The organism is Sporosarcina sp. CAU 1771 (assembly GCF_054482775.1).
This window is the reverse complement of record NZ_JBTLRN010000012.1, coordinates 1-57,671: the sequence shown is the minus strand read 5'-3', so window position 1 is coordinate 57,671 and position 57,671 is coordinate 1. Positions and strand designations below refer to the sequence as shown.

The window sequence follows — 57,671 nt, the reverse complement described above, 5'->3', positions numbered from 1 at the left end:
TTTCTGGTGTAATTGAGTATCCAAGTGTATTTTTTGAATGAGCGTTCAACTATCGCGCGCGATAACTAAATACTTGCTGTATTTCAATTAAGCTATTAAGAGGGAAAAAATATGATGAGCTTCCGCTTTAGACTCCTTTTGACGTTTTCTAATTCCTCAATTGTAACAAAGAAAAATCGATAAATAGTACCTGGTACTTTATAACTATTCCTGAATCTAGGTGTTTTAACTACATTAGGAAGTTCTTTTTTCTAGATATAATTAAGAAGCAGAAACTTAGTTGATTGTAGTGTAAGACGGCGACTCTGGGAGAATCAGCGGGACAGGTGAAACAACAACGGGTTGGTCCACCGCCCACCCTCCAGAACGCGTCAGGGAAAGATTGAACTTTATCTTTCCGCACTTTGGGGCTGCAACGCAAATCAACGGTTTCAAACCGTTATCTATTTTTGGTCTTTAATTAGAATTTAGCGATTCAAAACCGAACGGGTTAGCTAAAGAATGTCCAGTAGTTTATTTCTGTAAACTTTTATAATACTGACCTTTTTCGGCATAACCATTCACAACGCGGGTCATTTCTGCCCGATCAGCATCATTCAGTTCGCGTACAACTTTCACGGGGGATCCAAGGGCAAGCACTCCAGCAGGAATTTTCTTCCCTGGGGGTACTAAGGATCCGGCGCCGATGAAAGCCCCTTCACCGATTTCAGCACCGTCTAAAATTATGGAACCCATTCCAATAAGTGCACCTTTTTTAATTGTACAACTATGTAAAGTAACTTGGTGTCCGATTGTAACCTCATCTTCCAAAATGAGTGGATAAGCAGGACTTTGATGGAGACAACATAAATCTTGTATATTTACTTTTCTACCAATAAGTGTAGGTGAGACATCTCCTCGTATAACGGTGTTAAACCATATTGATGATTCGGGGCCAATTGTTACATCACCCGTAATTGTTGTGAAATCAGCGATGAAAACGGAAGGGTCAATTTTAGGTTTTTTTCCTAAGTAAGGATAGATCATAATTACTCCTCATTTCTTTTTGTAGTGTATAATTAATGGTATCAAAGTTTAAGGTGCACGTCACTCAGGAAAGGGGCTAGATAATAATGTGGAAATGGGATGCAGAAGGTCAACCAAAAGCTGTTGTAGTAATTGTTCATGGTGCGTATGAACACCATAAGCGATATGCATGGTTAATTCAGCAACTAAGAAGTAGTGGATTTCATGTTGTTACTGGAGATTTACCTGGACATGGGGAGCAGTCTGGACGGGGAAAAATACATGATGAACCATTCGATAAATATGTAAGTCACATAAAGAAGCTATTAGACGTAGGTATTGGAGATGGGATGCCACTATTCGTTATCGCACATGGCCTGGGAGCAACAATTGTCACGCATGTGCTTCAGAATGAAAAGATAGAATGTGCAGGTCTTATCTATAGTTCGCCATGGTTTCATTTAGACCATTTACCACCAAAGCATTCCAACGTGTTGACGATGCTCAATTCTTCAGCAAAGTTAGATCATGAAATAACGATTGAAATGGTAACAAGTAATGAGGACATATACATAGAAGCGCAAGAGGATCGTCATTATAACACAGCAATAACGGCCTCTTGGTATAGAGAGTTACAAACATTTATCAAATCAGTAAGTCAATATGAAGGCGTAATTGAGAATGTACCACTTCTTTTACATGCTGCCGAAAAAGATCGAATAACGGATACCAGTTCCGCGCGAAAATGGCTTATTGCACAGAATCTCACTGAATTCCAATTTAAAAAGTGGAAAAGACTACGCCATGATGTTTATCAAGAGCATGAACGAGAAGAAGTGTTTTTATATACAGAGTCATTTATGCACTCAGTTTTACGTTCACTTGGTTATGTCATTTAAAGAACGCCGTTATGGCGTTCTTTTCTAATAAAACAAGTATGTGAACCGATGTAAAGATAGATTATAATTAATGGATTAGTTAGGAAGTGATTAGTAATGACAGTGATTGGTTTGATACGACACGGTGTTACGGATTGGAACAAAGAGGGGCGCTCCCAAGGGAGATCCGATATACCTTTAAATGATGAGGGTATTGAAATGGCGCATCGTATTGCTAAGAGGCTTGCAAAAGAAAATTGGGACGTTATTTATACAAGTCCGTTGCAACGTGCCAAAAAAACAGCAGAAATAATCGCTTTAAACAATCCTGAAATTGAGTTGGTTGTTGATGAGCGTTTAATTGAGGTGAGTGGCGGTCTAGTTGAAGGAACAACGGAGGCGGAGCGAATTGAAAAGTGGGGACAATCATGGAAAACACTAGACATGGAATTTGAACCACATGAAGAAATAATAGCGCGTGGAACTAGTTTAATTGAACATATTAATAAAACCTTCCCGGGAAAACGAGTATTGCTTGTTAGTCATGGTAGCTTTATCAAAAGAATGTTAGCTGAACTTCTACCTACTGAAAGATTTGAAACTAGGCTAGCCAATACTTCACTCACAATAGTTGAGCTGAAAGACCAACAGAAAGAAAATTACTGCAGTTTGTATAATTGTACAGACCATCTTTAATAAGGGGGAAATCAATTGGATACACTTTTATCTATACTAATTATCGGAACTGGCATTTTTGTGTGGTACTCGTTAAAAAAGTTGAAGGAAAAACCTTATATTGTAAATTTCAGTATTTCTGCCATGCTATTATTAATTATCTGGAAAACGGCATTAATGAAGCCGTTAGACACGTTTTCTATTATAGTTCTCATAATCTGCAGCATTGCATGCATCTTTCAATTTGTACTTGGATTAAAAAATATCAAATCGGTTGTGGAATAACTAGAAACAAAGGTTAAGAGATCATAATCTAAAAATAGGTTATTAGAACTATTACTAAGGATACCTTATTGGATTAGTATTATACTATATACTGATTAATTAAAAGAGATTGAAAGGTTAATTAGTAACAAGGAGGATGTTCTTTGAAATCGATCAAAACAAAAATAATATTTAGAGTTTCATTGCTGTTTTTAGTTATTAGCATTGCCATTTTTTCAGTGGTAAGTATTCAAATGCAAAAGCAAACAAAAGAAGTTCTATTAAACCAAAGTGATGTAGCAGTGACCGAAATGAGTAACACAATTGAAAACTTTATTTTGCAATATGAAAAAGCTTTGTTACTTGTTTCAACGAATAAGTCAGTACTGGAATACATAGATACTCAAAACGGTAGTGAGGATATCGATGAAAACATACTATCTACTAATATAGAGAGCACATTTGGGGATTATCTAGAAAACTTTCCATCAGTGGATTTAATGTATTTCGCTTTCGAGAATAAGTTTACAAAGTTTCTCCCTTTTGTGGATGTCGGACCCGATTTCGATCCTACAGTACGTCCATGGTATGAAGCTGCGCTTACTCAAAAGAATCAGGTTGCATGGACGAACCCTTATATTGACGTAGTGTCAGGTGATTATGTAATTACAGGGTCAAAGGCCATAGAGCAAAATGGATCCCTTGTTGGTGTTATTGGGGTAGATATTAGTCTGGCGAGTCTGACGGACAGTATATCAGAAAGTGAATTTGGTTTTAATGGATACCCGTTTTTATTTGATAGTGAAGGTGGGGGAATTGTCCATCCACTTCTCAATCCAGAAGAGGAGGAAATGGTAAACCTATCCTATATTACAGATCTGTTTATCGAAAAAGGTTCCAATGGTATTGGAGACTATAAAGAAAATGGCGAAAGTATGATTGGTATTTTCACCACGCTTCCTGAATTAGGTTGGAAAGTTGGAGCTTCATTTAATGAGAAAGCAATTTCAGATTCGATGAAAGGTACCAAAAACATTGTGCTAGGAATTTTCATTTTATCCTTGCTCATCATGATCGTAATGTTATGGATGCTCATATCAGTATTGGTTAGGCCGCTTAGTGAAATCCGTTCGGCTATGAACAAAGTGGCGGAAGGTGATTTAAATACGAACGCAGAAGTGAAAACAAAAGATGAGTTTGAGGAACTAGCTACAAACTTTAATTCAATGACTAGGAAAGTACGTGAAGTGATTACTGTAGTGAATCGTTCAGTTGACGACGTACGAATTTCTGCAGAGAGCTTAAGTGCTTCTGCTGAAGAAACGAATGCAATTAGTGAACAAATGGCTGGTGCGATTGATGACATCGCTTTAGGTGCTACAAAATCTGCACATGACACAGAAGATGTTACAACAACGGTCGATTTGCTTGGAAGTCAGATAACTGGGATTCAAGAGAAGACCGGTGTTATGACGGAAATAGCGAAGGAAGCCGAGAGTGTTAACGTAGAGGGAAGAAAGCAAGTAGGTCAACTACAATCTTCTTTTAATGACTGGAAATTGAATTTAACCTCTATGGCTGGAGTTATTAATGACTTGGAAATAAAAGTGGGAGCCATCGGAACAGTGATGGAAACAATTACCCAAATATCTGCACAAACAAATTTATTGGCGTTGAACGCTAGTATTGAAGCTGCAAGGGCGGGAGAACATGGAAAAGGATTTGCTGTAGTGGCAAATGAAGTGCGTAAACTTGCTGAACAATCAGCGTTAGCAACTGAAGAAGTAAAAGCTACAGTTACTGAATTACAGCAGGGCTCACGAGAAGTGTCTGTTCAAATGAGAGAAACTGGTGAAACTTTTAATGAACAAGAGATTGTCGTTGAAAATACACGAGAAACATTTACATCGATTTCAAATCTCATGCTAAATCTCGAACAATCAATTGCAAGTGTTTACGGTGAAGTGAATAAAGTAGTAGAACATAAAGACACGGTTATGGAAACGATTGAAACTATGGCAGCGACTGCAGAGGAAACTGCAGCTGCAAGTGAAGAAATCAATGCATCGGCGGATGAACAACTTCATTCAATTCGTGAAGTTGCAAAAGCTGCAGAAACTCTTGCGGATCTAAGTGATGAATTGAAAAAAGCAATTGGACATTTTAGCATTTAGTAGACACTTGTTTTTGAAATGAGGCGAGATAATGAGTGAAAAGAGTTTAAAAGAAATTTATTCTTGGATAAAGGCATTAGTGATTGCTTTTATCCTCGCTATTTTAATCCGCCAGTTCTTATTTACCCCAGTCATCGTATCTGGAGAATCTATGGAGCCAACATTTGAAAATGATAATCGAATCGTTATTGCCAAAGTACACACGCTCAATCATTTTGATATGATTGTTTTCCATGCACCGGGTTCAGAAGATGATTTTATCAAACGTGTCATTGGTCTTGCGCGGGATGTCATTGTTATGAAGAATGATGAACTAATGATTAATGGTAAAGTGTATCAGGAAGATTATGTGCACTCCAATAAAGAGAAGATATTTATAGGGCAAAAGTTGACCCAAGACTTTGAAGTGACTGTTCCTAAAGGACATGTTTTTGTCCTAGGCGATAACCGGAGGCGCAGTAGAGACAGTCGTGACATTGGGTTCATTAATGAAGAGTCTATTGTTGGTAAAGTAGCTTTTCGTTTCTATCCAATGAGAGAAATTGGAATACCTAGGTGAGATTATAAACAAGAGTGTGAGAGAGTATAGCCTGTAGTTGAATGGGGAAAAAATAAAAACGTTTTATATGAAAACCCTTCGCACATTTATTAAAGTGTGAAGGGTTTTTAAGTATGTTTCTAAAAAAATAAGAACTTGTGAATGAAAATAATGGAACTCGACTTTAAAAGAGTAAAGTTCCAATCGAATTCTAAGGTTAGTTAAGAAAGCCGTTATTTAGTGCACACCGTAGTGCCGATATCTTCAAACACTGTTCTATATTCATCGGGAATTTTATTCGTAATTATGCAGTTCGGTGAATTTAGAGGAGCAATTTGGTAAATGCCTCGTCTCCCGAATTTTTCTTCCTCCATTAAGAGAATCCAGGAAGAGGCCATATCTTGAATTTTTCGATATGTAAATGTACTGATTGCGTGGTTGACAGTTATCCCTGCAACTAAATCAGCTCCTGCTGCACTAGTAAATGCCTTATTTACATAAAGATCTTTAAAGTACTCATCTACCTTTTCTGAGCCTGTAGAAATCATACCATCTTGAAAAACAATTTCTCCACCAATAAAAAACACCCTTGAGATAATTGGCGCCAACTCATTTAATGCATTGACGTTATTAGTAACAACAGTAATATCCTTTAGCTCTTTTAATTTCTTTGAAAGCAAATAGCATGTTGCCCCTGAACCTAAAAAAATGGTATCCCCTTTTTCAACATGTTGGAAAGCTAGATTGGCTATGTATTCCTTTACTTCTATATCTTCAATGTAGACATCTGTTTGAGAGGAAGAATTATTTCCTTTCGTATTATTTTCACCTGTATTTAATGTTGCGCCACCGAAGGATTTTGTAAGAAAACCTGCATTTTGAAGAGTGTCTAAATCTTTTCGAATCGTTACTCCGCTAACGCCAAGCAATTCAATTAATAAAGAATTTTTAACGTTTTGATGTTCTAACATAATTTCTTTGATTTTTTCAATGCGCTGAGCTGCAAACATATATATCCTCCTTTTATGTAAAATGGTTTTAGTTTATTAACGAATACTTTCATTTGATTAACATTATAACATAATTAGTTTCAAGTTTAATCTATTATATAAAATTATTTTTTTAAATTAAAAACGAATAACCATATTGTTAATCAATCTACTCTAATCATAATAAAGAAAAATCATTCTAAATAGTATTGACATTTACCATCTTGTTAAATATGATAATGAATAGAAAGTTAAGTAAATGAAACTAAAGAAAGTAATGCAAAGTAATTAAAAGTAATGATTCTTTAAGTAGCTTAAGTAAGTTGTATTTCAGAAAGAGTTTTCTGAGTAATAAAATACTTGAAGCGGTATTAAAATATAGAATTTTAAATTCAAAAAATGGAGATGTTAAACTATGAAAAAAGTAAAAGTAGGTATCGTTGGTTTAGGAAGACTAGGAATGGATCACGCAGAAAATATTGCATTTAAAATTCCGAATGCTGAACTTACAGCAGTATGCAGTGTTATCCAGGAAGAAGTAGACAATGTACAGAAAAAGTGGGGTGTGCCTTACGGATACACAAGCTACGAAGAAATGTTGGAAAATAAAGAACTAGACGCTATTGCGATTATTTCACCATCACCTTATCATTGCAGTCAAATTGAAGCTGCTCTAGATGCTGGGTTTCATGTATTCTCAGAAAAACCACTTGGTGTAACAGTGGAAGAATGTAAAATTGCTGAAAAAGCAGTTGAACGGAATGAAGATAAAGTATTTATGCTTGGTTTCATGAGGCGTGCAGACCCTTCATATGCGTATGCTAAGAAGCAAATTGAAGCTGGTGCAATCGGAAAACCGATTATGGTTCGTGCAACAAGTATCGATCCGGAAAGCACAATTGAAGGTGCGATTAAGTTTGCAGCAACAAGTGGTGGTCTATTTCTTGATATGACAGTACATGATATTGACCTTGCAAGATGGTTTTTACAATCAGATGTTAAATCAATTTATGCAGTCGGTGGATGTTACAAACATGAAGAATTTGCAGAGTACGGTGACGGTGATAACCTAGCAGCTCTCATGCAATTTGAAAATGGCACGATGGCTATGTTCCACTCAGGACGTAACGCAGCACATGGTTACCATGTTGAAACTGAAATTGTAGGAACTCATGGTACGTTACGTATTGGAACGGTTCCTGAGAAAAACCAAGTAATTATATTCGACGATCACGGTGCACGTAAAGAATGTGTATCTGGATTCCCAGAACGATTTAAAGAAGCTTATATTCTTGAGTTACAAGAGTTTATTGATTGTATCGTAGAAAACCGTAAACCGGAAATATCGGTATACGATGGAACGAAAGCTACAGAAGTAGCATTCGCTGCGACAGAATCATTTAGAGAGAATAAGCTCGTATTATTAAATAACGAAAAAGAGGGAAAATAATATGAGGAAACTTAAAGTAGGGATGATTGGATTAGGAAGACTTGGAAGTAAACACGCTGAAAATATAGCGCACAAGATTCCACATGCTGAACTATTTGCGGTTTGTACTCGGACAAAATCGACTGTGGAACAGATTCAGGAAAAGTTAAGTGTTCCTCACGGTTACACGGATTATAATGAAATGTTTGCGAATAAAGAATTGGATGCAGTCGTTATTGCTTCTGCATCCACAGAGCATTGCGAACAGATTGAAGCGGCTATAAAAGCAGGTTTACATGTATTTTGTGAGAAGCCACTCGGAATTACAATCGATGAGTGTAAACGAATTGAAAAGGTTGTCGAGGCGCATCCAAACCAAGTGTTTATGCTTGGTTTTATGCGCAGGTTCGACCCGGCATATGCCTATGCAAAACAGAAAATTGAAGAAGGCGCGATTGGTAACCCAATTCTAATGCGAGGGTATAGTTTGGATCCGAATTCTATGATCCAAGGTTTACTGAACTTTTCTGGAACGAGCGGTGGGCTCTTTATCGACATGGGCGTTCATGACTTTGACCTTGCAAGATGGTTCTTAGGAGGAGAAGCTGAAAGCGTTTACGCTCTAGGTGATTGCTATTTACATGAAGAATTAAAATCCTTTGACGATATTGATAACGGGACAGCTATCATAAAGTTTGATAATGGAAAAATGGGTTTGTTTTATAGTGGGCGTACGGCACCACATGGTTATCATATAGAAGCAGAAATTGTTGGTACACACGGATCGATTCGAGTAAGTCCTGTTCCTGAAAAGAATCAGGTGATGATTTTTAATGAACATGGTGCTGTAAGCGAGTGTGTACCAGACTTTTTAGAGCGCTTTGAAGAAGCGTTTGTTATTGAAATCCAAGAGTTCGTAAATTGCATTATCGAAAATCGCAAGCCAAATGTAACTGCGTACGATGGGACTAAAGCTACGGAAATTGGATTTGCGGCAACACGATCTTTAAAAGAAGAAAAGGTCATTTATTTAGATAATTAAGGGCTGAAAGGAGATCGTTATGAATAGTTTAGCTATTGATTCGGGTAAGAACTTTGATGTAATTGCACTGGGGAGAATCGGGGTTGATTTAAACCCGAATGAAATAAATCGCGGAATGGAAGAAGTTATCTCATTTACTAAAACAATTGGTGGATCACCAGCCAACATTGCTTTCGGAACGGCTCGACTAGGGCTTGAAACGGGCTTTATTGGTAAGGTTTCTAATGATGGTTTGGGTAGGTATTGTTTGAAAGCTCTTGAAGGCGTTCAAGTAGACACTTCAAATGTATTAGTGGACCAAACAGGTGCAATGAATGGAATTGCTTTCACGGAGGTTATTAGTCCAGAAGAATGCAACAACATGCTTTATAGAGACAATGTAGCTGACCTGAAAATAAGTCCGTTAGAAATAGATGAAGCGTATATTAAAAACGCTAAGCTCCTGCTTATTTCAGGAACAGCCTTATCCAAAAGTCCTTCTCGTGAAGCGACTTTCCTAGCAATGGAATATGCTCGAAAGCATAATACTAAAGTTGTTTTTGATATTGATTATCGACCATATTCTTGGACATCTCCGGAAGAAACAGCGATTTACTATAATTTAGCAGCAGAAAAATGCGATGTAATTATTGGTACTCGTGAAGAGTTTGACGCGATGGAGAATTTAACGAATAAAGGGAATACAGATGACCAAGTTACTGCAAAAAAATGGTTTGATTATAATGCTGAAATTGTTGTCATCAAACATGGTAGCGAAGGTTCTCTTGCTTACACAAGAGGCGGGGAAGTTTTCAAGGGAAACGTCTTCCCTACAAAAGTGTTGAAAACATTTGGCGCAGGAGATTCCTTTGCAGCTGGTTTCATGTATGGATTGCTTGCGAATTGGTCTGTGGATAAGTGTCTGGAATTTGGAAGTGCTTCCGCGGCTATCGTTATTTCCAAAAATTCGTGTTCAGAAGCTATGCCGACTAAAGAAGAAGTACATTCTTTTATTGACTCACACAAAGTTTCGCAAGGTGAAGTATGAGAGATATAAAATATGATTTTAGAGAAATAATGAAAGACGCGGCAAACGGAGATTATGCCCTCGCTGCGTTTAACGTGTTCGGTTATGAAGATGCCGCTGCAATTATTGAGGCTGCTGAGGAAATGAATGCTCCTATTTTATTAGCAACGAATAAGTTGGCCATTGATCACGGAACGATTGTCTATTGGGGAAAGATGCTGCGATCACTAGCAGACAACGCATCCGTTCCTGTGTCTGTTCATCTAGACCATGCAAAAGACTATCAAACGGTTGCTCAGGCAATTAAGAGCGGGTATACGTCAGTCATGTATGATGGCTCTCATCTTCCATTTGAAGAGAACGTAGCAAATACGAGAGAGATTGTAAAAATGGCGCAAGCCTTTGGAATTGTCGTTGAAGCTGAAATTGGTAAGCTTTCTTATATGGATATTGAAGGACATGAAACAGAGTACACAGATCCAGAGGAAGCAAAATTGTTTGCTGAACAAACTGACACGGATTGGTTAGCGGTTTCAGTAGGCACCGTGCAAAGAATGCAAACTCAAGATGCAGTCATTCAATTTGACCGTTTGAAGGAAATTGAAGAACGAATCGATCTGCCAATCGTCATTCACGGTTCAACTGGGATTTCAGATGCGGATATGAAAAAGTTAGTCAAAACGAATGTTGCCAAGTTAAATATAGGTACTGCAATTCGACTTGCATTTGGCCAAGCATTATCAGAAGAAGTAAAAAACAATCCAAATGAGTACGATCGTTTGAAATTGTTCGCTGCACCTATGGAAATGGTAAAGCAAGAAGCGAAGCAAAAACTTTCACTCTTAGGATTTTAATCATCTTGAAAAGTAGTGAATAAAAAGACGGAAAATTCAGTGGGTATAACTGTTACAACATTTATCTGGGAGGGAAATAGCTTGAGTAAAATACGTTTAACGATGAGTCAGGCACTTATTAAGTTTCTGGACAATCAATATGTTTCAGTAGACGGAGTAGAGTATAAGTTTGTAAAAGGTGTAATGGGGATTTTTGGACATGGTAATGTGGTTGGTCTTGGTCAAGCTCTTGAACAATATAAAGACATCATGCCGTTCTATCAAGGGAAAAATGAGCAAAGCATTGCACATGCTGCGATGGCTTATGCGAAACAAAAACGACGCAAGGAAATCTATGCGGTTACAGCATCGATTGGTCCAGGATCATCTAACTTAGTAACTGCGGCTGCAACTGCAACTGTTAACCGTATTCCAGTGTTGTTTTTACCATCAGATAACTTTGCAAACAGACAACCTGACCCTGTACTTCAACAAGTTGAAAATGCAACGGACTATACAGTTTCTGTAACAGATTCGTTCAAACCTGTTAGTAAATATTGGGACCGAATTGTTCGTCCTGAACAGCTAATTACAGCGTGTATGCAAGCGATGCGAGTGCTGACAGATCCAGCGGAAACAGGTGCAGTAACACTAGCCCTTCCACAGGACGTTCAAGCAGAAGCATATGATTATCCGGTAGACTTCTTTGTGAAACGTGTACATACAATCGAGCGCAGGCCTGTGTCTGATGAAGCGCTTTTGAAAGCAGTTGAATTAATAGCGAATAAGAAAAAGCCATTTATCATTTGTGGTGGCGGCGTACGATACAGTGAAGCTGCAGAAGAATTGGTAGCATTTGCAGAGAAGTTTAATATTCCATTTGGTGAAACGCAAACAGGTAAAGGAAATATCCCTTGGGATCATTCACATAACTTAGGTGGAGCAGGCGTTTGTGGAACATTAGCATCCAATAAAACTGCGAAAGATGCAGATTTAATCATTGCGATTGGTTCAAGGTTAAATGACTTTGCAACGAATTCAAAGCGTGGTTATCAAAACGAAGACGTCGACTTTTTATCAATTAACGTGAACTCATTGGATGCAGCCAAGTTAAATTCTATATCGGTAGTAGCAGATGCTAAAAAAGCACTTCAAGTACTCTCTGTGAAATTAGAAGAGATGGGTTATCAATCTGACTATAAGGCTAATATTAAGGCAGCTAAAGATGAATGGAACGCAGAACTCCACAAACTTTCGAAGTTAGAAGAAAAAGAAGGACTATCTCAAACGAGAGCGTTAATGGAAGTCAATGATGCACTCGACTCAGATGCAGTTGTTGTTGCAGCATCAGGAAGTTTACCTTCGGACTTGCAACGCATTTGGAAATCAAGTGTTCCGGACACGTATAACTTAGAGTATGGATTCTCATGTATGGGTTACGAAGTTTCAGGTGCAATGGGTGCTAAATTAGCTCACCCAGAACGTGAAGTATACTCATTTGTAGGTGATGGTGGCTATTTAATGGCACATACTGAATTGTACACATGCATCCAAGAAGATATTAAAATAAATGTTCTTTTATTTGATAACAACGGTTTTCAGTGTATCCATAACTTGCAACGTTCACAAGGTGTCGATAGCTTTGGTAACGAATTCCGCCGTCGCGAACCTGAAACAGGTGGATTGACAGGCGACTATGCAGAAATTGATTTTGCTAAAAACGCTGAAAGTTATGGTGCGAAAGCATACACAGTAACGACTGTTGAAGAATTAAAAGAAGCAATTGAACAATCGAAAAAAGAAACGCTCTCGACGTTAATTCACATAAAAGTTCTTCCAGGAACAATGACGGATGGCTATGAAAGTTCTTGGCGGGTTGGGGTTCCAGAAGTATCCGAAAGCGCTGCTGTCCAAAAAGCGTATGAGGAAATGGAAAAAAACTTTAGAGATGCAATCGTCTACTAATAATTTCTTTAGGGGGATATAAAATGTTGTCAAAAGAGAATGTAAAAATAGCTTGTGCACCAATTAACTGGACGAATGATGATTTACCTGAGTTGGGCGGGGAACTTACTTTCGAACAATGTATTAGTGAAATGGCTCTTGCAGGCTATGCAGGAAGTGAAATTGGGAATAAATATCCGAAAGATCCTGCCGTGTTAAAAAAAGCACTCGATCTTCGTCAGTTGCAAATCTGTAACGGTTGGTTCAGTAGTTATTTCACAACGAAACCTCTAGAGGAAACTGTAGAAGCATTTATTGAGCATAGAGATTTTCTTTTTGAAATGGGTGCAAAAGTAATTGGCGTAGGTGAAGTTGGAAGTAGTGTTCACGGTATAGAAAGTGAGCCTCTTTTTACGAACCGTCCACATCTTTCAGATGACCAATTTACAGCACTTGCTAGTGGGTTAGAAGAGATTGGTAAGCTCGCACAAGAAAAAGGTATGGAAGTGGCATTTCATTATCATGTAGGAACTGGAATTGAAACGTTTGAAGAGATTGATAAAGTAATGGAGATGACGGATCCAAATCTAGTTCATCTACTCTTTGACACGGGACATGCGACTGTTGCAGGAGAAAACCCACTTGAAATATTGAAGAAATACGCGCCACGAGTAAAGCATGTTCATATTAAAGATGTTCGTAGCGATATTCTTGAAAAAGTAAAAGGGGAAAACTTAAGTTTTCTTCAAGGAATTAAAGCCGGCCTATTCACAGTTCCTGGAGACGGCGATATGGTGGAAATGGAAGAGGTATTCAACGTATTAAAAGAGTCAAACTATAAAGGATGGATTGTTGTAGAAGCAGAACAAGATCCTAGAGTTGCTGACCCACTTGAATATGCGATCAAAGCACGTAAGTTTATCAAAGAAAAGATGGGCGTTTAATGTAAGAAAACCATTTTGTAAAACTAGTATTCGAACTAGTGAAGATCCCCTATAGAACGTATGGATTTCGATGTATGTATTCATAATTCTACTAGGGGATTTTTAATTAGGCTATGTTAAACAACTCTGTTGATAGTTGATAAAGTATTTGTACACTCCTTGTGGAATAGGAAGCTTGTCGATATCGCTTAGGCGCTTTGTGATGGCCTCCCGTAGGAAGCCCGTCAGAAAGTTCACTGTCGGTCTTCCTACTTCGGCTCACACTTGTCGCTTCTGCGCTGGATTGTTTGGATTCAAGGTTAGTGGCTTTAGGGTAGTGGGACAAGTAGTTATTGTACATTTCCAAGTTGATTGAAGTGGAAGACGGCGACTCCGGGAGGACAACGGGTCAGGTGAAACAACCAACGGGAGATGAGCGAGAGCCGTCACGAAGAACGGCTTTTGCGAATAAAAACGTAGTGTTATGAGCATGTCTTTGCTTTCGGGTTGGTCCACCGCCTGCCCTCCGGAACGCGTTAGGGAAAGATTGCACTTTATCTTTCCGCACTTTGGGTCTGAAACGGAAATCAACGTGTTAGATACACTCACTCAAGCACTATTGTGTAATAAGCTTTATCAACATCATTATTTAACATAGCTTTTAATTAAAGGTAGGATGAACAATACATAGAAAATTGCTAGGAGGAGTTAAATGAAACCTGTATATACATCATTTAGTCAGGCCATAGATGATATCCAAGACGGCGCTACTTTAATGGTAGGCGGTTTTGGATTGGTTGGTATTCCAGAAAATTTAATCAATGCTTTGGTGGAAAAAGGAGTAAAGGATTTAACCGTAATCTCGAACAATTGTGGTGTAGATGACTGGGGATTAGGTTTACTCTTAAAGAAAAAACAAATTAAAAAAATGATAAGTTCATATGTAGGTGAAAACAAAGAATTTGAGCGTCAATTACTCAATGGAGAAATTGAAGTAGAACTATTACCTCAAGGGACATTAGCAGAAAAAATTCGAGCAGGTGGTGCTGGGATTCCTGCATTTTATACACCGGCAGGAGTAGGGACGCCAATCGCTGAAGGAAAAGAAACGAAGATGTTTAACGGGAAAGAGTATTTGTTAGAAGAGGCATTAGTTGCTGATTTTAGTTTAGTGTTAGCTGCCCAAGGCGATAAAATGGGGAACTTGGTTTATAACAAAACAGCGCAAAACTTTAACCCGATCATCGCAACGGCTGGAACGGTAACCATTGCCGAAGTAGAAGAGTTGGTTGAAGTAGGAGCGATTGATCCGGCTGCTGTTCATACGCCAAGCGTGTATGTTCAACGATTGATTGTTGGAGAACAGAAAAAAGTGATTGAAAAAATAACAGTGCGAGACAGCTAAGGGGGGATTTTATCATGCAAAAACAGGTTTCAGCTCGGGAAAAAATTGCAATGCGAGCAGAGAAAGAAATTAAAGATGGGTTTTACGTCAATTTAGGAATTGGTATGCCAACACTTATTGCGAATTATATAAGTGATGATAAGCAAGTTGTTCTTCAATCGGAAAATGGATTGTTAGGAATTGGCGCGTATCCTACTAAAGAAAACGTCGATCCAGATTTAATAAATGCAGGCAAAGAAACGGTCACTGCAATTCCTGGTGCTAGCTATTTTAATAGTGCAGATTCATTTGCAATGATTCGGGGCGGCCATATCGATGTAGCTATATTAGGTGGAATGGAAGTTTCTGAAACTGGTGATCTAGCGAATTGGATGATCCCAGGTAAAATGGTAAAAGGGATGGGCGGCGCTATGGATTTGGTTCACGGCGCAAAGAAAACAATTGTCATTATGGACCATGTGAATAAAAATGGCGAAGCTAAAATATTGAAAACATGTTCATTGCCGTTAACGGGCAAGTCTGTCGTAAATGTTATTATTACAGATCTGGCAGTTATGGAAGTGACTTCAAAGGGATTGAAACTATTGGAAGTAGCAAAAGGCTACTCAGTTGAAGATATTCAAAAAGTTACAGAGCCAAAACTTTACACAGACGAACAATTAAAACTAGAAGCTTTTTAAGAACAACTGATTGTAAAACGAAAGGAAAAGTGATTCGATAATGAGTAAACTCATAATTAAAAGTACGGAACCAAAAGAAGACGGAAGTACACTTAAAGTGACACCTGAATCTGCAGGATGGGATCATGTAGGTTTTGAAGTGTTTAAGTTAGAGGAAGGCCAAGTTTTATCTAAGGAAACTTTAGAGGATGAAAAATGTTTAATTCTCTTAAGTGGCCGTGCGGATGTGAAAACGAAGGAAAGTCACTTTGAAAACATCGGAAAAAGAATGAGCGTTTTTGAATGGATTCCACCTTACTCAGTGTATGTCCCTTCAGATGACCAATATGAAGTAAAAGCTTTGACGAAAGTCGAGTTGGCGGTTTGCTCGGCACCTGGAAAAGGCAATCACAAAGCGCGTCTTATCGCACCTAAAGATGTTGGTGTAGAAGAAAGAGGTTCAGGAAATGTAACGCGTCATATTCACAATATCCTGCCTGAAGAAGAGCCTGCAGATAGCCTTCTTGTAGTAGAAGTGCTTACACCTCAAGGTAGCTGGTCGGGCTTTCCACCACATAAACACGATATAATGGATTTACCAAACGAATCATATCTCGAAGAAACGTATTATCACAAAATAAATCCGCCTCAAGGATTTGCTTTCCAGCGTGTCTATACAGATGATAGGTCTTTGGATGAAACAATGGCAGTTGAAAATGATCAAGCAGTTATTGTTCCCAAAGGGTATCACCCTGTAGCGGCTCCTCCGGGATATGATGTTTACTTTATCAATGTAATGGCAGGTCCTGAACGTGTTTGGAAATTTAAAAATGATCCCCAACACGAGTGGTTTCTAAAGGATACTAAAGTATATTAATAAAAAAGCTTATATAAAAATGACTAATCGTTCAAATACAACGATTAGTCATTTTTTGTTTAGACGATGAACTTCCGTTCGTCATGGTCATCTACATATGGTAAATTAGAGGTACTGTAAGTTAAAGGAGTCACAATTATGAATGATTATTTTGAGCGAAAAAAAAGAGATCTTGGTATCCAGTTAAATGAAGTACAAAAGAAAGCCGTAACGGAAACAGAGGGGCCAATGTTACTTTTAGCATGTCCTGGTTCTGGAAAAACGACAACGCTTATTATGCGTATTGGATATTTGATTGAAGAAAAGAAAGTGGATGCAAAACGTATAAAAGCAATTACGTTTAGCAAGGCTTCTGCGCGGGATATGTCCGAACGATTTCAGCAGTTCTTCCCTGACAGTGATCCTGTTGATTTTTCAACCATACATAGTCTTGCATTTATGATTGCTCGAATGTATTTAGAAAAGCAAGGAATGACTTATGAATTAATTGAAGGTCGCGGCCAAGGGCGTCAATCCATCAATAAAATGTTTTTGTTGAAGAAAATAAGTAAAGAAGTGCTAAGAGATGAATGTACGGATGATGAAATTGCATCACTATCCACGTTTATTAGCTCCATAAAAAATAAAATGTTACTACCTGAAATGTGGAAGAATCTCAAAGGACCGGTTGAAAAAGCTGGCAGTATTGCTTTGAAATATGAAGAATATAAAATGCAACAACAAGGCCATTTACTTTTAGATTTTGATGATATGCTTACCCTAGCTGAAGAGGGTCTTAGAAAAGATGAGCAACTTTGCGAACAAATTCGTGATCGGTATGATTATTTACTAACAGACGAAAGCCAAGATACGTCATTTGTCCAACATAAAATAGTCGAACATCTGGCAAGCTTTCACGGAAACATTTGTGTCGTTGCGGATGATGATCAGACAATCTACACATGGCGTGGAGCAGAACCTGACTACTTGCTGAATTTTAAAAGTGTCTATCCAGATGCACAAGTGCTCATGATGGAGCGTAATTATCGCTCATCAAAAGAAATCGTTGACGTGTCAGCAAAGTTTATCAAGCGAAATGAAAAGCGATATGCGAAAGAAATGCATACCGAAAATGCTGCGAAAATGCCTATCATAATCAAACAATTGGATGATCCGAAAAGGCAACTTGAGTACGTGACTTACGAATTGCTCGGCGAAAAAGAGTTGAAAGAGGTAGCGATTTTATTTCGAAATAATGCATCCTCAACGATGTATGTGAGCGAATTGCATCGGCGCGGCATTCCATTTTACATGAAAGACGCGGACGATAAGTTTTTTAGTCACTGGGTAGTTGAAGATATTCTCAATTTTATGCGGCTTAGTTTTAATACGGAAAGAAAAGATATTTTAGCAAAAGTGATTATGAAGATGAACCTATTTGTGTCTAAGAGTATGGTGACTACATTTACGAATACAGGTACTACTGGAAATGTGTTTGATGTATTTATTAACACGGTTGAATTAAAAGGGAGTCAAATTAAAAAACTAACTCAATATAAGGCCGTTTATTCATCGATTGTAGAGGAAAGACCAGCACAAGTGATTCGAAAAATTCGACAGGATCTTGGGTATGAAGCTGCACTTAAAAGTCGTGCTGAAAAGTTTGGATACCGGATCGATAATATACTTGGTATTCTTGACACACTCGAAGGGATTGCATCTCAGCTACGAACAATGGTTGAATTTGCAAATCGGTTGAAAGAGCTAGAACAAGCCGTACAAAACGCGAAATTTAACCCGGTAGAAAATGCAGTTACATTATCGACATTTCACAGTGCCAAAGGCCTTGAATTCAGAAGAGTGTTCATGATTGATCTGGTTCAGGGAATTATTCCTTCTACTGAAGATGAAATGAACGATACACAGTTAGAAGAGGCGCGACGTCTATTTTACGTAGGTATGACGCGAGCGAAAGAACAGCTTGAATTGCTTTCATTTAAAAGAAATGACAAGGATTATAAAGAAGATTCCAGGTTTTTGAATGAAGTACGGGGTATACTTTTGCCTCCCAAGGTGAACGAGGTCAAAGTAAAAGCGCCGATAAAGAAAATGAACGTTTCAATAAATCCGCACGGAATTCAACATCAGAAGGAGTTGAAAATAGGATTGAACGTCAAACATCGTGTATTCGGGCACGGCGAAATTATTGGTTTAGCACCAACTGAAATCCATATTCAATTTGAAAAAAACGAGAAGAAACTTGATCTCGATACAATTTTATCTAGAGGTTTGTTGGAGAAGGTTTCGATATGAAGCAGGTGCTAATGATTGGGCTAGCTGGAGCCTTAGGTGCATTCGCACGGGTTTCGGTTGGAGAAGTACTGGCTGGAGAATCTGGATTTCCTTTCGCTACGTTTACCGTCAATATTGTAGGTACGTTTGTATTATGTTTTATAATCACAGGTGCTTGGCGTCAATTGCATTTAAGGAAAGAACTTGAAGGTGCCGTAACAACCGGGTTTCTGGGCTCGTTTACAACATTTTCAGCGCTAAGTATTGAGACACTTTTACTCTTTGAAAACGGAAATTATTTGATAGCCCTACTATATGTTGGACTAAGTATCCTAGGTGGTTTAACTGTGGGAATGCTTGGATTCCATTTAGGCAGAATGACGGTGGGGAAATGACCTTCATTGAGATAGTAGTGATCGGTCTTGGTGGTTTTATAGGTGCTGTTTTGCGGTATTTTATTTCACTAAAGTTTCAGAAAGGTACATTGATTGTCAATCTAATTGGTTCATTTTTAATTGGTTGTGTATTTGGGCTGGAATTGCCGCGTGTATGGACATTTTTTCTTGCATCGGGATTAGCAGGTGCGCTGACAACCTTTTCCACAATGAATAAAGAACTAATTCAATTATGGCAAAGTAGCGAAAAAAGAAAAGCCTTCTTATATATAGCATCTATCTATGGTGGTGGTATTTTAATTGCATGGATAGGTTATTCAGTTAGCTTAAATTAGGGCGAATGGTAGAAAGACAAATTATGAGGATGAGCGTACATGAAAAATACGAAAAAAAAGATGAATAAGAAAAAGGGTTTAACATCGATTTTAGCTATTATCATTTTAGCCGTTGTAACAATGTATTTTCCAGAACTTCTTTCTGAGGAAGAGACTACACCTAGTCGTGATGGATTAATTGCCGTGGAACTGGTTAAAACGATTGACGGGGACACGATTAAAGTGAAATATGAAGGTGAAGAAAAAAACGTACGATACTTATTAATAGATACGCCTGAAACAAATCATCCACAACTCGGAAAACAACCATTTGGGGAGAAGGCCAAAGAAAGAAATCGAGAATTGATGAATAGTGGTAAACTTGAAATCGAATTTGATATAGGTGAGCGAATTGACAAATACGGTAGATTATTAGCTTACGTTTATATCGACGGAGAAAGTGTACAAGAAAAATTGATTGAGGAAGGGCTTGCTCGTGTTGGATATGTTTATCCACCAAATACAAAGCATCTCGACGCTTATGAAAAAGCTCAGCAACGGGCAAAAAAAGCAGGAATTGGCATATGGACCCTTGAAGATTATGTGACTGAACGAGGCTTTGATAGCAAAACGTATAAAGAATAGAAAATAGCTTTCTCACAGTTGAATGTGGGAAAGCTATTTTTAATATGTGGTTACTTTTTCTTTTTAGTCATATAGGTTGTCACATAAGATGCACTGGAGAACATATGTGGCATTTTAGAAGCTCCAGATTCGTTAGAGATTAATCGATCTAATTGTTGTGCTGCGGTACTGTTTTTCCAAGTATGATAGCCCGCTGCATCACTCCACTGAGATAGAACAATATACGTGTTGGAATCGATTGGACTGAGTAAACGAAATGCAACGTTTCTTTGTTGTAAATCAACTGAATCCAACCATTTTGAAATTTGGTGTTCAAAAATAGGACGTCCTTCATCTGTTACGGGAATGTTATTGAACACAAAGTATCCTTCTTCCGTGAGAGTGCCAGATTCACCAATTGTTTTATATCTTCTCGGTGTTTGAAAGAGTGATTTCCCATTTGTTTCATGTAGAAGAACTGCATTTCCTGCTCCACTCATAACAACCATCGTTTCACTTGGATATTTTTCCCTTAGAGATTTCATGAAGTCAAATGTTCCAGATGTTAAAAAGATATTCATCTAAAAACCCCCTTCTATTGTTAATTACTATAATTCCCTCAATAGTAATAAATGAAACTAAAAATGACGAAACTGTGGCGTAGATGTGTTTACAAATTGATGACAAATGCCCCTTTGCCTATACAATGCGTTCGGGAACGTCTAAAATTATAAATAGATAAAATACTTAGTGAAAGTGGGAACGTATTCATGACTAAATTTAATGATACACTTCTTCGAGCTGCAAGTGGAGAAAAAATTGAACACACACCAGTTTGGTATATGAGGCAAGCAGGTCGATCACAACCAGAATATTTGAAGATTAAAGAAGAACATGGTTCGTTAGAGAATATTGTACGTAACCCTGAACTTTGTGCATACGTTACAAAACTTCCAGTCGATCAATATAATGTTGATGCCGCAATACTATATAAGGATATCGTTACGCCACTTCCTGCAATTGGTGTTGATGTGAAAATAAAGGCTGGAGTAGGTCCGGTCATTAGTAATCCAATCCGTTCAGTACAAGATGTTACGAATCTTGGTGAAATTTCCCCGGAAGATGATATTCCTTATGTGTTAGAAACAATTAAAATGTTGACACAAGAGCAATTAAACGTTCCATTAATCGGTTTCGCAGGCGCACCATTTACACTTGCGAGCTATATGATTGAAGGAGGTCCTTCAAGAACGTTTAACTTAACAAAGTCATTCATGGTGTCAGAGTCAGAAGCGTGGTTTGTACTTATGGACAAACTTGCTGAAATGACGATTACTTATGTAACTGCACAAGTAAATGCAGGTGCAAAGGCGATTCAAATCTTTGATTCGTGGGTAGGTGCATTAAACGTTGCAGATTATCGTATTTTCGTTAAACCGATTATGACGCATATTTTCACAGAATTAAAAAAGTTAAATGTTCCACTAATTACATTTGGAGTAGGTGCAAGTCACCTTGCGAATGAATGGCATGACCTTCCAGTAGATGTTGTTGGTCTGGACTGGCGTTTGCCGATCCAAGAAGCAGGTGCACGTGGTTTAACAAAACCTCTACAGGGGAACCTAGATCCATCTCTTTTACTCGCGGACTGGAGCATTATCGAAGAACGTGCAAAAGTGATCATTGAGCAAGGTGTAGCACACGGTAATCACATATTTAACCTTGGTCACGGTGTATTCCCGGATGTTAAACCGGCGACATTGAAAAAACTAACAGAACTGGTTCACACATATAGCACAGAGTTGCGCAACGCACAAAATTAATAAGAGGTGACATAATGACGAAGAAGAAAATGGGTTTATTAGTAATGGCATACGGTACACCGAACAAAGAAGAGGATATCGAATCCTACTACACGCATATTCGCCGTGGACGTCCACCTGCTCCTGAGCAACTGGAGGATCTACAAAACCGATATGCTGCAATTGGCGGAATATCACCTCTAGCTAAAATAACAAACGAACAAGCAGATGCACTTTGCGAGCGCTTGAACGCTGTACAAGACTCAATTGACTTCAAGGTGTATGTTGGTCTAAAACACATTACACCGTTCATTGAGGAAGCTGTGGAAGCAATGAATGAGGATGGAATTGAAGAAGCGGTATCCATCGTCCTTGCTCCTCACTTTTCAACATTTTCTGTAAAGTCGTATAATGGACGCGCTCAAGAAGAAGCTGAAAAATACGGCATGCAGATTACTTCAGTTGAAAGCTGGTATAAAGAACCTAAATTCATCCAGTATTGGACGGATAAAGTACGTGAAACGTATGCTGCGATGAGTGACGAAGAAAAAGCGAAGGCGTGCTTAATCGTTTCTGCACATTCACTTCCTGAGAAAATCATTGCAAACGGTGATCCATATCCAGAACAACTGAAAGAGACGGCAGATTTAATCGCTCAATCAGCTGGAATCGAAAATTATGAGATTGGTTGGCAAAGTGAAGGTCAAACTCCGGATCCTTGGTTAGGGCCAGATGTTCAAGATTTGACACGTACTTTACATGAGGAAAAAGGGTATACAACATTTGTATACACACCGGTTGGATTTGTTTCAGACCATTTAGAAGTTCTTTACGACAATGACTATGAGTGTAAAGTTGTTTGTGATGAAATCGGAGCAAATTATTATCGTCCGGAAATGCCAAACACACATCCCTTATTTATCGATGCAATGGCAGAAACAATATTTTCAAAGCTAAATGAAAAGAAATAATAACGAAAGAACGTGATGATGGACATGAACGAACAACGTAAAAAAGTCGTCATCGTCGGCGGAGGAATTACAGGGCTTTCAGCGGCGTTTTACTTACAAAAAGAAGCACGCGAGAAAAATCTTCCTCTTGATGTACTCCTTATCGAAGCGTCGAATCATCTTGGAGGAAAAATCCAAACGGTTCGACGGGATGGTTTTGTTATAGAACGTGGTCCGGATTCGTTTTTAATTCGTAAAAAGAGTATTGGGATTCTTGCAAAGGAACTTGGGATAGAAAGTGAGCTTGTAAAGAATGCAACGGGGCAGGCCTATATATTGCTGAATCGGGAGTTACATCCTATTCCTGAGGGGTCAGTTATGGGAATCCCGACTCAAGTCGGTCCGTTTATGAAGTCAGGCTTATTTTCATTGGCTGGGAAACTCAGAGCGGCTGGTGATTTATTTCAACCACGCTCAGCGAACGATGACGATCAATCAATGGGTTCTTTCTTTAGAAGACGATTTGGTAGGGAAGTTGTTGAAAACTTGATTGAACCTTTATTCTCTGGGGTTTATGCCGGTGACATTGATAAAATGAGCCTTCAGTCCACTTTCCCACAGTTTTTTGAAGTGGAGAAAAAACACCGTAGTCTTATTTTGGGGATGATGAAAACAGCTCCGAAGCAATTGCCTACAAAAAGTGAATCAGGCATTAAAAAAGAAGGAGTTTTCCATACTTTCCGCAATGGCCTGAGCACATTGGTGGAAGTGATGGAAGAGCAACTTGAACCAAACACTGTGATGAAAAGCATCAAAATTGATGCTATCAATCAGCCGGAACCGAACTCTAATAAGACGATTCTGAGTTTGAATGACGGGCGGAAAATTGAGGCAGACGCTGTTGTGATGTCAATTGGTCACGCTGGAGCTAGTCGATTATTCGCTCCACACGGTATACTCCGAGAGTTAGGCGAAATACCAACGACTTCAGTTGCTACAATTGCCTTAGCTTACCCTGAGGAAGCCGTTAAGTTGGAGCATGAAGGAACTGGGTTTCTCGTTTCAAGAAGCAGTGATTATTCAATTACAGCATGTACATGGACGCATCGTAAATGGCCAACATCAACACCTGACGGTAAAGTGCTTATCCGTGCTTTTGTTGGGCGAGTAGGTGACGAAGCGATTGTTGACTTGCCTGATGCTGAAATCGAAAAAATTGTCCAGTCTGATTTGAATAATATATTGGGGATTCAAGCGAAACCGGATTTCTCAATAATTACTCGATTTAAAGAAGATCGACCTCAGTACCGCGTTGGACATAAGCAGTTAATCGAGGCGGCTCGTCAAGAGTTAAAGAGTAAATTTCCATCTGTTAAGCTTGCCGGAGCATCTTATGAAGGTGTTGGATTACCGGATTGTGTAAATCAAGGAAAAGCAGCAGTCGATGAGATTCTTCAAGAGATATTTTAATAAAGGGTGCTAGCTATTCACACAATTTTGAAGTTAAAAATTGTGTGAGCGGCTAGCACCCTATTTTTGAATCATTCACAAACAAGAACTTGTCTTGAAAACGTACCTTTTTTGGCAACGCATCGGTCGAGAATCGTAAAGCCTGCTTCAATAATCATCGAGTCGATTGTTTCAATCGTGACAATGACAATTTTTTTAGTAAATCGACGCGCTTGTATCAAAATATCAAGTTGTTGTTCCGTAGTGATATGTGTGAAGAGATTGTAAGGCATATCGATAATTGTGACATCGTACGCAGTTTCAACATCCGCGATCGGTCCAATAACAACTTCACCTTTCAAATGAAAGTGAGCAATGTTTTTTCTCGAACCTAAGACAACAAGCGGATTAATATCTCTACCCGTGATATCAATTCCCATAGATAGGGCCTCGACAAGCACGGTTCCTATACCACAACACGGATCGATTGCACGTATACCTTCTGGGTGTGGAACGGCAATGTTAGCAACAGCCCTAGCAACCCGAGTACTTAATGCGGTTGAATACATATGTGGCTTTTGCTGATGTTGAAACCAAATGTTTTCACTTTCAATGTACTTACCGAAATACCATGTATTATCTACAAATACAATACCTAAAATACATGTCGGATTGTCTAAGTCAGGCTCACCATTAATACGCAATCCGATTTCACGTTCCAATTTACGACGGTCAGAGTGACCGATCTTTTCTGTTGAATTAAGTTCAATGGTATTTAAGCAAGCAACTTTGAACGTTTCTGTATGCAATTCAAACTGTTCGACTTGATCTAGAAGTGCATCGAAATCTTCATTTTCATATAGAACTTCTAACCGCTCTTTCATAAAAGGACTTCGGTTTGGTTCAATTTCAACTGGACTTAGTAAACAATTTAACAAAGTATCAAAGCCAAAAAAGGCGCGCATTTCCATTCGACATAAATCGAACTCGTCTTTATGTTGTACGTATGTGTATATGAATTTCTGTTCTTTCAAAAACTTCCCATCCTTACTCAATATCTCGAATTAAATTAAAAATGAACGTGTAGATTATTTGATATGCCTCATCGAAAGACAACGTATCATTAAATCCCTCTACGTAATCTAAAGCGAAGTTTATATCCCATAGTCCATCCGCATCTGAGAACATTACACTATATTTCACGCCTTCACCTTGTAAGTTTGCATCAAGATATGCTTTGATCTCTGGACCGTATTTCTTTTGGAGTCTCAAGCCCAAGAGTGCCGTATATGTTTTGAATACATCATCAAGTTCAAGTGCAATCGCATCTACTCGAATAAGCTCTAAGGTGGTTGATTCCACATAAACAAATTCATTTCGATGTTGTGTAAGGTGAGAAATCGCTTGTTTTAGAAAGTCTGAAGTCTCTGTATGAAGGAGTTCTTCTGTTTCTTTATCGCAGCGTTCAATTACTTGAAAATGAAATTCTTTAGATGAAACGAAAATCCCGTCAGTAAGCATTTGATGCTCTTCAGCAAAGTCTTTTTCGATGTCGAATAGCTCAATTTTATCTTCATTTAAATTTTTAGCAAAATACTGCTCCATTTGTTTCTTTAACATAATCAATGATCTGCTACTAAAAACATAGAAGAATGTATTTATTTTTCTACGCTAGACAATTTCCTGCTTCTCTGTACCCCGCCTCGTCAATTGCACACTACTACGGTTGGTTTAGCACTCCACAGGCGTAAATTCGGATGTAGCCCACCCTACATATATACGGTTTCGTTTAGGTGAGAACCGTATATTCTTTTGCGTATTTCAGATTTAAACTCGCATTGAAATCTCGATCAAGTATTGTATCGCACTTGTCACAATTATATACGCGCTCAGAAAGACTTAGATTCGTCTTCTTATTTCCACAGCTAGAACAAAGTTTGGAGGATGGATACCATCCGCTAACGATCCGAAGCTCGATGCCTTTTTCTTTGCATTTGGCCTCAATCCATTCCCTGAATGCATATAGGTTTTGCCCAGCAATTGCTTTCGACAAGTGGCGATTCTTCATCATGCCTTTAATGTTTAAATCTTCAATCGTTAGATACGCAGGCTTGGTTTTCACCAGCGTAGCAACAACATGCCGAACATATTCTTTTCGGATATTCGCAAGTCTAGCGTGCAATTTTTGAACAACTCCAAGTTGTTTTTGCCTGTTTTTAGCGCAGAATTCACCTCTCTTTCGATTTTTATTTTGTTCATAGCTGCGACTCAGTTTCCGCTGTTGTCGCTTTAAACTTTTTTCCAATTTAATAACATGTTGTGTTTTATTACTATTTTCAAACACGACATGATGACTACAAGAAGCAAATGTAGAAATCCCTACATCAATTCCAATTCCATCATGCTTAGGAACATAGGCTTTACGCACTTCTTCGACTTTACATAAAACGGAAACAAAATACCGACCCGCTTTTTGTGATAGCGTACAATTTATGACGGTGGCGTCCGTTGGAATATACCCAAATTCCTTTAAACGAACCCAACCAATTGTTGGTACTTTAATCCGATGGCGTTCTATTTTTAAATCAGATGCATTATTTTTCGGAAAATAGGCTTTTACATCTTGATTTCTTTTCTTTTTGAAGCGGGGAAACTTAGCCAATCCTTTAAAAAAGTTCTTAAAAGCCTTATCCCCGTTCATGATGGACTGCTTGACGGCTTTACTCGAAACATCCTTGATCCATTGGCCAGTTTCTTTCGTATGGACATTGTTCAGCCATTTGGAAAAATCGTAACCCGATAGGTGTTTCTTCGTCTGTTTATAGTGTTCTTGTGCGGTGTGAAGATATAAATTGTACACATAGCGACATGTGCCAATTGTTCGATTGACTTTATCGACTTGTACGTCAGACAGGAGGATTTCTGTCTTAAAGGCTTTCTTCAAGTTTGTCATCCTCCTGTATTTTCTTTTTATATTTTTGAAATCCGGCAATGCGACCGCTAAAGTCATGAAGTATCGAAATCAAATCTTCAACCAGTTCCCGTTGGGGTGCCCGGATTCTTTACGACAAGAATCCGGGCACCCCTTTTCTCTAAAAAGGAAGAAAACCAGTCATATCCAAAACGAACAAAGCGATCTTTATATGCAATAAGAATGGTTGTGACGTTCCCTTCAAAGCAATCGTCTAACAAAGCATTCCATTTTTTTCGTTTGTAATTCAGACCGCTTCCAATGTCGGTCAACACTTCGTATACAATCAAGCCTCTTGCATTGGCGCAATCTCGTAAAAAAGAAAGTTGGTTCGCCAAATCTTCCTTTTGACCAGCACTTGAAACACGCCCGTAAAAAACAATCTTACCTTCTTTATTTTCCCTGCTGAATCCCCATATGCGCTTCATATTGTTCGTGCGTATAGAACCTTCTTCCTTGTGGGTTTCGGTAAGCGACTATTTTATTGGCATTGTCCTAGTTTTATAACATTTTAACCGTCGTACTTAAAATAGATGCAAATTCTTTTGGTTTATAAATAGTTTTCATACTCACTAGTATACTACGTGGTAATACAAAGTTACTCGTTTAAGTTAACTCCTTTATTGGGGGAAATTGAACTTCATTCCCAGTATAACGTAAATTGTCCTAGAGTGGGTGTACCTTGTTACTTAAAGCATGGTAAGCATCATCAAGATTAATTAGATTCGTCGAGCGTTTCATTTATTTTGTCACAATACCAAGGGTTTAAATGTACTAAGACTTCATCGACATCTTTGTGTTGATCCATAATTGTGTCGCGAATTGTACGTGAAATATCATGCCCTTCCTGGATTGTCATTTCAGCACGAATGGCAATGCGAAGGTCGACTAATATATAGTGGCCATGTTCACGTGCGCGCAACCGGTCAATTCTTTTAACATCAGGAAACGAAAGGATTAAGCTTCCGAACTCGGTAATTCTTTCTGGACTCACACTCTTCTCCATAAGGATATCCATAGCTTCCTTCCCAATAACGTAGGCAAGTTTGAGCACTAGAATCGAAACGATAATACCGGCAATGGGATCCGCGTAGGAAAGTATTTGGATGTCGTACTTATCACCTACAAGAGCGAGCCCAATACCTAATACGGCTGCGAGGGAAGCATATACATCGGCAAGATGATCATAAGCAGTCGCAATCAAGCCTTTACTATTTGAAGCTTTACCCAATCGAATCGTATATACATATAAGGCCTGTTTCCAAACAAAAGATAGTATTGCAGTAAGAAGAGCGATAACGCTAGCCTTTGCAGGTTCCTCAAATAGTGCGGATACTGCTTCGAAAGCGATGTAAATGGCCGCTAGCCCTAAAATGATTGCGACAATTGCAGAGCTGATGACTTCAGCTTTTCCATGTCCATAAGGATGATCTTCATCAGCTGGACGTTTTGAAATCTGCATTGAAGTCAAGGCAGCACCGGATGCAATGACATCTCCTGCGTTGTGGAAACCATCGGCTAAAAGAACAGGACTTTTAAATAAAAAGCCTACGATGAGCTTAAGGATAGTCAACAGGATATTACTTATTAAACTTATCCATACAGCGATAATAGGAGCATTTGAATCTGGTTTAAGCTTCATTATTAACTACCCCCTTGAATTAAATTGGTGATTCTAATTATGTGTTGAAACGTTATTCGTAGTATACAATCACGACTAAATAAAATGAATGTTGCCTCAGGGAAACAAAAACCCCTGACAGGCTCCTGTCAGGGGATGGGCGTTTTTAAATGAATTTGTTTGGTTGTTTGCAATCATAAGAATCACTCGCTCGGTTAAGACGTTCAATAATTATAGCACTACCATTTTTCAATAGCAATCGAATGTATTTAATAACGCTTCGTTAACGTTTAGTAGCAAGGCTAAAATAATGAATGGTAATTGGTGATGGCCTCCTGAAATAAGCCTGTAAGAAGAGCGTTGTCTGTCTTATTTCTTCGGCTCACACATGTCGCTGGTTTCGACTATTAAATTAATTTTAATAAAAGAGCTAGATTTCAAGGGGCTTCACAATGTACCATTCACGTTAATTATTATCAGTAGCAAGGGGGAGAGATTTTTATGCTTTGTTGTTTTGTTTTATAATTTAGTATGTAAAGTTTTAGAAGTAAGAAAATCTGACGAGGTTGCTTTATACTTAGAATACATTGAAATGCAAATTGATCTAGATAGGGAGTTGTATATATGAAACTTTGGGGCGGAAGATTTACAAATCAAGAAGACGCGATTATGGAGCAATTTAATTCATCATTACGAGTGGATAATAGACTGTACCATGAAGATATCGTGGGAAGCCTTGCGCATGTGACGATGCTCGTTCATTGTGATTTGTTGACACCTGAGGAAGGGGAGTTACTTGTCAATGGGCTGCAATCGATTTTAGTTGATATTGAAAGCGGCGAATTGAAAGTGGAAGGCGCTTATGAGGACATACATTCTTTCGTAGAAATCCAGTTAACTGAACGAATTGGAGAAACAGGGAAAAAGCTACATACCGCTAGAAGCCGAAATGACCAAGTGGCAGTTGATGTTCGATTATATGCGAAGAATAAAGCAAGTGAAGTAATGAATTCTTTACAACAGCTTATTGATTCGTTAACTGCGAAAGGCACAGCAAATAATGTGATTATGCCGGGGTACACACACTTACAACGAGCACAAGTAGTAACTTTTGGTCATCATCTAGGAGCATATGCTCAAATGTTTAAACGGGATAAAAAGCGAATTGAGAATGCAATTGAAATTTTGGATGAAAATCCATTAGGGTGCGGGGCTTTAGCAGGTACAACACATTCGATTGACCGAGATGTTACAACAGAACTTCTTGGCTTTTCTAAACCTGTAGATAACTTTATGGATGGTGTCAGTGACCGAGATTATTTATTAGAATTAATGTCGGATTTTTCGATCATTATGATGCATCTAAGTCGTTTAAGTGAAGAACTTATAATGTGGAGTAGCCAGGAGTTTGGATTCATTAAAATGGCAGATGCTTATTCAACGGGAAGCAGTATTATGCCACATAAAAAAAATCCTGATGCAGCTGAGTTAATCCGAGGCAAAACCGGACGTGTTTATGGTTCTCTCTTTGCTTTACTGACGACGTTAAAAGGACTACCGCTCACTTATAATAAGGATATGCAGGAAGACAAGGAACAATTTTTCGACTCACTAGATACAGTACTGGATTGCCTAGAAATTATGGCGAAAATGGTGGACACTTTGCATGTCAATGAAGATAAAATGAAAGAGGCCATTAAAGCAGGATTTTTAAATGCAACTGAAGTTGCTGATTATTTAGTGAGTAAAGGGATTGCTTTCCGTGATGCACATGAAATTGTAGGCAAACTGATAATTTATTGCGAAGAACAGAAAAAAGCGATTGAAGATCTAACGATAGAAGAGTTAGCAAAGTTCAGTAAACATATTGAGGGCGACATTTATGAGAGTATCGATTATGAAAATATCATTACGAAGGGAAATAAGAAATTAATGAAAGAAGTACAAAATTAATAAAGATTCTACTTTAGTATACAGCTAGAGTATTTTGATATGAGCTGTCCAAATATGGGCAGCTTTCCATTTCACGTAAACTAAATATTCAGTGTAAATGTTCACATCGCAGTTGGATACCGTGTATTATATAGATAGTAGCTTTATTTGTTTAAGAAATGAGGTGGTCTATATGAAACCAGTTATTGGAATTACAACCGATGTGGAAAATGGAAAAAGACATGTTTTAAATGATAGATATATTCAGGCAGTTGAGCGTGCAGGTGGCTTGCCAATCCTTATTCCAACAGGTATTGAGAAAGACTTGCGGCAAATTACTGGACTACTTGATGGTCTACTTCTTTCAGGAGGTTCAGATCTCAACCCGCTATTGTTTGGTGAGGAGCCCCATCGAAATCTTGGAGATGTCACACCCGCTCGCGATCAAATTGAAATCGAGTTAGCAAAAATAATGCTTGAGTTGGATAAGCCGATATTAGGTATTTGTAGAGGGGAACAGATTCTCAATGTTGTGAGCGGAGGAAATCTGTATCAAGATATTCATGCACAAAACGAAAAGAAGGTTTTGCAACATGCACAAAATTCACCAAGGGGGCATCTCACCCATTATGTGCAAGTGGAAAAAGGAAGTTTATTAGAATCGATAGTTGGAGAAACAGAGATACTAGTAAACTCATATCATCATCAGGCGGTCAAATATGTTCCGAAACCTTATCAAATATCAGGGGTTTCGAGTGATGGAATTGTCGAAGCGATTGAAAGTACCGAACATCGATTTGTTTTAGGGGTTCAATGGCATCCTGAGGAATTGGTGCCACTGAACGATGCACCTTCCTTATTAATTTTCGAAAAGTTTATTAAAGCAAGTAAAAAAAGCAATTAAGCAAAATTACTGAACCGTCAGTAAACAACGCGTTTGAAGGAATTCTTGATCATGACATCATGTTTGTATTTTTCTAGGTTAGACGATAAAAAAGTCCCCCAAATATGGGGGGGACAGAATTTATATGGGGCTAACCAACTAATTATTTCCTCTTTTTTATGATATCTTGCCAATTTGGAGGAAGCTCATACGTTTCCATATGCTTAAAACTTTTAAGTTTCACTTCACTTGGAGTTATCGAAAACGTTAGTTGGTCTCTTCCTACTGGATTATGTGGACCGACAACGGGGGTAACTTCAACGATTACTAAAAAAATAAAACCTCGATATCCATTTGTTCTTTCCATCTTTAATATCTTTATTTGATACGGATAAACTAAGGGGCTTGTGGTAAGATAATTTGAATAGTATTTAGAAACTGCCTTCTGAATGTCTGGTAAAAGTAGTGAAAAAAACAAATCCATCACAAGTTCTTCTTTAGATTCTTCAGCAGGTTGATAATAATCTGTTTCAGCATATGTCAATACTGTCGACATCAGAAACAACACTAAAAAAGAAGGAATTAAAATACCTTTTTTCATTGGACACCCCCTTTAAAGCTTATTTTACTCAGAAAAGCTTAAATTATCTCAACCAAATTATTCTATTTAAAAGTGTTGAATTCGTGGGAGATTCACTTCAAATATCTGGCATCATTCAATTGTAAAGATGGATAAACAGGCATACTAAAGACCGTAAATTCATAAGAATTCACGATCTTTAGTATTTTGATTTTATCTTACTTATCGGGCTGATTAAAAGTACTTTCAGTTACGTTTAAACCGACTTGTTTTATTCGCTTTTAGTCGTTTCATGCGATCATCTATATCCTGTTTTACCGAAGAACTCTTTTCAGCATCGATTTGAAGTGAAATGATTTTATCTTCATTCATTCCAATCACAAACCAGGTTCCTGCAGAACTTCCTGCAGGCAGTAACGAACGTGATACATGAAACTGTTTCTGTAAAGCGTCGATTAATATGAGTGCGTTATTATCATCTGTAAATCGATCAAGATAGCCTGAGTACATAAATTATCCTCCAATGCAGGCAACACCCTGCGCTTTAATATCATTAAGTCTTCCTGAGCCAATACCATTAATATTTACAAGCTCATCTATTGAATGAAAAGGTCTAAGTTTAATCAATTCGGCTGCTAAAGTAGGTCCGATATGCGTGATTTGTTGAACCTCTTCTAGAGTAGCTGTATTGATGTTTAGACAATTTTCGTTTCTTATAATTGTCCCTTGTTTTTGCGTCTTAACTTCAATCGTTTTTCCATCTGTTTCCAGTACAATGGTACCGTGCGTGTCTGTTCCATATAAAAGAGTGCCGCTTCCAGTAATTCGATCAACAATTTCAGCATCTGGATGACCATATGAATTATTTTCTCCTGCGGAATAAATTGCGATTTCAGGTTTGACAGCAGCTAAGAAGTTGGGTGTCGTTGATGTCTTAGATCCATGATGACCGGCGTGCAGAACAGTAGCTTGAAGATTTTCACCTCTACCTAGCATTTCATTTTCCGCTTGTTGTTCAGCATCACCAGTAAGAAGGAAAGAAATATCTCCATATTGAAGTCTAAATACAAGTGAGTTGTCGTTTGTTCCCATTGAAAGGGATTTCGGATGAATTACGGTTATTTCAAGAAGACCAATATCGAATACTTCACCAAGAGTAGGTTCATAGTAATCAACTTGGTACGTTTCAATCGCTTCAAGTGATTTTGCAAACACTTGAGAGTTCGAAATTTCGCCGTTCATCCAAACTTCTCCTACATTGAAATCTGCAATAATCTTATCCAACTGCCCGATATGATCTGCATGTGGATGACTAATTGCAATGATGTCAATGTCTTTAACTTGTTGCGAATGAAGGTAAGAAACCACATCTGTTGAGATCCAATCACCCGTGTCAAATAGAAGAGTGAAGGCTTCGTTTCCATCATTAAATTGAAGCAAGGTGGCATCTGCTTGACCAACATCAATGAAATGAACTTTCATCTTTGAATGGTCTATATCGTCTTGAACATCTTTTGGAGTATGTGAAGCAACATCATCTGCTTTGGAAATGGTTTGCTGTTGATTTACCGAACAAGCAGAAAGCATAAATAAGCTACTATATAGCAAAAGATGAACGAATAACTTACTTATCATTTTCGTCCTCCTCGAATAGAATTGAATCTGTTCTATCTTTAAATTATAGCAGATGCGAAATAAAAAACCTTCGTATCTCTAACAAGTTAAGAAGAAGTAATATATACTAAAATAACCTAGAAATATTGAAAAATGAAAGGAGGGAATTAAGGTGGAAAGATTTGATTGTAAACATTTATTGAGGGATGCTCGAATTCCAGAACATCGCCAAACAATTAAAGAAGCAATTGAAAAAGATTTGGCAGATGATATGCATATCATTGCTGTTTTTTACGGTGGTTCGATAGGTAATGAAGATACAGATGTATATTCAGATATCGATCTCCGTATTGTCGTTCGAAATGAAGCATTCGAAGAGTACAGGGACAATAAGAAAAAACGTGCTGAAAAATGGGGGGAAGTTCTATTTTTTGAGGACTTGCCTTATGTAAATTACAGTACAGCTCATTATGATAATTTTGTGAAAGTGAACACATTTTACTATCGACTGAAGGATTTACTGCCATCTGCCTCCCTACGAAATATAGAAGTTTTTTATGATGAGAGTGAGATGTTGGAGGATATAGTAAAGAAATCAAATCAAATGCAGTTAAAGTTTACAAAGGAAGACGTCGAACTATGGCGCACTAAATTCTTTGCTTATTTACATGAATTGTACCGTAGAGTTATGAGAAACGAATTATATTATGGGCTGAGGTACTTAGATAATTTGCGCTTTTCAATCGTCACTGCATGGTATATGGAGGCAGGAATGCAACCGAATCCATTTGGTGATTGGGCAAAAGTAGAAGGTGAAAGAAGTCATCTTAAGAACGATCAGTTAGAACTTCTGAAATCTTGGAGTTGTTCAAGGGATCCAGTTGAAATTATGGATGTTACACAACGCATTATTCCTGAATTCAAACGAGTTCACCGGATCTTATGTGAACAGGTTAGATTGGAAGAAAATGCCGATTGGGTAGATGAAGTATTAAACAAAGTACTTTAAATTATAGCAATTGGAAAAACATACTACGCGTAATATTGGTAAGTTTGGTTATCCTAAATTTGATACTAAATTTGGGAGGAAGCCTATTGAAAAAAATTCTTATGTTCACGACAGTCGTCTTCGTATCTTTATCATTAGTTGGATGTGGGGCTAATAAAGATAAAGGGGTTACGAATACTGATAATACGAACCCACAAAAAGAAGTGGTTGAAGACAATAACGAGACAATAGTAAATGAAGAAAATACGGATTCAACAAACGTAAACGAAACACGCATGGATATAGCTAACGAAGCAGCGGATAAAGTTGCTGAAATGGATGAAGTTGACAGTGCTACGATTATTGTTACAGATCAGAATGCTTATGCAGCAGTCATGTTGAAATCTGAAACCACTGAGTTAACAGATGCCTTGGAAGAAAAAATTGCAGATAAAGTGCGAGAAACTGATTCGGATATTCAAAAAGTATATGTCTCGGTTAATCCGGACTTTGTTGAAAGAATGAAGGGTTATGGTGAAGAAATTAGTGCGGGGAATCCAGTAGAAGGATTTTTTGAAGAATTCACTGAATCTGTAAAAAGAGTATTTCCAGACGCTCATTAACACAACTGAATTTAATACGGAGCAGGACCTATTTGTAACTAAGTAGGTTCTTTTTTAATAGTAGATAAAGTATTTGTAAACTCCTTCTCGAGTAGAGGGGAAAGCGTGAAAATATCGCTTCGGCGCTTGGTGATGGCCTCCCGTAGTAAGCCCGTCAGAAAGTTCACTGTCGGTCTTACTACTTCGGCTCACACTTGTCGCTTCTACGCTAGTTCGTTTTAACTTCATGGTTAATGCAGTAATCAGAGTGGAGCAATCATACGATTTGTACACTCCTAGTTGATTGAAGTGGAAGACGGCGACTCCGGGAGGACAGCGGGTCAGGTGAAACAACCAACGGGAGCGAAAGCCGTAACGAAGAACGGCTTTTGCGAATAAGCGGAGCGTTATGAGCACATCTTTGCGAACGGGTTGGTCCACCGCCTGCCCTCCGGAACGCGTCAGGGAAAGATCGAACTCTATCTTTCCGCACTTCGGGTCTGAAAAGGAAATCAACGTGTTAGATACACTTACTCGAGCACATTTGTTTAGTTTGTTTTATCAACATTATTATTTAACAGAGCATAATCGGAAATACTTGTTGGATTGGACGTATCACGCAAATAGCTAATTGATATGGTAAACTAAAGTAAAAGAAAATAGCTGTTCAGTTAATTGGATGAAGGGGGAAGTTGAGATGGAAATGAAACCACTTGAAGAAACACTAATGGGTGCATTAGGAATAGAAGTAATAGAGCTATCTGCAGAACGTGCAGTAGCAACAATGCCTGTTCACGCTGCAACACATCAACCATTTGGATTGTTACATGGTGGGGCGTCGGTTGCATTAGCTGAAACGATCGCAAGTGTAGCTACATGGAACTTGGTGGATCAAGAAAATGAAATTGCTGTAGGATTGGAAATAAACGCAAATCACTTACGAGGTAAGTCAGAAGGTATCGTTACAGCAATCGCAACGCCTCTACATAAAGGACGGACAACAATGGTGTGGGATATAAAAATTGTGGACGAAGATGAGAAGCTAATCTGTATATCTCGATGTACGATGGCAATCGTGAAAAGAAAATAACATTACATATAGTAAGGAGTTTTTTATGTTTAAAAATCAATTAATAAAAGTGAAAGACTTCCATGAATTGCATAAACAAGGACCTACTTTTATATTACCGAATGCTTGGAATGCTATTAGTGCTAAAATATTTGAGGAAAAAGGATTTAAAGCTATTGGAACAACAAGTGCAGGAATAGCAGCATCATTTGGTTATTCCGACGGTCAAAAGTTACCATTTGAAATGATGATTGAAACAATATCTTCAATAACAAGGGCAGTAAACATACCCGTAAGCGCAGATATTGAGGCAGGATATGGATTTACAATTGATGAACTTGTAAATAATGTTCGAGAAGTTATTATAGCTGGAGCAATAGGGATTAATATAGAAGATGGAACTGGAGATCTTATCGATCCACTTACAGATGTACTTGTTCAAAGTGAAAACATAGAGGCAATTAGAGAACTATCGAATTCACTTAATATCCCACTCTTTATAAATGCAAGAACAGATTTATATTGGGCCAATGTAGGTGAACCAGAAGAGCGTTTACTAGAAACGATACATCGTGCAAACGCTTATGTAGAGGCGGGAGCGGATTGTATTTTTGTTCCAGGAGTAACGGACATAGAAGCAATCGAGATATTAAGAAAAGAAATTACGGTACCAATCAACCTATTGTCGAATCCACTATTACCTACATTAGAAGAGTTATCAACCATCGGAATAGAACGGGTTAGTACTGGGTCTGGACCATTTAGGGCTACAGTAAGCATGTTGAATTCTATCGCCGATGAACTATATAATAAAGGTACTTTTGAACAACTAACGAAAAATGTGTTGTCTTACGAAGAAGTTGAAGAAATGCTGAAGAAGTAAAGCACAAAATAACCCATCTTTGAGCTGGATTTGCTCGGATGGGTTATTTCTTTTATTGGGCGAATAAAGTTTAAGGTACGGATTTATTATAGATTATCTACATACGTTTTAAAGGCGGTATGAACTTTGTTACGACCTTCCACAATTTCAGGGTGGAATTGGATAGATGCCGAAGCACGCGTTGATTTTACATCGTTCAAAGCCTGTAGTGTTTTTGTTTTGTTCTTGGCGATCGAATAGCCCGCAAGAGTACCTTGTTCACGTGCCACTTTTGCCGATTCGATTCCTGTAATGTTTCCTGCAACGTATATGCCTTTTACAGGTGTTTCCATTAACTCATTATGAATTGGAACGTGTCCACCCAATTCCTCGATATATTGGAAAGGACAACCTGCGACTGATGCTAGTTCAGTAAGTGGATATAATCCTCCTGCAATACATACGAAGTCTACAGGAATTATTTTATCGCTACCTTTGATCACTTTACCATCAGGGGTTAAGTCACACATTGTAACGGATTCCACTTTTTCTGTTCCGTTTATTTGTGTGATGGCTTTCCTGATATGGATTGGCATGCCCCACATCTTCACGCCACCCTTTGGATAAAACCGAACAGCAGTATTGCGTACCCATTCGGCCTTTGCAAACTTACTTCCAAAACGAAGAAAGGCAGAAGGAGCCAGGTGGGCAATTCGGACAAGTCCTTCCATAACTTTCTTAGGGTTTGCATGATTTTGTGTTACGGGATTTGAAACAGGTAGGGCCATGCTGTGGAGTTCAATTCCAGCGATCTGAAGCTCCCGTGCAATAGCCGCAGAAAGTACGTTGACACCGACAACGATTCCTTTATTTCCGACTCGAACTCGGTGTACATTTGTCATGACTTGAGCGGCACCGATCGACATCACGCCTGGAAGTGTCCATCCTGGAATTGGCGCAGCAGTTTCTGCAGCACCTGTGGCAATCAGGAGATTTGCCGTTACAAGAATCCCAATACTTGTATGTATGGCGTAGCCTTTTTCTAAGTGTTCAATATGGTGGGCGGATACCTCACACTTGATTTCAGTGTGCAGTTCTGTTGCTTTATCCAACAACAATTGTGTTTCTTTTATTCCATTCCACCATTCACCATTTGGTTCTTGATGAAGTTGACCTAGAAGACGTCCCCCAGCTTTAGGGAATTCATCGATTACGATTACGTTTAAATCTGATTCACGGCAAGCGATGGCAGCTGACAAACCGGCTGGACCAGCTCCAATAATTACAACATCATACATGTGATTCACCATTCTTTGCCTCTTTATTTTGTTCTTCAAATTCAGCATAAGTTCGTGGCCATTCGTTTGGAGGAGCTTTAAATGGAGCGGCTTGCAGTTTACCGCTTTCTATAGACAGATTATCTTTAATAGGTGTCATACAAGCGCGGATCCCCTGTACTTCATTGACAGTAACTCGGCATTCGAAACAATGCCCAATGTTACAATATATTGCACGAGGTGCTCCTGTTTCTTCGTGTAAACGAAGTTGTCGAATTCCATTTGCAAGTAGAGCCGACGCGATTGTGTCGCCTTCAAAGCCTGTATATGTTTTACCGTCAAAGGAGAAAGTAACTTGTTTAAGATCTTTTAACGTACCTAAAACCGGATGATCCATGATTCGATTTTGTGTCATTTTTCATTACCTCCTAAAACAAAGAGGGATACAGGTCGAACGGGGGGTTGTACTTTCATTGGAATCTCATGGCCTGCCTTCTCTCCAGTAACGGATTCAAGAACCGCGTCAACGGCAGGCCTGCACGTTCTTCCTCCACAATATCCCATACCAGCTCTTGTCCGGAGTTTTACTTCTCGTGCCGAACATCTATACATTGATGCTGTGTTTTGAATATCTTCCAATGAAACTTCCTCGCATCTACAAATAATCGTATGAATCATACTATTACTTCCTCCTTTACAATATAAAAAACAATGGACTTTATACTTTGTTAATGAAGAAAATTGACACAACGTCCTATCCTATTCTAACATATATATGAGAAGCAAAAGAATAAAATAAGAGTCTTCAGATTTATATAAATCTATCATAGTCTATCAGGTTTTATTATGTCAAAGGGGTGTCTTGTAGATGACTAGAAAAACTCATGCCGAGGTTGCTATAATAGGCGGTGGGATTGTTGGTTGCGCCATAGCTTACTATGTTGCAAAATCAGGAATCGATTGTGTGTTAATTGAAAAAGATGATATTGCAAGTGGTACTTCGTCACGTTGCGATGGGAACGTAACGATTGTAGATAAAGATCCAGGGTTTGATAGTTTAATGTCACTTAGAAGTCAGGAACTTACGGTTGATTTAAGCAAAGAACTAGATTTGGATTTTGAGTACCGTGCGCTCGGTAGCTTACTTGTATGCGAAAATGATAGAGAAATGCAAGCTGCGAAAGAATGGGTAGATATTCAAAACGCGGCTGGATTGGACTTCAAATTACTTGATCGTGCAGATTTAAAAGCAGAGTCTCCATATTTTGCGGACGATATCCCTGGAGGATTAGAGTGTAGTACAGATTCACTGATCAACCCATATATGTTCTGCTACTCATTAATTCAAAAAGCGAAGCAATTTGGATTACGTGTACAAACAAAGGCTGAAGTAACTTCAATTACCAAAAAAGAAGAATTTACAATTGAAACGACGAATGGCACATTTACTGCAAAAAAAGTAGTGAATGCGGCAGGCGTGTGGGCACCATTCATTGGGAAGATGTTAGATATAGATATTCCGATTATTCCAAGAAAAGGGCATATCATCGTTGGTGCAAGACAGAAACCAGTAATGATGCGAAATGTTATGGAATTTGGTTATTTAATGAATAAATTTGGTCGAGAACGAATTGTGGATCCGATTACTGAAAAACATGGTGTCGCATTAGTTTTAGAACCGACAGAAAGTCAAAACTTCCTTATTGGTTCAAGCCGTCAATTTGTTGGTTACGATGGTAGAATCGATATAAATGTGCTGAAAACACTGGCGAATCGTGCTTTACGTTTCTATCCAGAAATGGTGGATTTCACAATGATTCGTGCATATACAGGGTTCCGACCTTGGACTTCGGATCATTTACCAATTGTTTCAGAAGTGGAAGAAATTCCAGGATTCTTCATCGCAGCAGGTCATGAAGGGGATGGAATCAGTTTAGCAGCTGTCACGGGCAAGTTAATTGAAGAATTACTTCGTGGCGAAACCAATACAATTATTCCGACAGAACCTCTTCGATTTGACCGTTTTGCTAAGGTACCTGTATAAATACACTTAATGAAAAAATATCCTCCGCCGATATAGTTAAGGTGTGAGGATTTTTGTTGGATTCTAGTAGAATTTCGATAAAAACAAAATGACAGCAAACACATTTTATGATAGAATCGGGTGTCTAATCGAATAGTAAGGGGAGATTAAAGTGATTTTAGAGGGGAATTATAAAGTTCGAAATGAACTATTGCGAACAATACAACCATTAACTGACGAAGAGTTTAATAAAATTCCTGAAGATGGTGGATGGTCTCCAAAACAAATATTCGAACATCTTGAGCTAATGGAATCAATCGTTGCGAAAAACATTGCGAAGGAATTAAAAAATCCGAATAGCCCTAAGGCAATGAAGAAACCCATTATTGTTTCTACAAATCGCTTAATAAAAATAGAGGCCCCCTCTTATACTGCACCTTCGAATGACTATAAAACAATTGAAGAAATGAAGATTGCGCTCTACAATTCACGAATATTTTTGTTGGATATATATGAATTGAGTACAAAAGAAGTGTTTCGCGAAAAGTCTTTTAAACATCCAGTATTTGGAGACGTACCTCTGATTCAATGGTTTTCATTTGTCGGATTGCATGAGAAACGTCATTTAAAACAATTAAAAGAAACGATAGGAATAAACTAGTTGTTACAATGTAGTTTCTAGAATCAAAAAAATAATGTATAGTGGACTATTCAATAATACGGTTGACTGCTTGGCTCAATATTCCAAGCAGTTTTTTTGAGGTGTTTTTTAAGTATAAAAAGTAATTAAGTTCGTAGGGGCTAATCCAACTACTATTTTGTGGAAAGGTGATATAATCCTCTTAGCACTGATTGAATAGTCGTTATTTTGTAGAAAGTTTGAGGAAACCTCGTTATGGAAAATCAAAAAAGAGTACTAGCTATTTTGCTGATGAATTTATTTATTGCTTTTTTAGGAATTGGATTAGTTATTCCTGTATTACCGACACTTATGAATGAATTGAATATAAGCGGCTCTGTTGTAGGATATATGGTTGCTGCATTTGCGATTACGCAACTCATTTTTTCACCAATAGCGGGAAAATGGGTGGATCAATTCGGACGTAAAATAATGATCGTTATTGGTCTATTTATTTTTGGGTTTTCTGAATTTTTATTTGGATATGGAAAATCAATAGAAGTTCTTTTTATTTCAAGGATGCTTGGAGGCGTAAGTGCAGCATTTATTATGCCTGCGGTGACTGCATTTATTGCAGATATTACAACGACAACGAATCGTTCGAAAGCGCTTGGCTATATGTCAGCAGCGATTAGTACTGGATTCATTATTGGACCCGGAATAGGTGGGTTTTTAGCTGAAATAGGCACTCGGGTTCCATTTTATTCAGCAGGTGTGCTCGGTACAATCGCCGCAATTCTTTCCTTACTGTTTTTGACAGAACCAATTCGGGCTGCGGCGGAAATATCTCTACCAGGGCAACAAACAGGATTGAAACGTATATTTATTCCAAAGTATTTTATAGCTTTTATATTGATATTTGTACTTTCATTTGGTTTAGCGGCATTCGAGTCACTTTTCAGCTTATTCGTTGACCATAAATTTGGATTTACGCCTAAAGATATTGCCATTGTAATTACGGGTAGTGGGATTGTTGGAGCTGTTGCTCAGATCCTATTGTTTGATCGTTTAACGAAAATAATGGGGGAAATCAATTTAATCCGACTAAGTTTAGCGATTTCCACACTACTTGTATTGCTCATGACATTTGTTAGTTCCTATTTTTCAATATTATTAACGACATTCGTTCTATTTGTGGGCTTTGATTTAATTCGACCGGCGGTTACTTCCTATTTATCAAAAATTGCAGGAAACGAACAAGGATTTGTTGGAGGCATGAACTCTACATTCACAAGTCTTGGAAATATATTTGGTCCAATTATTGGCGGAATCTTATTTGATATCCATTTAGACTATCCGTATTATTTTGCAGCGATTGTTTTACTCATTGGTACGATTATCGCTCTATTCTGGAAGAAACCAAAGCATATCGTTATATAAGTCTCGTTGAATCGTTTTTATAAATGAAGAATAAGATATATTTATGCTTTAAGTCTTACTAGAAGCATAGAAGTTTGGTATTCTAACGAGGGGTGGAAAATCACCCTTTGTTAGAATTTTTACTTTTAATACGACTACATTTTAAGGATGCGATTGAATGGGAAATGAAAGTCTGGAAAAGCAATCAAATGCATTTATTAGTAATTTTACTAAAAAGGTTTTTCCAGGTTTACTTGTTTGTTTAGTTGTTACTCTTTTTGGTATCTATGCTGCAGAATTATTGGGAATCGCCATTGTTAAATTAGAACTGTTACCGGTAGGTAGCGCAAGCCCTGTATCTGGAATATTTGTTGCGATATTAATTGGAATACTTATTCGCAACACAATCGGATTACATACGATATTTTTAAAAGGTGTAGAGTTTTCTGTGAAATATGCTCTGCGTGCCGGTATTATATTATTAGGTCTTCGTCTCAGTCTCACAGAAGCACTTAAGCTTGGTGCGTGGGGACTTCCACTCATTGTGGCTTGCATAACTTGTGGTTTAGCAGTAACTCTCTACTTTACAAAGAAGATGGGCCAGTCAAAACGACTGGGTACACTAATTGCTTGCGGAACAGGGATTTGTGGAGTAACGGCAATTATGGCCGTATCCCCAGTAGTAAAAGCAAAGGACAATGAAATCTCTTATGCTGTTGCAAACATCACCATTTTTGGGCTAGTTGGAATGCTGTTTTATCCTTACTTAGCGAACACCTTCTTTGCGAACGATCCTATTAAAGCAGGTTTGTTTCTCGGAACTGCAATTCATGATACGGCGCAAGTTACTGGAGCAGCACTAATATACAGCCAGATGTTTGATATGGAAAAAGTTGTAGATGTTGCTACGGTCACAAAGTTAACTAGAAACTTATTTATTATTGCAGTTATACCTCTCGTGTCCTACTTCTTTTTTAAAGGTGCGAGTAAACTTGAGGATGGAACTGATTATAAATTACCTAAATGGTATAAACTTGTCCCTCTTTTTGTGATTGGTTTTTTACTACTAGCACTTATAAGGACAATTGGCGATTTAACTGTCGAAAACTCTGGAGAAGCATTCGGCTTTTTAAATCCTTCCAAATGGGCAGAATTTTATAATTCATGGAGCTCATTTGGATCGAAATATATGCTTGGTTTAGCAATGGCCGGCGTTGGTCTATCAACGAACTTTAAAATCTTTAAAGGTCTTGGCATAAAGCCTTTCTATATAGGGCTTATCGCTGCGGTCTCAGTTGGATTGGTAAGCTTGTTACTTGTCTCTCTTTTTGGTCATTTGATAGTTATTTAATTTACGTTTAATAAATAAATGTAAAATCTACTAAGTGTTAACTCTTAGTAGATTTTTCCATTCACATTAGGTAAAAACAGATGGAATGGTAAAGTGCTCAATAAACCTGTAATGCTTGTAATCAAACTGTAAAAAAGGTGCGAGAACCCTTTATAGGCAAGGCGTAATGCTATGGAAGACAACGTTCTGGTAACATTTCCCTCGAAGAAACTATACTTTACTATGTTACTCTTGATGAGCGCAAAGAGGTACGAATCAAAAACGCAGGAGGTAGCGAGTTCATTATGAAAAAACAGTTAGGTATAGCAACTTTAGTAATTTGTATAAGTTTAAGTTCTTTTGGAATGAATTATCCGAATCAAGCTCAGGTTTCTGCAGCGACAACAACACAAACAAATCAACAAGCTGTAGAATTAAAGGCTGAACAATTAATTGCAACTGCAAAAAGCTTGATTGGGAAGGCCACATACAGTAATACAGAGTACAAATCAACAGCTCCATACAAGTTTTCTTGTGCGACATTCTTAATGTATATATTTGAAAAAAACGGTGTGGATTTAGCGACATATAACGAGAACTATATGATGCAGCAAGGTACACATGTTGCAAAAGGGCAATGGCAAAAAGGAGATTTACTTTTCTTTAGAAGTAAAACGACCGGTACAGATCCAGATCATGTCGCGATGTACATTGGCGATAATAAAGTAATTCAAATGGCAGATCCAACACAGAAAATTGTCATTACCGATTTATCTAGCAAGGCTTATTATACGGATACGTATGTAACTGCACGACGAGTCTTGCCAAGTTTACTCTCTTCAAATCCAGCGACAAAAGGGGATAACATCGTTGAACTTTCGTATAGCCTAATGAATAAAGTGACGATGGGAAATAAGAATAACGAAAATACGTTGAACTTTACAGGTGCGGGTTTTGTCAATTATGTTTACAAACAAAACAGTGTAAATCTAGGAACAGTGGATATTAAGGAACAAATGAAAAAAGGCTCGACCGTTTCACAATCAAATTTAAGAAAAGGTGATTTACTTTTCTTTAGTAGTGCGAAAGGTTCACTGAATCCCAGTTTGGTAGCAATTTATGCAGGTGATCATCGAATTATTGTTCCGACTTCGGGTGGGATTCTTACAAGGGTTCTACTCGTTGATTATTATAAAGATCGGTTTATTACAGCAAAACGGGTTTATTCTGAACCCACTACACAGAATGTAGTTCCACCTGTAACGAATTCATCACAAGCCGATAAAACCGTGAATTTTGCTTCCAGCTTGATTGGAAAAGCTAAATTTGGCTATACGTATGATGAGAAATCATTAACATTTACAGGAGCTGGATTTACCTATTATATTTATAAAAATCAAGGAATTGATTTGAAATATAAATTAGCTAGCCGACAAGCCCAGATGGGTAAAGCTGTTCAAAAAGCTAGTTTACAAAAAGGCGACCTTATCTTTTTCTCTACCAATAATAAAGGGACTCAAATTACACAAACAGGAATTTATATTGGTGGGAACCAATTTATTTCATTGTCCACAGCTGGTCCTGTTGTACAAGAAAGTTTGAACACGGCTTGGGCGAAAAGCAATTATGTAACCGCACGCCGTGTATTCTAATAAATATAAGAGCATTCGATGACGTCAGTCATTGAATGCTTTTTTCGATAAAACTATATTTTCAAACTATCAGCAAATTGAATCATAGACCGACTTGACATGGGGCCTTTTATAAGAAGAATTGTATTTGTATCAAGGATTGGCTCTAATACCTTTTGAATGTCTTTGACTTCTTTGAACATATGAACAGTAGCTTTACTACCGTCATGAATGGCTTGCTTTGCTATATCTTCAGCTTTGCTACCAATTGTAATCAAAGTATGAATATTTCTGCTTGCAATAAGGGTGCCAATTTCTCGGTGATACTTCTTTTCAAAATTACCCAAGCGCTTAATGTCGCCTAGTATAAGAACAACCTTTTTTCCTTTTCCAATGGAATCTAAAACTTTTAGCGCAGCTTCTATTGAAGTAGGGTTATTCGTCCACGTATCATCGATGATGGTACTTCCATTTAACCCACTAGAAAACTCCAAGTGTCTTTTCATATTTTTGTAAGTGGACAAACGAGAAATCGCGTATTTTAAATCGACGCCCATCTCATTTACAGCTGCCAAAGCAGCAAGTGCGTTATACACTTGGTGTTCACCGTAACCGGCTATAAAAACCTCATAGGTCTTATTTGCAAGGTGAAGACGAAAGTGCATTCCATGATTTACAAATTCAATTAGGGATGCTCTAAAATCAGTCTGTGGACTCACTCCAAAATAGACACATTTTCCATTGAAAGACTCTAAAGGAATCTTTTTGGTATTTTCATCGTCCGCATTTAAAATTAATGTTCCGTCCTTTTTAACGCCTTCTACAATTTCTGCTTTTGCTCGTATATACCCTTCAAGGTCTTGACATCCATCGAGATGATGCACACCAATTGTGGTTATGATTCCAATTGTTGGTTGATAAATCATACATTGGTGCTTAATGTTTCCTGTATTTCCTAGTCCGTGTTCAAAAACAGCTACATCTGTATTTTCGTCAATTCCAACCAAATAGGGAAGTGATCTTCGCGGCTCATTCTGACTACTTATCGATGCCTGGACATTATAATCTTTTCTTAAAATATGGGCGATCATATCTTTCGTTGTCGTTTTCCCACATGTTCCGGTTATTGTGACGACTGGTATTGAAAATAGGTCGCGATAATACGTCATAAATTTCCAGTAAGACTGAATTAAGCTTTCCACTTTTAATACCGTCGTGTTTGAAAGTGCTTTTTTTAGTTCCGCAGAAGGTTTATCTGAAATTACAAGGGAAGGACCTTTGGCATTAATTTCATTCCAATTAACGGTATCATTTCTGTTAACAAATAAAAGCGTGTGTGTCTTCGTTAAATCATGCCTTTTATAATAAATTGCATCCGTAACTTTCCAGTTTTCCGAACCGCATATCAATTTGCCTTTAAGTAAGATCCTTATATCTTTTATTAATAATGGTTTCAATATATTTCCTCCTTTCTGCTACAATGACATTTTCCTAGCATCCAAAATATCCTTATAAAACTTCTTATCTTCCAATTGGTTAAACATGGAGACACTAGGCACATAGTTTCCTTCGATAATCCAGATTTGACCATCATGAGTAACTCCAATGTCAAAGCCTATTATTGTAAGCATAAATTGGGATAATTCAAGATGTTGAGCGGCAGTAATACTTAACTTATCTATTTTTTGTTCAAGCCGTTTGTACTTACTATGGTAAAGAGAAGAATTTCTTATCGCATCTTCAAGTAGTAGTAGTTTCTGAGCAGCATTCGTAATAATGAAATTATTAGCTGCAATTCTTACTAGCTTACCGGTAACCTTCCAAGTTGAATTGATTTTTTGTGTAATGACCCTTACGTCCATTGGGCATTGATTAATTGTCGCCAATTGGATTTTTTGTTGAACAAGGTAGTACTTATCTAAAAGGTAGTGTTCATTAATAAATTGAAAAGTTTCTTCAGAACCTACTATTTTAATGCTTCTAATACCAAAATGTATTTTAAAAGTATTTGATTTAAGTTGAGATATTTGTATGATTCCATTACCTTGTTGACCAATACAAGGCTTTAATATTACTTCATTGTATTGGCTAAGAAAATGGTCCATCGTTTCTTTGGTAAGTAGCTCGGTGTGAGGAATGAACGGTCTAAGCGAACGTTTCCTAAGTAGTGTTTGGTATTGTGACCACTTACTTGTTGATCCATGCAAAATCGTATCCTGAATCCAAAGCGCTCCATTCAAACTATTTACAATTTCAATTACAATTGTCTGGCATAAAGGATATGCAATTCCAAGTTTTTCTGCAGCTAGGATGGAAGCTTTGATTATTTTAGAATTAATAATCAATGAGACAAAGCATCCTATCCCTTTCTGATTTGTTATTTTAGATACTACCTGCCACTTGTCAATTGGTGACTTTCGATGAACAGTAAGTAAGTGCATAAAAGGGCATCGTGAAGTAGTTTTAACTTCTTGAACAATCTGGTACTTCTGCTTCACTTCAAAATCTAATAGGTGTCTAAAAGCTTCTTGTTTGTTATTGAAAGTGATGGAATTAGAAATCGACTTGATGGTAATCTCGTCATTATTTACAGATACACAAATTTCACCAGGGCCAAAAGCTGGTTTAATGACAATCACTTTATACTTTTCGATAAAATGAAAGAATGATGCTTCTGAAAATAATGCTTTTTCAACTAAATAGTTTGAAACTTCTTTATCTGATTTTAAGAGTTCATATTGGTTGAATCGACCTCTGCTAAATCTCATGCTTCCACCTTCCTTAAGTGGTAGAAAAACCCTTGGCTTTTTAGCCAAGAGTTTTTAGGACTGTTACAATTCTTGACAGCCCAATGCACTAATCGAACCTTGCGGTACAGGTGCCGCGCCGTTTTGATCGAAGAAACCTGAAATTACGAAACTTAACACATTATCGAAGTTTGCCATTGCATTCAAATCTTTAAAGACTGCTTCAAAGGCATACGATACTCCGTTAACTTTTCCAGTCCCTTTAACAGTTACTAAACAGTTCTCGCCCTCCTTCTTACAGACAACAGATGTGATTGCATCTGCGGTAAATAAAAAGCTGTGCTTTCCGTAATATTTGGTATCTTCAAATTCTAATGAGAGTGTAGCTGCTTCAAGTGTTGTGATGCAGACAGAGGCTAAATAAGTTAAGTTACCTTTTACAGTCCCTCTCTTACCGTGAAATATAACATTGTTATTTTCCGAACAAGCATTTACAGTTACTCCACATGGACATACATTACCCATTTTTATCACCCCCTTTCAAGCAGACTATCTTACTATATTAAAGACATTTGTAATGTGGAGCGGTGTTTGTCCATGTTAAGAAAAGTTAATCCTTTTTTCGGAGCCTAGCAGCTAATTCGATAATGGGTTTGCTATACATATCTCCTTTAATAAGTATAATTGTATTTTCATCGGCGATTTGATATATCAATTCATAGCTTAGGATATTATTGTTAAAAGCATGAACTTGTGTTCTTGGACATTTATTTATTGCTTGGTTCGCAATTATATGTGCATGCATACCAATAGTAATCAGCACATCTACTCCAATTTCACAGATAAGATCACCGGCTTCTTTATGAATAATATTTCCCCAAGATCCTAAATCAGTTATAGTTCCTATAATTGCTACTCTTTTTTTTCCACTAGAAATATCGTTTAGTACATTTAAGGCAGCTTCCAATGAAGTTGTTGTAATACTCCATGTATCATCGATAAGAGTACTGCCATTTATTCCTTCGAAAACTTGAAGTTGCTTATTGTATCTAGGGTATGTTTTCAGTCGATCCCCTGCATCTTCAATAGAAACTCCAATTTCATGGGCCGCAGCCAATGCAGCCAGTGCATTATAAACTTGGTGCTCTCCAAATCCCGGTACGAACATTGGATATTTTTTTTGCTTGTGGTTTAAGTTAAACTGCATTCCGTCCTTATAATAGGTAATTTCACTTGCCTTATAGTGACATGATGAATTTTTTCCTACTGTAATTAATCGACCCCGATACCTTTTTAAATCTATCTTTTTACTATTTTTATCTTCGGCATTAATAATAAGTACGCCTGTGTGATTAAGGGCATCCATCATTTCGCCTTTGGCATGAATATAAGACTCAAGCGTCGTACAATAATTTAAATGATGTGCACCTATATTTGTAATAATTCCTATTGTCGGTTTGAATATATTTCCCGCTTTTTGTACGTCTCCAGGTGCCCCTACAGCCGTTTCAAAAACGGCCACTTCTGTGTCATCATCTATGCCGAGAAGGTAGTGTAAGTGAGCAGTTCGAGAATTACTTGTGCTGTTTGTCGCTGTAACTTTTTTATCTGCGGCAAGAATATGTCTAATCATTTCTTTTGTAGTTGTTTTTCCAGACGTCCCCGTAATTGCAACGACAGGAAGTTCAAATAAATTACGGTAATAATCAATAAACTGTAAATACGCGACTTGTGTATTCTTTACTTTAATGATAATTAAATTGTTGATTTGATTCGGATGGTTTGTCTCCTGATCTGTCACAAGAATGATCGGAAAAAATTCCATTAAACCTTTCAAACTAACAATCCTTTTCCTAGAAAAAAGAACTGTGTTTGGCTTTTTTACTTGCTTAATTCGGTAAGCGCCGTGCTTTACAATCACATCATCAGACCCTTGAATTAATTCTCCATTAATAGCGATTCTTAGTTGCATAACTGTGAGTGGTTTCATTGCTACTTTTTCACTCCTTTCTCGTTACTCATCATATGTCTAAATACCGTCCGTGCTTGTACGTGTTACCTGATGAAAATTGATTTACTTTATATGGGGTACGTAACTATAGAAGGGACGGTTTGTTTCATACATATAGAAAGAGTTGTCTAATTCAAAGTATTTGAAAGGGTGAATTATTTGAGGTCAATTGTTTTTATAGGAACAAATAAATCAGGTTCAAGTAGAGAAGCTATTAAAGCAGCTGAAAAAATGGGTTATTTCACAGTCGTTTTTACGAATAATGAAAAGCAATTGATTCAACGGGAAGCATATAAGGATGTACATGAAATGATTTTGATTGGCTTCGAATCACTTGCTAGATTGAAAAAAGAAATAGATACGCTTCAATTGAAAGGCAGGGAAATCAAGGCTATCGTGAGCTTTATTGATTCCAATGTTCATTTGGCGTCGATTCTTTCTGATATATACTGTCAAAATAAGACCTCTTCTAGCTCTATCAAAATAATGGAAGATAAAGCTGAAACAAGGACTTTCCTTGAAGAGCAACCGTATACACCAAAATTTATAGTGATTACACCTAAAGAAAGTGAGGCAGTAAATTTATCGGATAGCGGTCTCTTGTATCCAGTAATGGTCAAGTCTTCAATTTCCACGGGTTCCAAAGATGTTCTTCTCGCAAAAGGAAAAAAACAACTAAATAAATGCATCAAGAGAATAAGTAAGCGAAACCCCACTGATTCCATTATTGTCGAGGAATATATTGAAGGAGAGCAGTATCTTGTAGAGGCTCTTATCCATGACAATACAATTCAAATCGCAGGAATTATAAAACAAGAGATCACACAGGGAAAACGATTTATTATTACTGGGTATGCGGTACTTGCAACCGTTCCAAATGAGATAAGAGATGGGATTGAACAAGTATTAAATTCAATTGTCAAACAGTTTGGAATTGAAAACGGTGCACTTCACTTGGAGCTACGTCTTTGTAATAGCGGGTGGAAGTTAATTGAAATTAATCCCAGAATCTCCGGTGGTGCAATGAATAAAATGATTGAAGCTGCTTTTGGTTTTAACTTAGTAGAAGAGACCCTAAAATTATACATAGGGGAAACTCCTTCACTAAAACAACAACATAAGAATTATGTGTTTACACAGTATGTAATTGTTTCAAAACAGGGAATTCTTGAAAAAGTGACGGGGAAGGCTAGAGCTAGAAAGTCTCCCGGAGTTGTCGAAGTATACGTGAAACCTCGGAAAGGAACAAAGTTGATTCCACCGCTATCTATGGGGCATCGATACGCATACGTAATCGCGACAGGAGACAGTTTGGACGAAGCTAAACAGAACGCCAAAAATGCAGCTAAAGAAATTGAATTTCATCTGACAGAAGACTAATCGAACCTTGTAAAACACAAAGGACACCGCTATTTTATTCCGGCGGTGTCCTTTGTGTTTTAGCAAGTTAACTGAATGAGTCGTCAATAAACTTGACGGTATCAAACATATTTGTTTTACTGGCACCTTTGACCAGGATTGTGTCATCTTTTTGGATCATTTTCGCTAACAAATCATGTAATTTCTCGCGGTTGGTAAAGTGGTAACTATTTTCCGGTGAAAATCCCTTTAGCTTTGCTTGATCGCCAATTTCTTCTGTTCGAAAACCATAGGTGATTAATACATCCACTTCCTGCTCACAAACATAGTCGCCAACTTTCCGATATTCTTCTTCTCTTAATTCACCCAACTCTCTCATTTGACCAATAATGGCTATTTTTCGGTGCTTACCAATGGAACACAGAACGTCAATAGCAGCTTTTACTCCTTGCGGGTGTGAGTGTACCGTATCGTCAATGAGTGTAATATTATCTTGGCAATTATAGATGGTCATCCTTCTTGGTGGCTTCTTAAAAAGCAGTCCTAATTTTATCTCAAGTGGAGTAAATCCTAAGTAATCAGCAATTGCAATTGCATTGAGTGCATTGTAGACATGATGCTCCCCTAAGATAGGTATGAAAAGCGAAATCTCTTGGCCCTTTAATTTCATTTTAAAATTCATGCCATTGTCTCCGTACGTTACCGCGTAGGCTTTGTAGTCAGCTGAAGATAGTATACCTGTTGTAACTATTTGGCCTTTGAATCGACTAGTTTCAAGAAACTTGGAATTAGGGTCATCTTTGTTAATAACAAGAATTCCTTTTTGATCCATTCCATGGATTAATTCAGATTTGGCTTTGGCAACTTTTTTAATGTCCCCGTCGAAGTTTCCGACATGCGCAAGTCCTACATTTGTCACAATGCTTATATTCGGCTTAATAATGCTGCAATGGTCAGTAATTACACCGGGGTAAGCCATTCCATACTCCAATACAACCGCCTTGTGAGATTCATTGATTTCGGCTTCATGTTTTATTGTATGTTCTGTTGTATTCCAGTAATCCTTCGATTCAAATATATTCCACTTCTTGGAAAGAATGGATGCAAGGAATGCTTTAGAAGTTGTTTTACCCGCACTACCGGTTATCGCGATAATTGGAACATCCTCTTTTTGAGTGATGTATTTTTTCTTTGTTTCCCTTATTTTATCCTTAATTTCTTGTTGATGAGTTGCTAAATACATGGCATATTTAATCGAGTTGATCACAACATCCAATTCCAAATAAAATGCAGGTGGACATCCAGGTCGCCAATTTACTTCATAAATCCAAAGTTTATGGTTTTCGTCTAGTCCTATATCTACTCCAATTTCATCTATAACCTCTCCAAATTGAACCATTTGAAGTTCGTCTAAATGATTGGCTAGGGCTAAAGAAAAGAATTCCAACGTCCGCCTTATATTGATGGCATCTTCTTTAAATTCCTGTTGTAAAAAAGGGTCTAAATAATTGGTGAAACCTCCATTGTTAATGTTGGGAATAATTGAATTTTTAGGAGCAACACGTGGATAAATGGTTGTGATAACCCAGTTACCTTCTCCATTTTTTTGTATGTGGAGCCTGAAATCAAACACTTGCCCCGATTTCGTAATGGATTGGATATAAGGTTGAACAATAAATTTTCCGGTTGAAAGAGTTGAACTTATCAATGAGGTCAGTTGTTCTTTTGTGTACGTTAATGTTGTTGAATTCTTAGCGACTCGAAAACCATCTGCAATTTTTGATATGAAATAAATGCCTTGCCCTTTCCTTCCATCCATTGGCTTAAATACAACACGTTTAAACGCATTTATAAACTTGAAAAAGTTGTCGGTATTTCTTACAACCTCAGTTGGTATTAAATAGTTTGAGAATTCCTTTGCCTCTTTTAATCGTTCGGTAACGTTCCACTTGTTACCAATGGAGTGAGTAGTAAAAGGGATTACCTTTTGTAATTTACCAATAATCTCTTTTGATTTTGCCAATTTTTCTGGGCTTCCTGCATTATAAATGACGTCTGGAAAGGGCATGACTCTGCTTTTCCATTCACCACTTTCATAAACTTGTCCGCGGATTGAACGATTGACGAAATTTACTTCTCCTGGGGAAAAATAAAAGAAGTCGGCTCCTTCTGCTTTGGCGACGACTGCATAGGCGTAAGACTTAATAACGGTCTTAGGGTCTTTTCGATGATGTAACATTCCGATTACTGTCATAAAACTATCTCCTTTTAACTTTTCTGCAACTCTTATCTAGTACATTCAAATACAATCAAAGTTGTAAGGACAATCGTTCAGGTTTTGGAGGATTATTTCATAATGGAATACTTAATTAGAAAACACCACAACCGTTAAAGTTGCGATGATTGAAGAAGGTAAGGACAATAGTAAGAGTTGCCTACCATTTCGGTTCAATGATGGGAAGTGGACGATTAACAAGTTCTGGAGGGAGTGGATTAATAGCGCAGAAGCAATTTAAGTTTACGATGATACACCCCTTGGTTTTCCGAAGAGTGTAAATATCATCGCAGAAGTCCGCGGGGTTTCCTTCGATATCTAGTGCTTCGAGTAGTGAAAGTTGGGCACAGCAAGTATTGCCAAGTATACTTTCTAACCGAAAATAGGTAGTTTCAATACATTTATAACGTGCAACAAAAGGGTCAGTACATTTGTTGTTAAAAATCATAAAGGGAATCGTATCCATTTTTTTAGCATGGCATATAAACTGAAAATCGACGTCTTTCCAAGATAATAGTTCTTGTTCTTCTTGCAATCTTTTCATCGATTGGCAAATGCAACGATTATTTTCCATTCTGAATTGCCCCCTCCTTCCTAAAAAAAATCGATTAACATTTACTTTAGTGTATGAAATATGAAAGAAAAGGCGTGGGTTTTATCTGTTAGTAAATACAACTTTAAGTACTCAATACTTTTGCTTCCCGCTAATTGGGAGGGAGAATCAAAACTGAAGAATTCCTTGAAAAAACAAAAGTTTTCTGTTGCATTAAAATACAACCAGAGTTATAATTATAAAATATTTAGTACTGTAGGAGGAAATATAAATGACGAAAAAAAATGTAATTATTATCGGTGCAGCCGGAAGAGACTTTCATAATTTCAATACATATTACCGAGGAAACGAAGCCTATAACGTAGTTGCTTTTACAGCAGCACAAATACCTGATATTGATGGTCGTAGATATCCTAAAGAATTGGCGGGTGAACTATATCCAGAGGGAATACCTATTTATTCACAAGATCAATTGGCAGAGCTAATTCAAGAGTTACAAGTAGATGAATGTATTTTCGCATATAGCGATATAGGGTATGAGGCTGTAATGGGTATTGGAGCACTTGTAAATGCAGCGGGTGCTAATTTCACATTGCTAGGTCCGAAAAGTACGATGATTAAAAGTAATAAGCCGGTTATCTCCGTTTGCGCAGTTCGTACTGGAACGGGTAAAAGTCAGACATCAAGAAAAGTAATCGAAACGTTACTGGAGCATGATTTAAAGGTCGTAGCTGTTCGTCATCCAATGCCTTACGGTGATTTGAATGCACAGCGTGTTCAACGTTTTGCAACTGTCGAAGATTTGAAGAAACATAATTGTACGATTGAAGAAATGGAAGAGTATGAGCCACATGTAACGCGTGGAAACATTATTTATGCAGGTGTTGACTATGCAGATATATTAGCTGCAGCTGAGAATGACCCTGATGGCTGTGACGTAATTCTTTGGGACGGCGGAAATAACGACTTCTCTTTCTATGAGCCAGATTTAGCGATAAATGTCTTGGACCCACATCGTCCTGGTCACGAATTGAAATACTATCCAGGTGAGGTTTGCTTACGTACAGCCGATATAAACATTATCAATAAAATCGATAGTGCGCCTCAAGAGTCGATTCAAATTGTAGAAAATAACATCAAACGTGTGAGTCCTGATAGTGTGATTATTAAAGCGGACTCTAAAATTACAGTAGATAACCCAGAACTAATTAAAGGTAAACGTGTCTTAGTCGTTGAAGATGGACCGACCTTAACTCATGGAGAGATGAAAATAGGTGCGGGAACTGTTGCGGCAGAACGTTTGGGTGCATCGGAACTTGTAGATGCTCGTCCATTTGCGGTTGGATCCTTAATAGATACATTTAAAAAATATAGCCACGTTACAAATGTTCTTCCAGCAATGGGCTACGGTGAAGACCAGTTGAAAGACCTTGAAGATACAATCAATCAGACAGATTGTGATGCTGTTATCATCGGAACACCAATGGATTTAACTCGTATTATTTCTATCAATAAGCCGACGACACGTGTTCACTATGAGCTAGACGAAATCGGTTCACCGAATTTAAATTCAATCTTGAAAGACTTCATCCAAAAACATAATCTCGTCTAAGCGATGAGGAAAGCCAGCTGCTTGTACAATGAAAAAATTGTACAAGCAGCTTTTTTTGATTTTTTGTACGAATAAAATGAAGATAAAAAATCGTACTTACTCAAATTTCTTAGTACCGAATACTTGAAGTTTAAAGTGAAACTGTTTAACATTAAACTAATTAAGAGATAAACAATAATACATTTAAAAAGGAGTTTTTTTTATGGGACGTTTAGAAAATAAGGTAGTACTTGTTACAGGGGGAGCATCAGGAATGGGAGCAAATATGGTAGAACTATTTGCATCAGAAGGTGCTAAAGTAATTGCAACGGATATTAACGAGGTTGGCTTACAAGCTGTATTGAAGCCAAATCAGGTATATGGAAAAGTTTTGGATGTATCTTCTGATGAGGCATGGGAAAAAGTTGCTGCTGAAATTTATGAAGAATTTGGTCGTATTGATATTCTTATTAACAATGCAGGTGTCTCTTCTGAGAAGCGTGCAGCAGACACAACTCTTGAAGATTGGCAGTTTATGTTAACGATTAACGGATTCGGTCCATTTCTTGGGATGAAACATGTTATTCCTTATATGGTGAAAGAGGGCAAAGGATCTGTTGTTAATATTTCTTCATTCACGGCACAAATCGGAATGGGTTTTAACACGTATACTGCATCTAAAGGCGCTGTACGTGCGATGTCTAAAGCAGCTGCAACAGAGTATGGTCGCTCAGGTGTTAGGGTCAACACTGTTTTCCCTGGAATTATTGAGACGCCAATGTCAGCTAAATTAAGTGAAACAAAAGCGCTAGTCGATCGTATGGTACAAATGACGCCACTACAACGACTTGGTCAACCAGAAGATGTTGCGAATGCAGTACTTTACTTAGCTTCTGATGAAGCTTCATTCATAACAGGTGCAGAACTTGTTATCGATGGTGGCTATTCAGCACAATAATATATGGAAAGTCCATACCGGGTCATACTTAGGCCACTGAAAAACTTACGTTTTTTAATTTATAATGGTTTCGAAAATCAAAAAGGAGTCAATTCGTTCGATTTTGAACGAATTGACTCCTTTTCCTTTGATTGTTCTTACTCATCTTCCTTCATTTTCGATTAAATCGAAAAATGAAGCGCTATTTAGCGTCTGGGATTCTAGTTTACAGTACATTCCGTTGATTGGAGTGCAGAGCGGCGACTCCAGCGGGATGAAGCGGGACAGGTGAGACCCAGCAGGGAGCGATAGCGATCCGATGCGGCTCACC

Annotated in this window: 55 protein-coding genes and 1 pseudogene (1 of these 56 running past the window's edge); 36 read left to right on the top strand and 20 right to left on the bottom strand. The window is 37.8% G+C overall.

All coding sequences use genetic code 11. From position 1 onward, the window contains the following. Positions 1 to 41, top strand: partial view of a GNAT family N-acetyltransferase gene (locus ACXYMX_RS09920; RefSeq protein WP_459044095.1) — the end only. The gene continues 499 nt to the left of window position 1, outside the view; only the last 41 of its 540 coding nucleotides appear in the window; its start codon lies beyond the left edge, outside the window; it ends in the stop codon at positions 39 to 41. A 472-nt stretch (positions 42 to 513) separates the two neighbouring features. On the opposite strand, the gene ACXYMX_RS09915 is transcribed toward ACXYMX_RS09920, so the two are convergent. Then, on the bottom strand, positions 514 to 1,026 hold the full coding sequence (locus ACXYMX_RS09915; RefSeq protein WP_459044094.1) for a gamma carbonic anhydrase: 513 nt from the start codon (positions 1,024 to 1,026) through the stop codon (positions 514 to 516). Positions 1,027 to 1,112: 86 nt separating this feature from the next. Between ACXYMX_RS09915 and ACXYMX_RS09910 the strand changes: the two genes are divergently transcribed. From ACXYMX_RS09910 to lepB, 5 genes are all read left to right on the top strand, one after another. Then, complete coding sequence (locus ACXYMX_RS09910; RefSeq protein WP_459044093.1) at positions 1,113 to 1,904, top strand: alpha/beta hydrolase; 792 nt, start codon at positions 1,113 to 1,115, stop codon at positions 1,902 to 1,904. Positions 1,905 to 2,000: 96 nt separating this feature from the next. After that, positions 2,001 to 2,579 (top strand): histidine phosphatase family protein, encoded by a 579-nt coding sequence (locus ACXYMX_RS09905; RefSeq protein ID WP_459044092.1) that lies wholly within the window; start codon positions 2,001 to 2,003, stop codon positions 2,577 to 2,579. 15 nt (positions 2,580 to 2,594) lie between these two features. Next, positions 2,595 to 2,843: a hypothetical protein gene (locus tag ACXYMX_RS09900; protein ID WP_459044091.1), complete on the top strand. Its 249-nt coding sequence runs from the start codon at positions 2,595 to 2,597 to the stop codon at positions 2,841 to 2,843. A 143-nt stretch (positions 2,844 to 2,986) separates the two neighbouring features. Next, a complete protein-coding gene (locus ACXYMX_RS09895) occupies positions 2,987 to 4,996 on the top strand; it encodes a methyl-accepting chemotaxis protein (protein ID WP_459044090.1) in 2,010 nt (669 codons plus the stop codon). 31 nt (positions 4,997 to 5,027) lie between these two features. Further along, the gene (gene lepB, locus ACXYMX_RS09890) at positions 5,028 to 5,555 is read left to right on the top strand and encodes a signal peptidase I (RefSeq protein WP_459044089.1); all 528 of its coding nucleotides are present in this window, start codon (positions 5,028 to 5,030) and stop codon (positions 5,553 to 5,555) included. Positions 5,556 to 5,767: 212 nt separating this feature from the next. Here the strand turns inward: lepB and ACXYMX_RS09885 are convergent, their stop codons facing one another. Next, positions 5,768 to 6,544 (bottom strand): DeoR/GlpR family DNA-binding transcription regulator, encoded by a 777-nt coding sequence (locus ACXYMX_RS09885; RefSeq protein ID WP_459044088.1) that lies wholly within the window; start codon positions 6,542 to 6,544, stop codon positions 5,768 to 5,770. A 394-nt stretch (positions 6,545 to 6,938) separates the two neighbouring features. Between ACXYMX_RS09885 and iolG (ACXYMX_RS09880) the strand changes: the two genes are divergently transcribed. From iolG (ACXYMX_RS09880) to ACXYMX_RS09820, 13 genes are all read left to right on the top strand, one after another. Next, positions 6,939 to 7,973: an inositol 2-dehydrogenase gene (iolG, locus tag ACXYMX_RS09880; protein ID WP_459044087.1), complete on the top strand. Its 1,035-nt coding sequence runs from the start codon at positions 6,939 to 6,941 to the stop codon at positions 7,971 to 7,973. A 1-nt stretch (position 7,974) separates the two neighbouring features. After that, on the top strand, positions 7,975 to 8,994 hold the full coding sequence (gene iolG, locus ACXYMX_RS09875; protein WP_459044086.1) for an inositol 2-dehydrogenase: 1,020 nt from the start codon (positions 7,975 to 7,977) through the stop codon (positions 8,992 to 8,994). 19 nt (positions 8,995 to 9,013) lie between these two features. After that, a complete protein-coding gene (gene iolC / locus ACXYMX_RS09870) occupies positions 9,014 to 10,021 on the top strand; it encodes a 5-dehydro-2-deoxygluconokinase (protein ID WP_459044085.1) in 1,008 nt (335 codons plus the stop codon). After that, positions 10,018 to 10,854: a class II fructose-bisphosphate aldolase gene (locus ACXYMX_RS09865; RefSeq protein WP_459044084.1), complete on the top strand. Its 837-nt coding sequence runs from the start codon at positions 10,018 to 10,020 to the stop codon at positions 10,852 to 10,854. Before iolC ends, ACXYMX_RS09865 begins: the two co-directional genes overlap by 4 nt. Before the next feature lie 81 nt (positions 10,855 to 10,935). Beyond that, the gene (gene iolD, locus ACXYMX_RS09860; protein WP_459044083.1) at positions 10,936 to 12,798 is read left to right on the top strand and encodes a 3D-(3,5/4)-trihydroxycyclohexane-1,2-dione acylhydrolase (decyclizing); all 1,863 of its coding nucleotides are present in this window, start codon (positions 10,936 to 10,938) and stop codon (positions 12,796 to 12,798) included. Positions 12,799 to 12,821: 23 nt separating this feature from the next. After that, positions 12,822 to 13,721, top strand: a complete 900-nt coding sequence (gene iolE, locus ACXYMX_RS09855) for a myo-inosose-2 dehydratase (RefSeq protein ID WP_459044082.1) — start codon at positions 12,822 to 12,824, stop codon at positions 13,719 to 13,721. 691 nt (positions 13,722 to 14,412) lie between these two features. After that, positions 14,413 to 15,105: a CoA transferase subunit A gene (locus ACXYMX_RS09850; protein ID WP_459044081.1), complete on the top strand. Its 693-nt coding sequence runs from the start codon at positions 14,413 to 14,415 to the stop codon at positions 15,103 to 15,105. 14 nt (positions 15,106 to 15,119) lie between these two features. Continuing rightward, entirely contained in the window at positions 15,120 to 15,785 is a 666-nt protein-coding gene (locus tag ACXYMX_RS09845; RefSeq protein ID WP_459044080.1) for a CoA transferase subunit B, read from the top strand. 40 nt (positions 15,786 to 15,825) lie between these two features. After that, complete coding sequence (gene iolB, locus ACXYMX_RS09840) at positions 15,826 to 16,641, top strand: 5-deoxy-glucuronate isomerase (protein ID WP_459044079.1); 816 nt, start codon at positions 15,826 to 15,828, stop codon at positions 16,639 to 16,641. A 138-nt stretch (positions 16,642 to 16,779) separates the two neighbouring features. Next, positions 16,780 to 18,933 carry an ATP-dependent helicase gene (locus ACXYMX_RS09835; protein WP_459044078.1) on the top strand — a complete coding sequence of 718 codons (2,154 nt, stop codon included), beginning with the start codon at positions 16,780 to 16,782 and terminating at the stop codon, positions 18,931 to 18,933. Further along, entirely contained in the window at positions 18,930 to 19,307 is a 378-nt protein-coding gene (locus ACXYMX_RS09830; protein WP_459044077.1) for a fluoride efflux transporter FluC, read from the top strand. The genes ACXYMX_RS09835 and ACXYMX_RS09830 overlap by 4 nt, the downstream gene beginning before the upstream one ends. Continuing rightward, complete coding sequence (locus tag ACXYMX_RS09825; protein ID WP_459044076.1) at positions 19,304 to 19,642, top strand: fluoride efflux transporter FluC; 339 nt, start codon at positions 19,304 to 19,306, stop codon at positions 19,640 to 19,642. Before ACXYMX_RS09830 ends, ACXYMX_RS09825 begins: the two co-directional genes overlap by 4 nt. Before the next feature lie 39 nt (positions 19,643 to 19,681). Continuing rightward, a complete protein-coding gene (locus ACXYMX_RS09820; RefSeq protein WP_459044075.1) occupies positions 19,682 to 20,266 on the top strand; it encodes a thermonuclease family protein in 585 nt (194 codons plus the stop codon). 50 nt (positions 20,267 to 20,316) lie between these two features. On the opposite strand, the gene ACXYMX_RS09815 is transcribed toward ACXYMX_RS09820, so the two are convergent. After that, positions 20,317 to 20,826, bottom strand: coding sequence for an antibiotic biosynthesis monooxygenase family protein (locus ACXYMX_RS09815; protein ID WP_459044074.1), 510 nt, complete (start codon positions 20,824 to 20,826; stop codon positions 20,317 to 20,319). Positions 20,827 to 21,015: 189 nt separating this feature from the next. Between ACXYMX_RS09815 and hemE the strand changes: the two genes are divergently transcribed. Genes hemE through hemY form a run of 3 tightly spaced genes read left to right on the top strand, consistent with a single transcriptional unit; the run spans position 21,016 to position 24,467 of the window. Then, positions 21,016 to 22,068, top strand: coding sequence for a uroporphyrinogen decarboxylase (gene hemE / locus ACXYMX_RS09810; protein WP_459044073.1), 1,053 nt, complete (start codon positions 21,016 to 21,018; stop codon positions 22,066 to 22,068). A 14-nt stretch (positions 22,069 to 22,082) separates the two neighbouring features. Continuing rightward, the gene (gene hemH, locus ACXYMX_RS09805; RefSeq protein ID WP_459044072.1) at positions 22,083 to 23,018 is read left to right on the top strand and encodes a ferrochelatase; all 936 of its coding nucleotides are present in this window, start codon (positions 22,083 to 22,085) and stop codon (positions 23,016 to 23,018) included. Positions 23,019 to 23,042: 24 nt separating this feature from the next. Then, positions 23,043 to 24,467, top strand: a complete 1,425-nt coding sequence (gene hemY / locus ACXYMX_RS09800; protein WP_459044071.1) for a protoporphyrinogen oxidase — start codon at positions 23,043 to 23,045, stop codon at positions 24,465 to 24,467. Positions 24,468 to 24,538: 71 nt separating this feature from the next. On the opposite strand, the gene ACXYMX_RS09795 is transcribed toward hemY, so the two are convergent. The 5 genes and pseudogenes from ACXYMX_RS09795 to ACXYMX_RS09775 form a co-directional block, all read right to left on the bottom strand. Further along, positions 24,539 to 25,480, bottom strand: a complete 942-nt coding sequence (locus ACXYMX_RS09795) for a TRM11 family SAM-dependent methyltransferase (protein ID WP_459044070.1) — start codon at positions 25,478 to 25,480, stop codon at positions 24,539 to 24,541. 13 nt (positions 25,481 to 25,493) lie between these two features. Then, a complete protein-coding gene (locus tag ACXYMX_RS09790; protein WP_459044069.1) occupies positions 25,494 to 26,066 on the bottom strand; it encodes a branched-chain amino acid aminotransferase in 573 nt (190 codons plus the stop codon). Positions 26,067 to 26,235: 169 nt separating this feature from the next. Further along, positions 26,236 to 27,390: an RNA-guided endonuclease InsQ/TnpB family protein gene (locus ACXYMX_RS09785; protein WP_459044068.1), complete on the bottom strand. Its 1,155-nt coding sequence runs from the start codon at positions 27,388 to 27,390 to the stop codon at positions 26,236 to 26,238. Beyond that, positions 27,374 to 27,984: pseudogene (locus tag ACXYMX_RS09780) on the bottom strand (IS607 family transposase). Before ACXYMX_RS09780 ends, ACXYMX_RS09785 begins: the two are co-directional and overlap by 17 nt. 148 nt (positions 27,985 to 28,132) lie before the next feature. Next, entirely contained in the window at positions 28,133 to 29,059 is a 927-nt protein-coding gene (locus tag ACXYMX_RS09775) for a cation diffusion facilitator family transporter (protein WP_459044067.1), read from the bottom strand. 603 nt (positions 29,060 to 29,662) lie between these two features. Here ACXYMX_RS09775 and argH point away from each other — a divergent pair. Next, positions 29,663 to 30,991 carry an argininosuccinate lyase gene (gene argH, locus ACXYMX_RS09770; RefSeq protein ID WP_459044066.1) on the top strand — a complete coding sequence of 443 codons (1,329 nt, stop codon included), beginning with the start codon at positions 29,663 to 29,665 and terminating at the stop codon, positions 30,989 to 30,991. 172 nt (positions 30,992 to 31,163) lie between these two features. Further along, the gene (locus ACXYMX_RS09765) at positions 31,164 to 31,874 is read left to right on the top strand and encodes a gamma-glutamyl-gamma-aminobutyrate hydrolase family protein (protein ID WP_459044065.1); all 711 of its coding nucleotides are present in this window, start codon (positions 31,164 to 31,166) and stop codon (positions 31,872 to 31,874) included. Positions 31,875 to 32,016: 142 nt separating this feature from the next. Here the strand turns inward: ACXYMX_RS09765 and ACXYMX_RS09760 are convergent, their stop codons facing one another. The 3 genes from ACXYMX_RS09760 to ACXYMX_RS09750 form a co-directional block, all read right to left on the bottom strand. Next, positions 32,017 to 32,454, bottom strand: a complete 438-nt coding sequence (locus tag ACXYMX_RS09760) for a DUF3888 domain-containing protein (RefSeq protein ID WP_459044064.1) — start codon at positions 32,452 to 32,454, stop codon at positions 32,017 to 32,019. A 225-nt stretch (positions 32,455 to 32,679) separates the two neighbouring features. Next, entirely contained in the window at positions 32,680 to 32,943 is a 264-nt protein-coding gene (locus tag ACXYMX_RS09755) for a DUF3006 domain-containing protein (protein WP_459044063.1), read from the bottom strand. Positions 32,944 to 32,946: 3 nt separating this feature from the next. Beyond that, positions 32,947 to 34,068, bottom strand: coding sequence for an MBL fold metallo-hydrolase (locus ACXYMX_RS09750; protein ID WP_459044062.1), 1,122 nt, complete (start codon positions 34,066 to 34,068; stop codon positions 32,947 to 32,949). A 151-nt stretch (positions 34,069 to 34,219) separates the two neighbouring features. On the opposite strand from ACXYMX_RS09750, the gene ACXYMX_RS09745 reads away from it, so the two are divergent. From ACXYMX_RS09745 to ACXYMX_RS09730, 4 genes are all read left to right on the top strand, one after another. Then, complete coding sequence (locus ACXYMX_RS09745) at positions 34,220 to 35,056, top strand: hypothetical protein (protein ID WP_459044061.1); 837 nt, start codon at positions 34,220 to 34,222, stop codon at positions 35,054 to 35,056. 86 nt (positions 35,057 to 35,142) lie between these two features. After that, entirely contained in the window at positions 35,143 to 35,658 is a 516-nt protein-coding gene (locus tag ACXYMX_RS09740; RefSeq protein WP_459044060.1) for a YhcN/YlaJ family sporulation lipoprotein, read from the top strand. Positions 35,659 to 36,334: 676 nt separating this feature from the next. Next, positions 36,335 to 36,727, top strand: a complete 393-nt coding sequence (locus tag ACXYMX_RS09735) for a hotdog fold thioesterase (RefSeq protein WP_459044059.1) — start codon at positions 36,335 to 36,337, stop codon at positions 36,725 to 36,727. A gap of 25 nt (positions 36,728 to 36,752) precedes the next feature. After that, positions 36,753 to 37,589 carry an isocitrate lyase/PEP mutase family protein gene (locus tag ACXYMX_RS09730; protein WP_459044058.1) on the top strand — a complete coding sequence of 279 codons (837 nt, stop codon included), beginning with the start codon at positions 36,753 to 36,755 and terminating at the stop codon, positions 37,587 to 37,589. 86 nt (positions 37,590 to 37,675) lie between these two features. On the opposite strand, the gene ACXYMX_RS09725 is transcribed toward ACXYMX_RS09730, so the two are convergent. Genes ACXYMX_RS09725 through ACXYMX_RS09715 form a run of 3 tightly spaced genes read right to left on the bottom strand, consistent with a single transcriptional unit; the run spans position 37,676 to position 39,523 of the window. Beyond that, complete coding sequence (locus tag ACXYMX_RS09725; RefSeq protein WP_459044113.1) at positions 37,676 to 38,866, bottom strand: NAD(P)/FAD-dependent oxidoreductase; 1,191 nt, start codon at positions 38,864 to 38,866, stop codon at positions 37,676 to 37,678. Then, positions 38,859 to 39,260 carry a (2Fe-2S)-binding protein gene (locus tag ACXYMX_RS09720; protein ID WP_459044057.1) on the bottom strand — a complete coding sequence of 134 codons (402 nt, stop codon included), beginning with the start codon at positions 39,258 to 39,260 and terminating at the stop codon, positions 38,859 to 38,861. Before ACXYMX_RS09720 ends, ACXYMX_RS09725 begins: the two co-directional genes overlap by 8 nt. Beyond that, complete coding sequence (locus ACXYMX_RS09715) at positions 39,257 to 39,523, bottom strand: (2Fe-2S)-binding protein (protein ID WP_459044056.1); 267 nt, start codon at positions 39,521 to 39,523, stop codon at positions 39,257 to 39,259. The genes ACXYMX_RS09720 and ACXYMX_RS09715 overlap by 4 nt, the downstream gene beginning before the upstream one ends. 190 nt (positions 39,524 to 39,713) lie before the next feature. Here ACXYMX_RS09715 and ACXYMX_RS09710 point away from each other — a divergent pair, with 190 nt between their 5' ends. The 5 genes from ACXYMX_RS09710 (at position 39,714) to ACXYMX_RS09690 (ending at position 45,888) form a co-directional block, all read left to right on the top strand. Next, positions 39,714 to 40,889 carry an NAD(P)/FAD-dependent oxidoreductase gene (locus tag ACXYMX_RS09710; protein WP_459044055.1) on the top strand — a complete coding sequence of 392 codons (1,176 nt, stop codon included), beginning with the start codon at positions 39,714 to 39,716 and terminating at the stop codon, positions 40,887 to 40,889. Positions 40,890 to 41,040: 151 nt separating this feature from the next. Next, a complete protein-coding gene (locus ACXYMX_RS09705) occupies positions 41,041 to 41,529 on the top strand; it encodes a DinB family protein (RefSeq protein ID WP_459044054.1) in 489 nt (162 codons plus the stop codon). Positions 41,530 to 41,763: 234 nt separating this feature from the next. Further along, entirely contained in the window at positions 41,764 to 42,927 is a 1,164-nt protein-coding gene (norA, locus tag ACXYMX_RS09700; RefSeq protein WP_459044053.1) for a multidrug efflux MFS transporter NorA, read from the top strand. 157 nt (positions 42,928 to 43,084) lie between these two features. Further along, on the top strand, positions 43,085 to 44,257 hold the full coding sequence (locus tag ACXYMX_RS09695) for a YeiH family protein (RefSeq protein WP_459044052.1): 1,173 nt from the start codon (positions 43,085 to 43,087) through the stop codon (positions 44,255 to 44,257). A gap of 284 nt (positions 44,258 to 44,541) precedes the next feature. After that, positions 44,542 to 45,888 (top strand): C40 family peptidase, encoded by a 1,347-nt coding sequence (locus ACXYMX_RS09690; protein ID WP_459044051.1) that lies wholly within the window; start codon positions 44,542 to 44,544, stop codon positions 45,886 to 45,888. Between the two features lie 53 nt (positions 45,889 to 45,941). On the opposite strand, the gene ACXYMX_RS09685 is transcribed toward ACXYMX_RS09690, so the two are convergent. The 4 genes from ACXYMX_RS09685 to ACXYMX_RS09670 form a co-directional block, all read right to left on the bottom strand. Beyond that, positions 45,942 to 47,324: a Mur ligase family protein gene (locus ACXYMX_RS09685; protein ID WP_459044050.1), complete on the bottom strand. Its 1,383-nt coding sequence runs from the start codon at positions 47,322 to 47,324 to the stop codon at positions 45,942 to 45,944. An 18-nt stretch (positions 47,325 to 47,342) separates the two neighbouring features. Beyond that, complete coding sequence (locus ACXYMX_RS09680) at positions 47,343 to 48,635, bottom strand: YheC/YheD family protein (protein WP_459044049.1); 1,293 nt, start codon at positions 48,633 to 48,635, stop codon at positions 47,343 to 47,345. 63 nt (positions 48,636 to 48,698) lie between these two features. Beyond that, positions 48,699 to 49,139: a hypothetical protein gene (locus ACXYMX_RS09675; RefSeq protein WP_459044048.1), complete on the bottom strand. Its 441-nt coding sequence runs from the start codon at positions 49,137 to 49,139 to the stop codon at positions 48,699 to 48,701. A gap of 85 nt (positions 49,140 to 49,224) precedes the next feature. Beyond that, entirely contained in the window at positions 49,225 to 50,604 is a 1,380-nt protein-coding gene (locus ACXYMX_RS09670) for a Mur ligase family protein (protein ID WP_459044047.1), read from the bottom strand. A gap of 171 nt (positions 50,605 to 50,775) precedes the next feature. Here ACXYMX_RS09670 and ACXYMX_RS09665 point away from each other — a divergent pair, with 171 nt between their 5' ends. Continuing rightward, positions 50,776 to 52,005 (top strand): ATP-grasp domain-containing protein, encoded by a 1,230-nt coding sequence (locus ACXYMX_RS09665; RefSeq protein ID WP_459044046.1) that lies wholly within the window; start codon positions 50,776 to 50,778, stop codon positions 52,003 to 52,005. A gap of 67 nt (positions 52,006 to 52,072) precedes the next feature. On the opposite strand, the gene ACXYMX_RS09660 is transcribed toward ACXYMX_RS09665, so the two are convergent. Together ACXYMX_RS09660 and ACXYMX_RS09655 are read right to left on the bottom strand one after the other, a co-directional pair. Further along, entirely contained in the window at positions 52,073 to 54,238 is a 2,166-nt protein-coding gene (locus ACXYMX_RS09660; protein WP_459044045.1) for a YheC/YheD family protein, read from the bottom strand. Positions 54,239 to 54,419: 181 nt separating this feature from the next. After that, a complete protein-coding gene (locus ACXYMX_RS09655; protein WP_459044044.1) occupies positions 54,420 to 54,833 on the bottom strand; it encodes a CotY/CotZ family spore coat protein in 414 nt (137 codons plus the stop codon). Between the two features lie 250 nt (positions 54,834 to 55,083). On the opposite strand from ACXYMX_RS09655, the gene ACXYMX_RS09650 reads away from it, so the two are divergent. Beyond that, entirely contained in the window at positions 55,084 to 56,424 is a 1,341-nt protein-coding gene (locus tag ACXYMX_RS09650; RefSeq protein WP_459044043.1) for a cyclic 2,3-diphosphoglycerate synthase, read from the top strand. A 202-nt stretch (positions 56,425 to 56,626) separates the two neighbouring features. Continuing rightward, positions 56,627 to 57,361, top strand: a complete 735-nt coding sequence (locus tag ACXYMX_RS09645; RefSeq protein ID WP_459044042.1) for an SDR family NAD(P)-dependent oxidoreductase — start codon at positions 56,627 to 56,629, stop codon at positions 57,359 to 57,361. The last annotated feature ends 310 nt before the right edge of the window (positions 57,362 to 57,671 follow it).

Excerpts from the sequence above, each read along its gene's own strand:
- ACXYMX_RS09905 (WP_459044092.1), top strand. The coding sequence starts at position 2,001 with ATGACAGTGATTGGTTTGATACGACACGGTGTTACGGATTGGAACAAA.
- norA (WP_459044053.1), top strand. The coding sequence starts at position 41,764 with ATGGAAAATCAAAAAAGAGTACTAGCTATTTTGCTGATGAATTTATTT.
- iolE (WP_459044082.1), top strand. The coding sequence starts at position 12,822 with ATGTTGTCAAAAGAGAATGTAAAAATAGCTTGTGCACCAATTAACTGG.
- ACXYMX_RS09845 (WP_459044080.1), top strand. The coding sequence starts at position 15,120 with ATGCAAAAACAGGTTTCAGCTCGGGAAAAAATTGCAATGCGAGCAGAG.
- ACXYMX_RS09850 (WP_459044081.1), top strand. The coding sequence starts at position 14,413 with ATGAAACCTGTATATACATCATTTAGTCAGGCCATAGATGATATCCAA.
- ACXYMX_RS09650 (WP_459044043.1), top strand. The coding sequence starts at position 55,084 with ATGACGAAAAAAAATGTAATTATTATCGGTGCAGCCGGAAGAGACTTT.
- ACXYMX_RS09645 (WP_459044042.1), top strand. The coding sequence starts at position 56,627 with ATGGGACGTTTAGAAAATAAGGTAGTACTTGTTACAGGGGGAGCATCA.
- ACXYMX_RS09915 (WP_459044094.1), bottom strand. The coding sequence starts at position 1,026 with ATGATCTATCCTTACTTAGGAAAAAAACCTAAAATTGACCCTTCCGTT.
- hemH (WP_459044072.1), top strand. The coding sequence starts at position 22,083 with ATGACGAAGAAGAAAATGGGTTTATTAGTAATGGCATACGGTACACCG.
- ACXYMX_RS09820 (WP_459044075.1), top strand. The coding sequence starts at position 19,682 with ATGAAAAATACGAAAAAAAAGATGAATAAGAAAAAGGGTTTAACATCG.
- ACXYMX_RS09670 (WP_459044047.1), bottom strand. The coding sequence starts at position 50,604 with ATGAAACCACTCACAGTTATGCAACTAAGAATCGCTATTAATGGAGAA.
- iolG (WP_459044087.1), top strand. The coding sequence starts at position 6,939 with ATGAAAAAAGTAAAAGTAGGTATCGTTGGTTTAGGAAGACTAGGAATG.
- lepB (WP_459044089.1), top strand. The coding sequence starts at position 5,028 with ATGAGTGAAAAGAGTTTAAAAGAAATTTATTCTTGGATAAAGGCATTA.
- ACXYMX_RS09755 (WP_459044063.1), bottom strand. The coding sequence starts at position 32,943 with ATGTACTCAGGCTATCTTGATCGATTTACAGATGATAATAACGCACTC.
- ACXYMX_RS09725 (WP_459044113.1), bottom strand. The coding sequence starts at position 38,866 with ATGTATGATGTTGTAATTATTGGAGCTGGTCCAGCCGGTTTGTCAGCT.
- ACXYMX_RS09910 (WP_459044093.1), top strand. The coding sequence starts at position 1,113 with ATGTGGAAATGGGATGCAGAAGGTCAACCAAAAGCTGTTGTAGTAATT.
- ACXYMX_RS09660 (WP_459044045.1), bottom strand. The coding sequence starts at position 54,238 with ATGACAGTAATCGGAATGTTACATCATCGAAAAGACCCTAAGACCGTT.
- iolC (WP_459044085.1), top strand. The coding sequence starts at position 9,014 with ATGAATAGTTTAGCTATTGATTCGGGTAAGAACTTTGATGTAATTGCA.
- ACXYMX_RS09790 (WP_459044069.1), bottom strand. The coding sequence starts at position 26,066 with ATGTTAAAGAAACAAATGGAGCAGTATTTTGCTAAAAATTTAAATGAA.
- ACXYMX_RS09735 (WP_459044059.1), top strand. The coding sequence starts at position 36,335 with ATGGAAATGAAACCACTTGAAGAAACACTAATGGGTGCATTAGGAATA.
- iolB (WP_459044079.1), top strand. The coding sequence starts at position 15,826 with ATGAGTAAACTCATAATTAAAAGTACGGAACCAAAAGAAGACGGAAGT.
- ACXYMX_RS09695 (WP_459044052.1), top strand. The coding sequence starts at position 43,085 with ATGGGAAATGAAAGTCTGGAAAAGCAATCAAATGCATTTATTAGTAAT.
- ACXYMX_RS09825 (WP_459044076.1), top strand. The coding sequence starts at position 19,304 with ATGACCTTCATTGAGATAGTAGTGATCGGTCTTGGTGGTTTTATAGGT.
- ACXYMX_RS09715 (WP_459044056.1), bottom strand. The coding sequence starts at position 39,523 with ATGATTCATACGATTATTTGTAGATGCGAGGAAGTTTCATTGGAAGAT.
- ACXYMX_RS09690 (WP_459044051.1), top strand. The coding sequence starts at position 44,542 with ATGAAAAAACAGTTAGGTATAGCAACTTTAGTAATTTGTATAAGTTTA.
- ACXYMX_RS09885 (WP_459044088.1), bottom strand. The coding sequence starts at position 6,544 with ATGTTTGCAGCTCAGCGCATTGAAAAAATCAAAGAAATTATGTTAGAA.
- hemE (WP_459044073.1), top strand. The coding sequence starts at position 21,016 with ATGACTAAATTTAATGATACACTTCTTCGAGCTGCAAGTGGAGAAAAA.
- argH (WP_459044066.1), top strand. The coding sequence starts at position 29,663 with ATGAAACTTTGGGGCGGAAGATTTACAAATCAAGAAGACGCGATTATG.
- ACXYMX_RS09655 (WP_459044044.1), bottom strand. The coding sequence starts at position 54,833 with ATGGAAAATAATCGTTGCATTTGCCAATCGATGAAAAGATTGCAAGAA.
- ACXYMX_RS09815 (WP_459044074.1), bottom strand. The coding sequence starts at position 20,826 with ATGAATATCTTTTTAACATCTGGAACATTTGACTTCATGAAATCTCTA.
- ACXYMX_RS09835 (WP_459044078.1), top strand. The coding sequence starts at position 16,780 with ATGAATGATTATTTTGAGCGAAAAAAAAGAGATCTTGGTATCCAGTTA.
- ACXYMX_RS09775 (WP_459044067.1), bottom strand. The coding sequence starts at position 29,059 with ATGAAGCTTAAACCAGATTCAAATGCTCCTATTATCGCTGTATGGATA.
- ACXYMX_RS09750 (WP_459044062.1), bottom strand. The coding sequence starts at position 34,068 with ATGATAAGTAAGTTATTCGTTCATCTTTTGCTATATAGTAGCTTATTT.
- ACXYMX_RS09710 (WP_459044055.1), top strand. The coding sequence starts at position 39,714 with ATGACTAGAAAAACTCATGCCGAGGTTGCTATAATAGGCGGTGGGATT.
- ACXYMX_RS09675 (WP_459044048.1), bottom strand. The coding sequence starts at position 49,139 with ATGGGTAATGTATGTCCATGTGGAGTAACTGTAAATGCTTGTTCGGAA.
- ACXYMX_RS09720 (WP_459044057.1), bottom strand. The coding sequence starts at position 39,260 with ATGACACAAAATCGAATCATGGATCATCCGGTTTTAGGTACGTTAAAA.
- iolG (WP_459044086.1), top strand. The coding sequence starts at position 7,975 with ATGAGGAAACTTAAAGTAGGGATGATTGGATTAGGAAGACTTGGAAGT.
- ACXYMX_RS09680 (WP_459044049.1), bottom strand. The coding sequence starts at position 48,635 with ATGAGATTTAGCAGAGGTCGATTCAACCAATATGAACTCTTAAAATCA.
- hemY (WP_459044071.1), top strand. The coding sequence starts at position 23,043 with ATGAACGAACAACGTAAAAAAGTCGTCATCGTCGGCGGAGGAATTACA.
- ACXYMX_RS09830 (WP_459044077.1), top strand. The coding sequence starts at position 18,930 with ATGAAGCAGGTGCTAATGATTGGGCTAGCTGGAGCCTTAGGTGCATTC.
- ACXYMX_RS09765 (WP_459044065.1), top strand. The coding sequence starts at position 31,164 with ATGAAACCAGTTATTGGAATTACAACCGATGTGGAAAATGGAAAAAGA.
- ACXYMX_RS09760 (WP_459044064.1), bottom strand. The coding sequence starts at position 32,454 with ATGAAAAAAGGTATTTTAATTCCTTCTTTTTTAGTGTTGTTTCTGATG.
- ACXYMX_RS09730 (WP_459044058.1), top strand. The coding sequence starts at position 36,753 with ATGTTTAAAAATCAATTAATAAAAGTGAAAGACTTCCATGAATTGCAT.
- ACXYMX_RS09865 (WP_459044084.1), top strand. The coding sequence starts at position 10,018 with ATGAGAGATATAAAATATGATTTTAGAGAAATAATGAAAGACGCGGCA.